The sequence below is a fragment of the Pseudomonas sp. GW821-FHT07G10 genome (assembly GCF_059418545.1).
On the sequence record NZ_JBWKQB010000031.1, the window covers coordinates 1 to 57,671 of the forward strand.

Genomic DNA, 57,671 nt, shown 5'->3' on the forward strand with positions numbered 1-57,671 from the left:
GTTTGATCGTTCCCACGCTCCTGCGTGGTAACGCATCCCGGTGACGCTCTGCGTCACATGGACGCGGAGCGTCCAGGGCGGCATTCCCACGCAGAGCGTGGGAACGATCGAGCACAGGCAAAAAAAGGGGCGACCAAACGGTCGCCCTTTTTTTGCCCGGCATTTACAGCATCAAGCCAGATCCACCAGAACGATTTCACTGTCCTCGATCGCAGTCACTCGCAGCACTTGCTCATGCTCCACCGCAACTCCGTCTCGAGCTTGCGCACGCAAGCCATTGACTTCAATGACTCCGGTTGCTGGCACCAGATACGCCCGACGACCGCTGTCCAGGCGATACTCGGCACTTTCACCGGCTTTCAGGTTGGCCGCCACCAGGCGTGCATCGGCGCGTATGCGCAGGCTTTGATCGTCGCCGGCCTTGCCGCTGGCCAGGGTAACGAAACCTTCGCGCTGCCCTTTAGGAAACGGCTTGGCCCCCCAGGATGGTGCCGAGCCGGCTTCATTCGGGATGATCCAGATCTGGAAGATCTTGGTCGCGGTCGATTCCAGGTTGTACTCGCTGTGGGCGATCCCGGTACCGGCGCTCATCACCTGCACGTCACCGGCTTCGGTACGGCCCTTGTTGCCCAGGTTATCTTCGTGGCTGATCGCACCTTCACGAACGTAGGTGATGATTTCCATGTCACGGTGCGGGTGTTTCGGGAAGCCGGTGCCGGGCGCAATCACGTCATCGTTCCAGACCCGCAAGTTGCCCCAGTTCATGCGTTTAGGGTCATGGTACTCGGCGAACGAAAAGTGATGATGGGCATCCAGCCAGCCATGGTGAGCGCCGCCCAGGGAGGTGAAGGGTCTGAGTTCAAGCATGATCGTCTCCAGTAAAGGTTCGTCATGTGGCTGAACATTTGAGCCGCAGAACTAAACCGGTGGTTGATGGCGAGTATCATCCAACAAGCCAATATCGATAAAAAGCGGAAAAAATACCTCAAACCAATCTAATTAATAGATGGTTTTGGAGGAGGAATTCTCCCTCACAGCTTTCAGTTCATCGCTTAAGCCAATGACGCATAAGCATTTCACTAGAAGTCGTCGGCAAATGAAGCGACCATAGCCCAACAGCCTCACACACTGGAGTCAGCGTGCCGCAACACACCCCCGATCTTCCTCCCGAGCTTGTACCACTGGCCGAAATGCCGCTGTTCAAGCGTCTGGCCGCCCGGTTCTTCGGCCATGGCCTCAATCGCTTGCGCGCCCAGCACCGTGCGTCCTGGCTGCATGGCCAGGCCGACGGCTTTCGTAGCGGGCACAGCGCCGGCGTGGATTACGGCTACAAAGAAGGCAAGCTGGAGGGCATCGAAGAAGGTCGGCAGGTTCTGCTGATTCGCGACACGCGCTGCACCGAACACCGCGCGCCAGGTATCGATGAGAACCTGTTCGATGACTGGCGTTTGCCGCTCACCGCCGAGCTGAAGAAGCGCATCAAAGCCGATGTCACCCGGTTACTCCCGCCGCAGGCGCAGCCGAGTGCAGCGCAGTGGAAGATGATCTTCAGCGACACACCCTCGACCACGGTGATTGCCGGTGCGGGGGCGGGCAAGTCGACCTCGCTGGTGCTGCGCATTCTGTTGCTGACCCATTACCTGGGTTTTGAACTGGGTTCGTTGACGGTGGTGACGTTCACCCGTGAGTCGCGCAAAGACTTCATCAACAAGCTGACGCAGATGTTCGCCATTTGGGGGCTCTCGCTGAGCCTCAAGGATGCCCGAGACGTGGTGCGAACCTTCCACTCACGAATCTTGCCGATGGTCCGTAGCCTGCCGGGTTTCTCTCGGTTGCAGGCTTTCGAGAACCTCAATGCCCGCTCGCTGCCAGGCGATGAAGGCGCTGACAGTAATCCGTTCGATCTGCGGATCAACGACACCCAGCGCCAGCAACTGAATGCCTGTTATCACGCTTTGCATACCCGTGATGAGCGATTCCGCGAATTGATCAAACCGCTGTCCCGGCACGCCTTGCAGCTCAAGGAGCTGGAGCGTGATCACCCGGACGTGCAAAAGCGCATCGCGGTGACCGAGCTTGCGGCCAAGCGTGATGAAGAGCTCTGCGACACGATCGAAGACCTGTGGTTTCGCGCCGGTGCCTGGCCGATCAAAGGCATCGAACCCGACCGGCAGAGGTTCGAGATCAATGGTTCGTCATTTCATTGCCACGGCTATATTGCCGAGCTGGATGCCTGGGTCGTGCTGGGCTTCGACCCTCGTGAGAATGCACAGATCAGCCGGCCAAGTGCCAAGCTGTCGGTCCGCGCGGAATGGGCGGTAAAGCGCACCTTGTTTCAAGCTTTCTGTCGTAAGCCACTGATTTGGCTTGATAGTTATGATTCAGCTAAACGCGTTTTGTCGTCGCTGGCCGGGGATGCCAGCGCGGGACCAGGCTTCGATTACAAGGTCAAAGGCGAGCTCGGTTCCGCGCCGCTGCTGGATTGCTTTGTCGCTGCGGCCGGGTTTATCGAGAACCTGGGGCTGGATGTACCTGCCGCCGTGGGCCAGATGAGCTTTGCCAAAGACGATCCTGATCGCTTTTTTTTCGAGGCCCTGAGCCTCTTCTGGCGGGCGCTGGAGGATCACTTGCTTGATCAATCGCCGCCGGTCATGACTTATAACCGCATGTTCGCGTTGTTCAGCGAGCACTCACCGGAAAACTTCAAGCTGTTGAGCGACGAGCTGCTGCGGCCGCTGTCGCACCTGATGATCGATGAGTTCCAGGACGTTTCCCCGCAAATCGTCTCCTGGATCCGCGCCAGCCTGCGGGAGATCCGCAGCCGTGGCCCGGCCATGCATGTCGGCCGGGGCGCGCAGCGTTCGTCGCTGTTATGCGTCGGGGATGATTGGCAATCGATCTATGGCTGGCGTGGCAGCTCGCCGAAATACTTCATGGAATTCAACAAGGAGTTCCCGTCTCCAAGTACCACTCGGGTCATGCTCAGCGATAACTATCGCAGCCATCAGCACATCATCGACGCGGCAGAGCATATCGTCCGTGCGGCCCCCGCGATTGCCGGGAAAAAGGCCAAGGCCAGCGGTGACCCCAAAGAGTTGCTCCCGGTGAAGGTCATGGATAGAGACGACCTGGCGCTGGCCAAGCGCTTGGTCGAACACTATCGAAACGGCGATTCGGTCTTGATGTTGTTTCGAAAAAGTAGCGATAAGTTATTGATAGAAGAGCATATTAAGGCTGTAGTTAATGTTGATTCTAGATTGCCAATCGAGGATCGCCGACTGAAACAACTGACCTACCACAGCTCCAAAGGCCTGCAGGCTGATGCAGTGTTTCTGTTGGGCGATTGCCAGCATCTGACCAGTTCACCCTACAAGAACCAGGTGTATCGCATGGCCGGGCTGGCCAGGGATGGCGATGTCGAACCGTATGACAGTGCCCAGAAAGACGAAATCCTGCGCCTTGCGTATGTCGGTATTACCCGGGCGGTCAAGCACTGCTACTGGTATGTCGACAGTCAGGATGTGCAGGCGGCCAATGTTCCGAAGGCCTCCGACCGGATCGCCGGGGACAAGGCGTTCTTCGATGATCAGCGGGGGATGAAGGTTCAGGTGTAGGAGCAGCCGGTCGACGCTCCTACAGTCGGGATTTCAATGGTTAACTAAAACTTCTTGAACTCATGGGTGGAATGAACGATTCAAGCTCGTCTTCTACCGCCTCGATTATTCTCTCCACATCGGTGGCGTTCATCACTGTTGCACAAGGGATACCGGCAATGGCGATCATGGTTTCGCCGCTGGCTCGGTCGAATAGCCGGGCAATCATGCTGTCGGGGGCATCCATGCTGGCCTCGAAGCCCATTGGATGAAAATGCCAGCGCATGAGCTGACAGGCATTGGGAAAGGTGACCTTGGAAAAGACCGTATTCATGTGTTGCCCACCTTGTTCGTTGAGCACTTCCTTTAGCTCGCGGTAGGAACGGAAGGGCCTTCACTGGCCCAACCTTTGAGCTTTTAAAAGTAGCATCACTCGCGACAGGCAGGAGGTTTTTTTCAGGCCGTTTGGCGATTGCTTTGAAAAGCTTTGATGCAGGTCAAATCCCGGTATGTCTAAGACAACGCGCCATTATCTCAAGCCATCAATTGGCCATTGAAGCGCAAGCTGAAGTTCGGCAAGCTCTGTTTTTCTGTCATCGAGTGTTTTATGCCTGCCAATGATGATGGCCCGCTGCAAACCCAGGCCACCGGCGAAACCGTGCTGCGTTATCACCTGTGCTGGAAACACCGTGACCTGGAGGGGGTCATGGCGCTCTATCACCCGGACGTCCAGTACAACGATTTCTTTCAGAACCGCATTCTCGGTCTGGCTGAGCTGCGTGAGTACGTGCGCAGCAGTATGCCCCGCGATCCGGATGAAGCGCTCGAACACTCCGACCGCATCCGTCTGGATGGCAATACCGCGTTCATTCAGTACCGGGTGACGTTGCGTGGCGGCCAGGGGCTGGTGTCGTTTCGCGCCAGCGAAGCCATCACTGTGCGTGACGGTCTGATCTGGAGGGTCAACGAGTATGCCTCGCTGGTGCATGAGCACCCGTCCAGCAAGTCCGCTACCAGCCTGCGCCCGGCGGTCAGTCGGCTGGGGCTTTCGCCGCGACAGTTGAGTTTTATGGCGCAAGACCTGCAGCAGTATTTCGAGCGTCAGCAACCGTATCTGGACCCGGAACTCGATCTTCAGCGGGTGGCGAAAGAGTGCGGTTACAGCCGCAATCAGATCTCCTATCTGCTCAACCAGGTGCTGGGGCAAAGCTTCTATCGCTACGTCAACCAGGCTCGCCTTCAGCATGTGTTGGCGGCGCTGGACAAAGCAACGCCACCGTTGCGGGTCGACGAGCTGGCGTTCGCCGCTGGTTTCAATTCCCTCTCGGCCTTCTATAGCTGTTTCCGCCAACACACCGGCCTGTCACCGAAGGCTTATGCCAAACACATTTCTTTGCGTGCACGCGCGCAAGACAGCCTCTGAACCCAGGCACTAGGATCGCAGCCATCTAGTTTTGGGTTGCGGAGTCTTGCATGCCGGCGTGGCGCACTATCAGTTTGTGGATGGATCAACTCGAAGAGCCCCTGATTGCCCGGCCGTCGCTGGAGCAAGACCTGGACGTTGACGTGGCGATCATCGGCGCCGGCTACACGGGGCTTTGGACGGCTTACTACCTCAAGCGTCTGGCGCCCGGGTTGAGCATCGCCATCCTTGAAGCGCAGACCGCTGGTTTCGGTGCGTCCGGGCGTAATGGCGGCTGGCTGATGGGCAACCTGCTGGGGGAGGATCGCTTACTTGGCGATCTGCCAGCCGAGCAACGCCGCGCATCGTTCGATTTGCTGCACGGCATTCCTGACGAGGTGGCGATCGTCCTCGAACGCGAAGGTATTGACTGCGATTACCGAAAAGGCGGTGCGCTGTATTGCGCCGCTCGCTATCCCGAGCAGCAAGCCAGCCTGCGCCGCTATCTGGACACACTCTACAGCCAGGGGCTCAACGAAGCCGACTACCGCTGGCTCAGCCCTGAGCAACTGGCGCAACAGATCCGCGTCGCCAAACCTTATGGCGGTATCCATGCAGCGCATTGCGCGACCATTCAGCCGGCCAGACTGGTACGTGGCCTGGCCCGGACTGTCGAGCGCCTGGGGGTAACAATCTTCGAGAACAGCCCGGTTACCGACTGGCAATCCGGCAGTTTGCGCACCGCCAAGGCGCAGGTTCGCAGCCGCTGGATCGTGCCTGCGGTGGAGGGCTATGCCGTGACGCTGGCACCGTTGGGGCGTTATCAACTGCCAGTGCAGAGTTTGCTGGTGGCCACCGAGCCACTGTCCGCCGCAACCTGGGACGAGATTGGCTTGAGCCAGGGCCAGGCCTTCAGTGAAAGCAGTCGGCAAGTCACCTACGGCCAGCGCACCTCCGACAACCGTCTGGTGTTCGGCGCACGCGGGGGCTATCAGTTCGCCGGGAAACTGCGCCACGACTTTGACCTGACAAGCAACGAAGTCCAATTGCGACGCTACCTGTTCGGCGAACTCTTCCCACAGCTCAAGAGCGTCAAGATTACCCACGCCTGGGGCGGCAACCTGGGCATGTCCCGGCGCTTCAAGCCGCACATGCTCTGCGATCGGAGCAACGGCATCGCCTTGTCAGGTGGTTACGGTGGCGAGGGCGTAGGCGCGAGCAATCTTGGTGGCCGGACCCTGGCCGACCTGATTCTCGAACGCGACACCACACTGGTGCATCAACCGTGGGTGATCCAGCAGGGCGGCCTCAGTGCGCTGAAAGCCTGGGAACCGGAACCCTGCCGCTGGCTCGGCTACAACGCGATCATTCGCAGTTTCGTCCATGAAGACCAGACCCTGGCCAATCCGCAGACCGCACCGTGGCGGCGCAAGTTTGCCAGTCGGGTGGCGGGGTTTATGGAAGGGTTCATGCAGTAACGGCTCGTCGATCATCCACCCGTAAGGACCACCATGAGCATCACACAGTTCAAACATACCGCCACCGCCATCCTGGACGAATCGAACCCGGTGGCCGTGCCATTGGGTACGCCCATCGCCGTTACCTCGGTGACGTGCGTCGAACGCAACGACGGCGTTGAAACCGGCATCTGGGAATGCACGCCTGGTCGCTGGCGGCGGCAGATCGTTGCCCAAGAGTTCTGTCACTTCATTCAGGGCCGCTGCACCTTCACCCCGGATGACGGTGAAACCTTACAAATAGAAGCGGGCGACGCACTGATGTTGCCGGCCAACAGCACCGGGATCTGGGATATCCAGGAAACCGTGCGCAAGACTTACGTTTTGATTTTTTGATCCGCTGATCAACCGAAAACCTGCCTAACAAAAACAGCCGTACATAATCAGGAATCGACTCATGATCCGTATGACCACCGCTTCGTTGAAGTTAGCTCCGTTGATGCTCCTCGCTTCACTCAGTCAGGCGGCCGAGACCGTCAAGATCTACAACTGGTCGGACTACATCGCGCCGGACACGATGAAAAACTTCCAGAAAGAAACCGGTATCGCTTTCACTTATGACGTCTACGACAGCAACGAAACCCTCGACGGCAAGCTGATGACCGGCAAATCCGGTTATGACGTGGTGTTCCCTTCGAACCATTTCATGGCCCGGCAGATTCAGGGCAGGGCGCTGAAGAAGCTCGACAAGAGCCAGCTACCGAACTGGAAAAACCTCAACCCGGTATTACTCAAGGCCTTGCAAACCAACGATCCGGGCAACGAGCACGGTTTTCCGTACCTGTGGGGCAGCACCGGGATTGGCTACAACATCGCCAAGGTCAAAGCGGTACTGGGCGATAATGCGCCGGTGGACTCCTGGGATTTGATCTTTAAACCCGAGAACATGAAAAAGCTCCAGAAGTGCGGCGTGGCGATCCTCGATAACGGTCCGGAATTGCTGCCGGCTGCGCTGAACTACCTCGGCCTGCCGCACCACAGCAAGAATCAGGCGGACTACAAAAAAGCGGAAGAACTGCTGATGAAAGTCCGGCCGTATGTGAGCTATTTCCACTCATCCAAATACACCAGTGACCTGGCCAACGGCGATATCTGCGTAGCCGTGGGCTTCTCCGGCGACATCCTGCAAGCCGAAAGCCGCGCCAGTGAAGCCAAAAACGGTGTGGAAATCGGCTACTCGATCCCAAAAGAAGGCGCAGCAATCTGGTTCGACATGGTCGCCATGCCCGCCGACGCCCCGGACGAGAAGGCCGGTTACGCCTTTATGAACGAGCTGCTGCGTCCGGACGTCATGGCCGACATCAGTAACTATGTGCACTACGCCAACGGCAACGAACAGGCCGACAGCCTGATCGATCCGGCGATCAAGAGCGACACCAAGATCTACCCAAGCCCGGAAATGATGGGCAAGTTGTTCGCTCTGGAAGCCATGCCGCTGGACATCGACCGGATTCGCACTCGGTTGTGGAACAAGATCAGGACGGGGAGCTGACAGGTAACATTTCCTCAAGTGTTCGTTCTCTGAAGCAGCCCTCAGCAATGTAAGTTCTTTGCCTCCTGTGAACCTGAGGAGGCAAAGGAATGCCTGTTGCGACAAATGCTGATCGTCTGCGCATTGGCCGTGTTTCTGAGGTGGGGCGAATTTATCTGCTGACCGTTGTTGTGCATCAGCGCCAACCGGTTTTTTCCGACTGGCGTTTGGGGCGGTTGGTTGTGGAGCAGTTTCGCTTGGTGCAAGAGCGCGGATGGGGCATCTCTTGGGCCTGGGTAGTCATGCCTGATCACATACATTGGTTGCTTGAGTTGCAAGACAAGCCTCTGGATGAGCTGATGTGCTGGGTCAAATCACGCAGTAGCCTGCGGGTTAATCAACAGCGTGGCGGTCAAGGGCGTTTGTGGCAGAAGGGATACCACGACCGTGCTGTTCGTAAGGAACAAGACTTGAAAACCGTAGCTCGTTACATCATTCAAAATCCTGTCCGCGGCGGTCTTGTCAGAAGAGTTCATGATTACCCGCTATGGGATGCGTGCTGGCTTTAAAACCACGCTTTGCAGGTTTTACGACCGCTTCGCGGCCGGACGCAGGCTTCGCCAGCTGCTACGTAAAGCTCATTTGCCGGGGACATGCACTCACGGCAAACGCGTCTTCCTGTAGCAGCTGGCGAAGCCTGCGTCCGACCGCGAAGCGGTCGTAAAACCGGCAAACGCGGTCTCAGATGAACTTGCCGGAGCCCGTGAAATCGTGCCCCTTGGCTTGATCGAACACGCCTTGTTTCACCTGTCTCGGGATGAGGTCCACCGCCATCTTCCAGACCATCAACGTAAATTCGGCAAGCTCTCGCAGAACTGCACGGTTGCACGGCACAGCAGGAGGGCGAGGCGCTGCAGGAAGCGTTGATTGCACTGCTGGGGCCAACCAGATGAACATTTTCGTTGAATGCCTGAGTCTGCCAAAGGCCTCAAGGATTTTCCAGATCATGCCCCAACGACTGAATAAACAACGAAAACAGTTCCGGTTGCGATGAGATATCCAGCTTGGCGTACAGATGCCGACGGTGAACCTTGATGGTGTCCGGTGAGATTTTCAGCCGCTCGGCCATGGCTTTGGAGGAAAACCCGCGCAAGATCAGCCGGGCGATTTCCAGTTCGCGGTCCGACAGTACGCCGCAGCCAAATTGGCTCAGGGCATCGCGGATCTGACTGGCCATTTCATCCTGTGCCGGCGCCTGTGTGCGCTGGCTGCTCTGCTGCCAGTGCTGCTGCATCAGCGGCAGTACCCAGGCAGCGAGGGTGGTCAGTTGGCCCACTTCATCCGCGGTGAACACGCGCTGCATGCCCAACGACAGTGACAGCGTTCCGGCCCCGGGAAGCTGAAGAATGAACTGAACCTCGTCTTCGCGCACGTTCTCGTGAAAGTAGCTGTGGAAGTATTCGCTTTGCCGGAAGTGATCGGGTGCCACTTCCTCCAGCCGATACAGGCCGCTGGGGTAGCCTTCACGGCACGCCTGGAAAAACGGATCCAGCAGGTACAAACCATTGAGGTAGGTCAGCATCGACGCCGGTTTGCTCGAGGGTTCGGCGTCGTACTCTTCCAGCGCTTGGGGCAGGCCGTCTTGCGGATAGAAAATCGCCAGAGCGTTATCGAACGGCAGGCATTGGTGCAACAACAAAACAAGCTGCTTCCAAAAACGCTCGGTGCCGACCTGCGAGAGGGTACGACCCAGTCCCGCGTGCATACCGACTTCCCTGAACAGACTGCTCATGTGTGTTGCTCCACATTCAAAAAATCAAAACCCGGCCGACGGTTTCAACCTTTTTGCGCTCAAGGTCAAGGGGAGTACTCCAATAGGGGAATTGGCCGCCGTTGCCGCGCTGCCTAGAGTAGCCCCCATCAAGTGCGGCCCAGAACGCACCCAAGCTGTTTTTTTCGTTTCTGCCTCAGACTAAAAATAACCAAGAGGATAACGTCATGAGCTCTCCCGCAGCGCCAAGTGGCGCGCTGAAACCCACGCTGAGTGTATTCGACGTCGTGACGATTACCGTCTCGAGCGTGACGCCGGCCAGTTCGGTGTTCGTGATCGCGCCGTTTGCGATTCATCAGGCCGGCACCGGGGTGTTTCTCGCGTTCGTCATGGCCGGTTTACTGGCCCTGATGTTCGCTTACTGTTACGCCGAGTTGGGTAGGGCTCACAACAGCGCCGGCGGCGAATACGTGTACGCCAAGCGAGTGTTTGGCGGCATGGCCGGTTATGCGACCTTCCTGACGGTGTTGGCGATGTTGCTGTTCATTCCGCCGGTGCTGGCCACCGGCGCCGCGACCTATCTGAACAACGCGTTGGGGAGTCATTTCGATTCACAGACCGTCGCCCTGCTCATTGTGGTGTGCAGTTACCTGCTGGGCATTCTGAATATCAAGCTCAACGCCTGGATCACCGGCACCTGTCTGCTGCTGGAAGTCGCGGCAATGCTGGTGATTGTGTTTATTGGCTTCGGTCATGCCTCACAACCGGCAAGCATCCTGTTGCAACCGCAGATCGTCGAAAACGGCGCTTTGCAGTTGGCACCCTGGGCTCTGGTGATTGGCGCCATAGGTATCGGCTTGTTCTCCTATAACGGATTTGGCTCGGCGGTGGTGCTGGGCGAAGACATGAAATGCGGCGGGCGCGGCGTACACAAAGCCGTGCTCTGGTCGCTGGGTCTGGTGGTGGTCATCGAACTGGTGCCCTTGACCGCGTTACTGATCGGCGCACCGTCCCTCAGCGAGATGATCAACAGCCCTGACCCGATCGGCTATCTGCTCACCAGTCATGGCAACGAAACCCTGTCCCGTGTGGTCAGCGCCGGGATTTTCCTGTCGGTGTTCAACGCCATCGTCGCGATCGTGATTCAGATCGGCCGAGTGGTATTCAGCAGCGGCCGCGACGCCCTCTGGACACCCACGGTCAACCGGCTGTTCACCCGTATTCATCCGCGTTGGGATTCGCCGTGGCTGGCCACGCTGTTTCTGGCAATTCCATCGGCGCTGCTCAGTTTCAGCTCGAACCTGGCAGACATGACTTCTTTCAGCGTGCTGCTGATCATGCTGGTTTACCTGATCGTCGCCTTGAGTGCATTGATGAGTCGGGTGTTGCTGCGCGATCGGCAGCATCCTTACCGCATGCCGCTGTGGCCATTGCCCGCATTGCTGGCGGTGCTCGGCGCCGGTTATTTATTGTTCAATCTGTTCCTTGAGGCTTCGGCCAGGGACATCATGGTGATTATCGGGCTGCTGGCAGTGTCGGTAATTTTGTATGGCACCAACGGCCGGTTCAGTCCGGCGTTCCAGAAGTTGTAAGGAGTGGTTATGCGTGCACGTGAACTGGGCATCTGCCTGGGCCTGGGAACACCCGGTCAATTCAATGCCATCACTGATGTACCGGGCGTACGGGTAGGGCACAGCACCCTCAAGACCGAAGTCAACGGCAAGCAGGTACGCACTGGTGTGACGTTGATCGAGCCGCGGGCAAGCCATGCGCGACTGCAACCGTGCTTCGCCGGCTGCCATGTGCTCAACGGCAACGGTGACGCCACAGGCCTTGAGTGGATTCGCGAGGCGGGGCTGCTGGCCACGCCGCTGGCAATTACCAACACTCACAGTGTGGGTGTGGTTCGCGATGCCTTGATCGCCGGGGAGCACGACAGCCTGGCCGATCCGGCGGTGTATTGGTGCATGCCGGTGGTGATGGAAACCTACGACGGCGTGCTCAACGATATCTGGGGGCAACATGTCGGCCCGCAACAGGTACTCGAAGCCATCGCCAATGCCGGGACCGGCCCGGTTCAGGAAGGTGCGGTCGGCGGCGGCACCGGGATGATCTGCCATGAGTTCAAGGGCGGGATCGGCACCTCCTCGCGCAAACTGTCAGCGCAACAGGGCGGCTGGACCGTCGGCGCGCTGGTGCAGGCCAACCATGGCAAGCGTGAAGAGTTGCGGGTCGATGGTTATCCAGTCGGCCGGCAATTGACGGATATCCCGTCGCCCTTCGATGAGAGGGGCACGCCGGGCATGGGGTCGATCGTGGTGATCCTGGCCACCGACGCGCCATTGTTGCCTCATCAGTGCCAGCGCCTGGCGCAACGGGCATCGATCGGCATCGCCCGCACCGGCGGCGGTACCGAAGATTCCAGCGGCGATATTTTCCTGGCCTTCGCCACCGGCAACCATGACCTGCCGCCCGCGGACTATGGACGTAAAGACCTGCCAATGAGCACGTCCCTTGAGATGCTCAACAATGACCATATTTCGCCGTTGTTCAGCGCTGCCGCCGAAGCGGTGGAGGAGGCGATCATAAACGCGCTGCTGGCAGGCGAACACATGAGGACGGCCACTGGCACCTTGGTTCCTGCCCTCGACCCGGAGACATTACTACACGCATTAAACGCAACAGGATGGCGCACGCGCGAGTAGTTGATAAAGCCGCGATGTAGTGAATAAAAACGAACTTGCCTTTATTTAATATTTAAATAGTAGATTGTCGGACAATTGGTCGGGAGAACGGAATCACCCAAAATATTTAGACCTCGCAGGCATTGTTTCCGGGAGTTTGCTGGAACAACACAATTCGATCTCAAAAAAAGTAGTGGACGTTTGTTTTCGAATTGTGTCAGTTTTCTTTCGCCTTCATTGGGCGAGTGATAGGACGATCTCGCCAGAGATTGTCGCTATCTGAAAAAAACTGTTCCATTGCAAACAAGGAAGTGTGTTTATGTCGAAAGTCAAAGAGAACGCTATCGTTGCAGCTGAACAACAATGGGCGCCACAAGCCACATCAAGTTCGGCGTTCAACCAGATCGATAGTTTCAGCCATCAGTATGACCGTGGCGACGACCTCACGGTCAATGGCAAACCCTCCTTCTCTGTAGATCAGGCCGCGACTCAGATCTTGCGTGATGGTGCTTCATGGCAAGATCTCAATGGCAGCGGCAAGATTGAACTTACCTACACGTTTCTGACTTCGCCAACATCCAATTTCAGCGGCCTGGGTGTCACTGGCTTCAGCCAGTTCAGCGCCTTGCAAAAGGCTCAGTCCGTGCTCGCCATGCAATCCTGGGCAGATGTGGCCAATGTCACCTTCACTGAGGCCGCCAAGGGCGGCGACGGTCACATGACCTTCGGCAACTACAGTGGCGGTCAGGAAGGGGCGGCAGCGTTTGCTTTCCTGCCGGGTACCGAGCCTGGCTATGACGGTCAGTCCTGGTACCTGACCGGCAGTGGCTACAACGTCAACAAAACCCCGGGTGTGAACAACTACGGCCGTCAAACCCTGACTCACGAGATCGGTCATACCCTCGGCCTGTCTCACCCCGGCGACTACAATGCCGGCGAAGGCAATCCGACCTATAACGATGCGTCCTATGGGCAGGACACTCGCGGCTACAGCCTCATGAGCTACTGGAGTGAAAGCAACACCAGCCAGAACTTCAGCAAAGGCGGTGTCGAGGCTTATTCATCCGGCCCGTTGATGGACGATATCGCTGCGGTGCAAAAGCTCTACGGCGCCAACATGAACACCCGTGCCGGTGACACCACCTACGGTTTCAACTCCAACGCCGGTCGCGACTTTCTCAGTGCGAGCTCGTCCTCGGACAAGCTGGTGTTCTCGGTGTGGGACGCGGGCGGCAAGGACACCTTTGACTTCTCCGGCTTTACCCAAAACCAGAAGATCAACCTCAATGAAGCCTCATTCTCCGACGTTGGCGGCCTGGTGGGTAACGTGTCCATTGCCAAAGGCGTGACCATCGAAAACGCCATTGGCGGTTCGGGCAACGATCTGTTGATTGGTAACAGCGCGGCCAACGTGCTCAAGGGCGGTGCCGGCAACGACATCATCTACGGTGCCGGCGGCGCGGATAAGCTCTGGGGTGGTGCCGGTTCCGACACTTTCGTGTTTGGCGCTAGCTCGGACTCCAGACCGGGCGCGGCCGACCAGATCATGGATTTTGTCGGCGGCCTGGACAAGATCGATCTGACCGGCATTAGCGCTGGAACGGGGCTGCACTTCGTCAACTCATTCACAGGTTCTGCCGGCGAAGCGGTGCTGAGCTATGCCTCGGGAATGAACCTGAGCACCCTGGCCGTGGACTTCTCCGGGCACGGCATGGCTGACTTCCTGGTCACCACCGTCGGGCAAGCGGCAGTCACGGACATCGTGGCGTAGTAGCCAGGCGAAGTAAAAGCAGGGGCGGCGCCCATGCGCTGCTCCCTGTCCTTGCATCGACTCCTCGTGTAAGCGAGGCTAAAGCCCGGAATGAAACACCCTATGAACCAGACCGCCTTTACCAGGGCCGCAGCGTGGTTGATCGCGACGCTGATGATGTTTTTTGGAGATGCCAGCATGGCAAGAAGCCTGAGATTACCCGACCCTTCGGAACTGGCCGGGAAGTGGCAGATCCACCAGCAAGATGAGCCATCGAAAGTCTGCATGCTTGAGCTCGCACAAAACCAGACCCTGGCCGGAGAACTCGAATGTGTCGCCGGTTGGTTGGGTGAAACACCCAGCGGCTGGTTTCCGGAACCGGATGGAATATCGCTGACGGGTAAAGAAGGTTCGAGGATCATTCATTTAGGTCGACAGCGGGAAGGGCTCTACCACGCCACTTTGAAGTCGGGGACTGTACTTGTTCTGCAGCGCCCTCAGTAATAAAACACAACGCTGCGCTTAATAGAGTAAGCGATGTTTATATGCGCGTATCGGTAGTTTAAAGCAGGCAGCTAATAACTACCTCGAACCTTATTTTGTCTGGCAATAGGGTTCTTTCGCCTGCACGCTTCAATCCTCCAATAACGTCTCGACGCGTCTGCGGACAATACATTGAACCCTCGCCGAACTGTCGCGCGGGTATTAGCTCAGGGAAGACTCATGAAGATGGTGAAGACCACTCCCGTTGCACCGCTGTTGCAGGCACTGGGCGATTATAAAAGTACCCTGATCAGCGTTGGTTGTTTCACCGCGCTGATCAACGTACTGATGTTAGTACCGTCGATTTATATGCTTCAGGTTTATGACCGGGTGCTCTCTTCGCAGAACGAAACCACCCTGGCCATGTTGACCTTGATGGTGGTCGGGTTTTTCGCGTTTATCGGTCTGCTGGAAATCATCCGCAGCTTTATCGTCATCCGGATCGGCAGCCAACTGGAGCGCCGCTTCAACCTGCGGGTCTACAGGGCCGCGTTCGAACGCAACCTGTTCAAGGGCGAGGGTAATGCCGGTCAGTCGCTGGGGGATCTCACGTACATTCGCCAGTTCGTCACGGGACCGGCGCTGTTCGCCTTCTTCGACGCACCGTGGTTTCCGGTCTATCTGTTCGTGATCTTTGTGTTCAATACCTGGCTCGGCGTGCTGGCCACGGCCGGTGTGTTGCTGCTGATCGCGCTGGCGTGTCTCAACGAAGCCATGACCAAAAAGCCGCTGGGTGAAGCCAGTGGCTATTCGCAAAAATCCAGCCAGTTGGCCACCAGTCATCTGCACAACGCCGAAACCATTCAGGCCATGGGCATGCTCGGGGTTTTGCGCAAACGCTGGTTTGAGGTGCATTCGCGCTTTCTCGGTTTGCAGAATCAGGCCAGCGATACCGGCGCGGTCATCAGCTCCCTCAGTAAAACCCTGCGCCTGTGCCTGCAATCACTGGTACTGGGGCTGGGCGCGTTGCTAGTGATCAAGGGCGACATGACTGCCGGAATGATGATTGCCGGCTCAATCCTGATGGGCCGAGTCTTGAGCCCGATCGACCAATTGATCGCCGTCTGGAAGCAATGGAGCTCGGCGAAGCTGGCCTACCAGCGCCTGGACACCTTGCTGCAAGGGTTCCCGCCCAGCGACAGCGCCATGGCCTTGCCAGCGCCCAAAGGTCAGGTGGCCTTCGAACAGGTCAGCGCCGGCCCGCCGGGCAAGCGGGCGGCGACCTTGCATCAGGTCAGCTTCGGTCTTGCTGCGGGGGAAGTGCTGGGGGTACTCGGCGCTTCCGGCTCGGGCAAGTCGACTCTGGCGCGGGTGCTGGTGGGTGTCTGGCCGACCCTGGGGGGCACAGTGCGCCTGGACGGTGCTGATATTCATCGCTGGAATCGCGATGACCTCGGGCCCTACATCGGCTACTTGCCTCAGGACATCGAATTGTTCAGCGGCAGCATTGCCGAAAACATCGCGCGCTTTCGCGACACCGACCCGCAGAAAGTCGTCGAGGCGGCCCGGCAGGCCGGTGTTCACGAACTGATTCTGCGCCTGCCGCAAGGCTACGACACGGTATTGGGGGAGGATGGCAGCGGCCTGTCCGGCGGCCAAAAGCAGCGTGTGGCCCTGGCCCGTGCCCTGTATGGCGGCCCAAGCCTGGTGGTGCTCGATGAGCCGAACTCGAACCTGGACACCGTCGGCGAAGCGGCCCTGGCGGCCGCCATTGCGCAGATGAAAGCCCAGGGGACCAGCGTGATTCTGGTGACTCACCGCTCTTCGGCGCTCGCCCAGGCCGACAAGTTGCTGGTGCTCAACGAAGGGCGCCTGCAAGCCTTCGGCCCAAGCCATGAAGTCCTCAAGGCATTGTCCGGCGCTCAGGAGCCGCAACGGGAAAAAGCCCCATCCCCCACACCGGCCGGGCTCAGCCTCAGTCGTCAGTATCAGGCTGCAAACAGGAACAGCGGCGCATGAGCAAGGACAGCGACATGACAAACGAACAAGGTTATGCGCCGGCGCACCCTGAACGCGACGCGCGCTTTTTTGCCCGTATGGGCTGGATTCTGGCAATCCTTGGTGCCGGCAGTTTCTTTGCCTGGGCCAGCCTTGCACCGCTCGATCAAGGGATTCCAGTGCAGGGCACTGTGGTGGTCTCGGGCAAGCGCAAAGCCGTGCAATCGCTGAGTGGCGGTGTCGTCAGCCGGATTCTGGTAAGTGAAGGGCAGGTGGTCCAGCAGGGGCAGCCGTTGTTTGTGCTGGATCAGACCCGGGTCGCCGCCGATGTTCAATCCCTGCAAGCGCAGTACCGGATGGCCTGGGCCAGCGTGGCGCGCTGGCAGAGTGAACGCGACAACCTCAAACAGGTCAGTTTTCCTGCCGGGTTGAGCAGCGATCCCGACCCGCGACTGGCGCTGGTGCTCGAAGGCCAGCGGCAACTGTTCAGCAGTCGACGCGAAGCCTTTGCCCGGGAGCAAGCCGGCATTCGCGCCAACATCGAAGGCGCTAGCGCACAACTGGCCGGGATGCGCCGCGCCCACACTGATCTGAGCGCGCAGGCCGAGTCCCTGCGTGAGCAACTGAACAACCTGCGTCCGCTGGCGGCCAACGGTTACATTCCGCGTAACCGCTTGATGGAATACGAACGACAGTTGTCGCAAGTGCAGCAGGACCAGGCGAAAAACACCGGTGAAAGCGGGCGTGTCGAGCAGGGCATTCTTGAGTCGCGCTTGAAGCTGCAGCAACACAGCGAGGAATACCAGAAAGAAGTCCGCAGCCAACTGGCCGACGCGCAATTGAAAAGTCTGACCCTGGAGCAGCAGCTCACCTCGGCCGAATTCGATCTGCAACACAGCGAGATCAATGCACCGGCCGACGGCATTGCCGTGAGCCTGGGTGTACACACCGAAGGCGCGGTGGTACGGCCCGGTGAAACATTGCTGGAAATCGTTCCGCAAGGTACCCGGCTGGAGGTGGAAGGGCACCTGCCGGTGAACCTGATCGACAAGGTCGGCGGCAACTTGCCGGTGGACATCCTGTTCACCGCGTTCAACCAGAGCCGTACGCCCCGTGTACCAGGCGAAGTCAGCCTGATTTCGGCCGACCAGATGGTCGATGAAAAAACCGGTGTGCCGTATTACGTGTTGCGCAGCAGCGTCAGTGATGTGGCCATGGAGAAGCTCAACGGGTTGGTAATCAAGCCCGGTATGCCGGCGGAAATGTTCGTGCGCACGGGCGAGCGTTCGCTCCTCAATTACTTGTTCAAACCTCTGCTCGATCGGGCAGGTTCCGCACTGACCGAGCAATAGGGATGTTCCGGCGTATGAATAAGCTTTCCATGCTCGGGGCAGCCGTTGCGCTCCTCGCGTGTACCAGTGTGCAAGCCATGGGGCCGTTCGAGGTCTACGAGCAGGCGCTGCGCAATGATCCAGTGTTTCTCGGCGCCATCAAGGAACGCGATGCGGGCCTTGAAAACCGTGCCATCGGCCGCGCCGGGCTGTTGCCCAAACTCGGTTACACCTACAACAAGGGTCGCAATAATTCCAGGGCGACCAACCTGGATGGCCGGCGCGGCACCACTCACGATGATCGCAACTACAACAGCTACGGCTCGGCCTTGACCCTGCAGCAACCTTTGATTGATTACGAGGCCTACGCGTCCTACCGCAAGGGGGTGGCACAGGCGCTGTATGCCGACGAAAATTTTCGCGGCAAAAGCCAGGAGCTGCTGGTCCGGGTGCTGACGTCCTATACCCAAGCGCTGTTCGCGCAGGATCAAATCGACATCGCGCAGGCCAGGAAAAAAGCTCTGGAGGAACAGTTCCAGCAGAACGAACACCTGTTTCGCCAGGGCGAGGGCACCCGCACCGACATTCTTGAGGCGCAGTCGCGCTTTGAATTGGCGAGCGCCGAGGAAATCGAAGCGCGCGACGAGCAGGATGCGGCCTTGCGCGAACTGGGTGCCCTGATCGGTGTACCTGCGGTGGACATCGGCGATCTGGCCCCGCTGGGTGATTCTTTCGAGTCCTTCACTCTGCAGCCGGCCAACTTCGATGCCTGGCATGAACTGGCGGTCACCAACAACCCGATCCTCGCTTCCCGGCGTCAGGCGCTGGAAGCGGCCCGATTCGAGGTCGAGCGCAATCGCGCCGGGCACCTGCCCAAAGTAAGCGCCTATGCCTCTGTCCGGCAAAACGAATCGGAAAGCGGCAACACCTACAACCAGCGCTATGACACCAACACCATTGGCATCGAAATCAGCGTGCCGCTGTATGCCGGTGGCGGGGTGTCTGCGTCCACCCGCCAGGCAAGCCGCTCGATGGAGCAGGCCGAGTACGAACTGGATGCGAAAACCCGGGAGACCCTGATCGAACTGCGTCGCCAGTTCAGCGCCTGCCTGTCTGGAGTCAGCAAGTTGCGGGCGTATCAGAAAGCCCTGAGTTCGGCCGAAGCGCTGGTGATTTCGACCCGGCAAAGCATCCTCGGTGGCGAGCGGGTCAACCTCGACGCCTTGAATGCCGAGCAGCAGCTCTACACCACACGCCGGGATCTGGCCCGGGCTCGTTACGACTATCTGATGGCCTGGATCAAGTTGCATTACTACGCCGGCACCTTGCGCGAAGACGATCTGGCCAAGGTCGACGAAGCCTTCATGTCGCGGCCCCGAACCCGTTAAACGCTGCACCGCCCAGCTGAAGGCGCGAGGATTTTGGCAAGACAACTAAGGACGGTAGCGGTAATGGAATTCAAGCGTAGAGACGTCAATCTTCTTCAGGGGCGCAGGTTCCAGCCAGCAAAAATGCTGGGTGGCTTGTTGATGGGTTGCCTGGCAGCAATCGGCGGCGCGCAGGCGGCACCTTATGTCGAAAGTGGCAAACAGGGTGATCCCGACAGCTGGCGCAGCAGTGAATTCAACGCTGAATGGGGGCTGGGCGCGATTCATGCGCAAGAGGCCTATGCGGCCGGTTACACCGGTAAAGGCGTCAAGCTGGGTATTTTCGATCAGCCGGTCTATGCGCAGCATCCCGAGTTCGCCAGCCCGAACAAGGTGCTCACGCTGGTTACCAGTGGCATTCGGGAATACACCGACCCCTATATTCCGGTGAAAGCCGGGGATGCATTCCGCTATGACGGCACACCGTCCGTGGGGTCCAACGGCAAATTGGGTTCTCATGGCACCCATGTCGGCGGGATTGCGGCGGGTGACCGTGATGGTGGGCCCATGCACGGCGTGGCCTTCAATGCCCGGATTATCAGTGCAGAGAACGGCGACCCGGGACCCGAGGACGGCATTATTCTCGGTAATGATGGTGCGGTTTATAAAGCCGGCTGGGACGGACTGATCGCCAGTGGCGCGCGGGTCATCAACAACAGCTGGGGCATTGGCATCACTGAGCGCTTTGATCAGGGAGGGCGCGATCCGGCCTTCCCGCACTTCACGGTGCAGGATGCGCAGCTGCAGTTCGATCAGATCGGACCGCTGTTGCACACCAGATCGGGGGGCGCTTATCAGGGTGCCATCGATGCGGCCCGCAGCGGCATTGTCACCATATTCGCCGCGGGCAATGACTACAACCTCAATAACCCGGACGCAATTGCCGGCCTGGCGTATTTCGTCCCGCAAATTGCACCCAACTGGTTAACGGTTGCCAGTCTGCAGAAAAACCCGGACACCAACAGTCCGGATCTTTACAACATCAGTACCTTCTCATCTCGCTGTGGCTATACCGCCAGTTTCTGTGTGTCCGCGCCGGGCAGCCGGATCTACAGTGCCGTGATCGGTGGCACTACGCTGGATGATTTGACCGTCGGTTATGCCAATAAAAACGGCACCTCGATGGCCGCGCCCCATGTCGCCGGCAGTGCCGCGGTACTGATGGAACGCTTCCCCTACATGACCGGTGCGCAAATCGCTACGGTACTGAAGACCACCGCAACCGACATGGGCGCTCCGGGTATCGATGCGCGCTACGGCTGGGGAATGATCGACTTGCGCAAAGGGATCGATGGCCCCGGGATGTTTGTCACCCAAGCCGATATCCCGCAGGAATTGCGTATCGATGGGGCTTACGGCTCCGGGCAGTTCGTTGCCGATCTGCCGGGAATCGGCGCGATCGTGGATGCCGGCAAACCCACTGAGCGGGTGTGCACCGACGTACAGTGCGGCCTGGACGTGTGGCGCAACAACATTTCCGGCCACGGCGGTCTGACCAAGCAGGGGATCGGCACCCTGGTGCTGACCGGGGCCAACACCTATGCCGGCCCGACACTGGTGAATCAGGGACGGCTGGCGGTTAACGGTTCGCTCATATCCGACGTCACAGTCAACAACAGCGGCATCCTCGGCGGCTCGGGCCGTGTCGGATCGCTGACCGCGAAAAGCGGCGGGACCATTGCCCCCGGTAACTCGATCGGCACCTTGCAGGTGGCCGGTGATGTCACCTTCGAGCCGGGCTCGACCTATGCCGTGGAGCTTTCCGAAACCCGCAGCGACCGCATCGTTGCCGGCGGCACGGCGACTGTCAGCGGTGCCAGCGTGACCCTCGCGCTGGAAAACAGCCCGACGCTGCTGAGTCCCGCTCAAGCGAAAAGCCTGCTGGGCCGTCAGTACGACATTCTTGAGGCCGCGGGCGGTATCGCAGGGCGTTTTGCTGCCGTGGTACCGAACTACCTGTTTCTCGGTGCCAGCCTCGACTACGCGGCAACTGGCGTACAACTGGCTATCGAACGCAACGCAACCTCCTTCGCCAGCGTCGGGCAAACGCCGAACCAGCGTTCCGTAGCCGCCGCGGCCGAGCAATTGGGGGCTGGTAATCCAGTGTTCGAAAGCCTGCTGTTGTCGCCGACGGCCAGCAGCGCGCGGCAAGCCTTCCAGCAATTGTCCGGGGAAATCCATCCGGCGATCGGCACGCTGCTGATCCATGACAGCCGTTACCTGCGCGATGCGGTGGGCGAGCGCTTGCGTCAGGACGACCTCTACGACGCGGCAACCCCGACCGATGACCAGAGCAACGCCTGGGTCAAAGTGCTGGGCTCCTGGGGCAAGACCGACGGTGGCCATGACAACGCGAGCTACAACAGCGCCATCGGCGGTCTGTTGGCCGGCGTGGATGGCCTGCTCAGCGAAGACACTCGTCTGGGCTTCGTTATCGGTTACAGCGACAGTTCCCTGAGCATGGGCGACGGCACCCACTCCTCGGCATCGGTCGACAGCTACCACTTGGGGGTCTATGCCGGGCACGCGTTCGGCGCTGTGCGTCTGAGCCTCGGCGGCGCCTATGGCTGGCACCGAATCGACGTCAAACGCGATCTGCAATATGGCGATGTTTCCGGCCAGCAGAAAACCAAAGGTGACGCACAAAGTACCCAGCTGTTCACCGAAGCGGCGTATCGGCTGGAGCTGCCGGCGCTGACGCTGGAACCCTTCACCAACCTCGCTTACGTGCATGTGAGCCGCGACAGCTTCAGCGAGAAAGGTGACGCCGCCGCGCTCCAGGGCACAGACGACAACCGCAATGCCGTGCTGTCGACCCTGGGCCTGCGGGCAAGTAAAGGTTTCGCACTCTCCGATAAGCAGCAACTGGACCTTTCCGGATCCCTCGGCTGGCAGCATCACCTGAGCAATACCGGCGCCGAAGATCACGTGGCATTTGCCAGCGGCGGCGCGCCGTTCACTGTGCAAAGCGTCTCCATGGACCGCAACGCGGCAGTGCTCGGGGCGCGTGCCGGGCTTTCCCTGGGGCGCGATACCCATCTGAACCTGGATTACAACGGGCTGCTCGGTTCGCGGGAGAAAGACCATGGAGTCGGGCTCACGCTCGATTGGCAGTTCTGAATAGCGCAACCACGCAACAGCAACAACCAAGAGGCAAGACCATGGGTGTTTTCGACTATAAGCAATTGGGCAGTGGCGCTTCCAAAGCGCTGTACGCCGATGCACTGGCGTTGGCGCTGTACGCCTACACGCCGACCGGTAAACCTCTGACGCCCTCGGGCTGGACGCCGATCGACGCCGGGCAACTGGGCCATCAAGGCAAGGTGGGTGTCCAGGGCACCTATTTTGGCGAGCAGGAAGGCTTCACCAGCGCCGAGGCCGAAGTCCTCGGCAAATATGACGCTGCCGGCAAACTGATCTCGATCGGCATCGCTTTTCGCGGCACCGGCGGCCTGGGCTTCAGCGACACCTTTGGCGACATGAAAAACAACCTGCTGGCTGCCGTCGGCCCGGCGGATTACGCGAAGAACTACGTCCAGAACGCCTTCGGCAGTTTGCTCAATGAGGTAGCGATATTCGCCAGCGCTCATGGCCTGAGCGTCAGGCAGATCCTGGTCAGCGGCCACAGCCTGGGCGGTCTGGGGGTCAACAGCCTGGCCGAGTTGAGCACGGACCATTGGGGAGGCTTCTTCAAAGACGCCAATTACGTGGCTTTCGCCTCGCCAACCCAGAGTGCCACCGGCAACAACGTGTTGAACATCGGCTACGAAAACGACCCGGTATTTCGGCTGCTGGACGGCACCACGTTCAGCGTAGGGTCCTTGGGTAAACACGATGCTCATCAAGGGTCGGCGACCAACAATATCGTCAACTTCAATGACCATTACGCGTCCACGCAGCTGTTGCCGTTCAGCATTCTCAACCCGCAGGACTGGTCGGCGCATGGCTCGCCGAGTTATGCCGACGGGTTGAACCGGGTCATCAGCTCGGGCTTCTACGACCTCACCGGCAAGGACTCGACCCTCATCGTTTCCACCCTGTCGGAATCGGCGCGTGGCAACACCTGGGTGGCGGATCTCAATCGCAGTGGCGAACCTCACAAGGGCAGCACCTTCATCATCGGCACCGACAGCAACGACCTGCTCAAGGGCGGTGTCGGCAATGATTTCCTCGAAGGTCGTGACGGCAATGACACCTTCCGTGATGACGGGGGGTACAACATCCTGCTAGGCGGCGAGGGCAGCAATACCTTCGAACTGCAGCAAGCGCTGAAAAACTTCGACATCGCCAACGATGGCGACGGCACGCTGTACCTGCGCGATGCCTACGGCGGTATCAGCCTGACCCGTGATATCGGCGCGCTGGTGAGCAAAGAACCTGGCTGGCTTTGGGGTGCACTCAACAATGTTGTGACCCACTACGTGACACAGGCCGGTCTGCGAAGCGGTACTGAGCTGAGTCTCTACAGCCATTCGCTCAATGGAGACGCCTACGGCAATGCACTGGCGGCCGGTTTCGATGGTGACTGGCTGTTCGGCAATGCGGGCGACGATCTGCTGAGCAGCGGCAAAAACCATGTGACCTTCGTCGGTGGCAGCGGCAATGACGTCATGCACTCAACCGGTGGTGGCAATAACACCTTTCTGTTCAGCGGGGCGTTCGGTTTCGACGCCATACATGGCTATCAGGGCAGCGACAAACTGGTGTTCATGGGTGTCGAAGGTGCAGGCCAAGGCTATGACTACACGCAACATCTCTCGCAGATCGGCAACGACACACTGCTGAGGGTGGGCAACTATGGGGTGACGTTGGTGGGCGTCGGCCCGGACAACCTGTCGGGGGCAGGGATCGTATTTGCTTAAACCTCGATAAAACAACATTGCACTAATACCTCGCAACGTCGTGTTGAGCAATCTCTGACAATTCCAACAAAGAGAGGCAATACCATGGGTGTCTATGACTACAAAAACCTCGGTTCAGAGGACTCCAAAGCGCTGTTTTCCGATGCGCTGGCGATCGCTCTTTATTCCTACCACAACCTGGATAACGGCTTTGCCGCCGGCTACCAGCACAATGGTTTCGGGTTAGGACTGCCGGCCACGCTGCTCTCTGGGTTGATCGGCGGCGCCGACTCCCAGGGTGTCATTCCAGGAATCCCGTGGAACCCCGATTCGGAAAAAGCCGCATTGGACGCGGTACACAAAGCCGGCTGGACGCCGATCAGCGCCGGGCAACTGGGTTATGACGGCAAGGTCGACGCACGCGGAACCTTCTTCGGTGAAAAGGCCGGTTACACCAGTGCCCAGGTCGAAGTGCTCGGCAAGTACGACACCGAGGGTCACCTGACCTCGATCGGCATTGCCTTTCGCGGCACCAGCGGCCCGCGGGAATCGCAGATCAGCGACTCCATCGGCGATGTGATCAATGACCTGCTGGCTGCCTTCGGGCCCAAGGATTATGCGAAGAACTACGCGGGCGAAGCCTTCGGTTCGCTGCTTAAAGACGTGGCCACTTTTGCCAATGCCAACGGCCTCACCGGCAAAGATATCGTCGTCAGCGGCCATAGCCTGGGTGGCTTGGCGGTCAACAGCCTCGCAGACCTGAGCACCGATCACTTTTCGGGGTTCTACAAAGATGCCAACTACGTAGCCTTTGCCTCACCGACCCAAAGCAGCGGCAGTAATGTGCTCAACGTGGGCTACGAAAACGATCCGGTGTTCCGCGTGCTGGACGGTTCGTCACTGAACCTGTCGTCGGCGGGCGTGCACGATGCCCATCAGGATTCGGCAACCAACAACATTGTCAGCTTCAACGATCACTACGCCTCCACGGCCTGGAATATCCTGCCGTTTTCAATCGCCAACATCCCGACCTGGATCTCCCATTTGCCAACCGGTTACGGCGACGGCATGACCCGGGTTCTTGAATCGAAGTTCTACAATTTGACGAGCAAGGACTCGACCATCATCGTCGCCAACCTTTCGGACCCGGCGCGCAGCAACACCTGGGTCCAGGACCTGAACCGCAACGCCGAACCCCACAAGGGCAGCACCTTCATCATCGGCACCGACAGCAACGACCTGATTCAGGGAGGGCGCGGCAACGACTACCTGGAGGGGCGCGATGGCAATGACACCTTCAGGGATAGTGGCGGCTACAACATTCTGCTCGGTGGCAAGGGCAGCAACACCCTGGATTTGCAGCAGTCGGTGAAAAACTTCGATTTCGCCAACGACGGCGCCGGGACGCTGTATGTTCGTGATGCCAATGGCGGCATCAGCATCACCCGCGACATTGGCACGCTGACCAGCAAGGAGCCGGGATTTATGTGGGGCCTGCTCAAGGACGACGTGACCCACAGCGTCACCGACAAGGGCCTGCTCGCCGGCAATACCCTGACGCAATACGCGTCGGCAGTGAAGGGCGATGCGGGCGACAATACCCTCAAGGCGCATGCCGGTGGTGACTGGTTGTTTGGCCTGGACGGCAACGACCACTTGATCGGTTCCACAGGCAACGACGTCTTTGTCGGCGGCGCTGGCAATGACCTTATGGAGTCGGGAGGGGGCAGCAATACCTTCCTGTTCAATGGTGATTTCGGCAACGACAAAATCCTGGGTTTCCAATCCACCGACAAACTGGTGTTCCAGGGTGTCGAAGGCGTGGGCCAAAGTTATGACTACCGGGAGCATGCCAGCGCAGTGGGCAGCGACACGGTACTGACCTTTGGTACCGATTCGGTGACTCTGGTAGGTGTTGGACTGGATCACTTGTCAGGCGCCGGCATCGTCATCGCTTAAGCACCGCAACAGGCAGCGCGAACCCGACCATGGGGTTCGCGCTGTTGCAAAACGCAGAGAAAGGAGATTTGGATAGTGAGCAACAGCAAGAGGTATGGAATTGGTTTCACGCTTATCCTTTTAGCGGGAACCGCAGTGGCTGAGGATCTGCCTCACAGCTCGATCTTGAGCCGATACGGCATGACGCCCGAGCAACTGCCGGCACCCACCCAAACCGGGGCGGACAAGGTCGTATCAGAACACCCCATCAGCCGCATGCGCGTTGAGCCGGAAAAACCCTGGGCAACCCTGACCCTGGGTGACGGCAATAAACCGGACGCCACCGGCAATATCAGCATCGACAATGCCGCCGCGCAGGAATTCAAGCGCTGCCAACAGGTCAGGAACCAACTGCTCAGACGTGGAGGCCAGGACATCTCCTGCGATAACAGCATTCCAGGACCGAACGCCACAGTCCAAATGCCCTGAATCCGGCTATAGCGGGCAAGCCTCAATGCCGGTCAGTCAAGCACGCAGCGATCTCTTCGGGGGCTCGCGCAGGATTCAGTCTTCGTGGCGAACGGTGACGACATCATCCGTCTTGATCTTCACCCGCTTACCCGAGATGTCTTCGAATTCGTAAAAGCCATCGCTGGTTTTCGGAGTCTCTTTAGTCAAGTACTGGGTGCCATTGTGCAGGGTCACGACCGTCGGCGAGGCGCAACCGCCCAATGCCAGAAATGCCGCTACTGCCAGCGGCAGACCCAGGATTCTAATGTTCATGCATAAACCTCTCGTTCAAAAAGCACTTGGTCACCTCCACTCAAGCGAGTCATGAAGGCAGTGCTGTCCGCGTTGGTGTGACTAACTGAAAGAAAGTTCGTACCGGCAAGAAAAAAGTCCGACGCCCGGCCGCTTATCCAATACCGTTTGCTAGCGCCGGGGCTGAGCTGGTATCTGTATGCATAACCAGTATCCCATTCATGTGGCGCGCTTGATCCGTGACTTCCAACCCGCTCGACAATCCGCTCTATTACCTGAACAACTTCGTGCAAGTGCTCGCCTGGCTTGAGCAACGTTATGCCGACGTGCTGAGCGCTGAAGAGCAGCAGTTCATTCTCGACTTCGGTCATCTACCCCAAGCGTCCCAGGCGTTGCTCGTCAGAATGGTGATGCGCAAAGGCGTGCGCTTTCGAGCGGGCAAACTGCATTACGAGGAAATCGGTGAGATTGAGCCGGCGGTTGCACCGTTGCGGCGTCTGGGTTGGGTCGATGAGCACGCGTCGCTGACGATCGAAGAACTGTTCGATGTCTTGCAGAAACCGGAAATTCTCCAGTGCTTCAAAGGCGCGATCGATCAACCCAAGGCAAAAAAAACCGATTGGCTTGCGTCTTTGAGCGAGCAGTTCAGCGAAGCGCACACATTCAGCCAATGGTGTCCGACCCTGGACGATCAACTCCTCACCTTGACCATCATGGGCCTTTGCGATCGGCTGCGGCTAATGTTCTTCGGTAACCTGTATCAGGACTGGTCGGAATTCGTATTGGCGGACCTGGGCGTCTTCACCTACGAAAAAGTCGACTTTTGCTCCGAATCCCGTGGTTTGCGCAGTCGTGATGACGTGGATGATTTTCTGTACCTGCACGATTGTCAGGGGCGTTTCGAAGCCGGTGAGCCATTGAACGAGGTACTTGAGCACATCAATGCCCTGGACACAGCCAACCCCTGGCTTGAAAGGCGCCGCGCCAGGCTGCTGTTCCAGATAGGCCAGCACTGCGAGCGAATCGCCGATCTGCCGGCAGCCCTGACAATCTATCGCGCCTGCGCTTATCCCGGCGCGAGGCTGCGCTTGATCCGAGTGCTGGAGCGCAGCGGTGACTACTCACTGGCAATGACACTCGCCAGCCAGGCCGGGCAATGTCCGGAAAATGCCGCAGAACAACAGCAACTGCTGCGAGTCCTGCCAAGGCTGCGACGCAAGCTCGGTGGCCCGCCCATGCCTCGGGCGGTCGCTCGGGATACATTGCGGCTCGATCTTCGCTTGCCGAGAACCGATCCGGCGTTATCGGTCGAACTCCATGTTCAGGCGCATCTCGCCGAGGAGTTGGCGCCGGTGCACTATGTCGAGAACAGCCTGATCAACTCCTTGTTCGGGCTGCTCTGTTGGCCAGCGATATTTGCACCGTTGCCGGGGGCATTTTTTCACCCGTTTCAGCGAGGACCGGTCGACCTGCTCAACGAGGACTTCCATTCGCGGCGTGCCGAGCTGTTTCAGGCCTGCCTGGCAGAATTGGATGATGGCCGTTACACACAGACCATTCGCACTCGTTACGCCAGCAAATCGGGGGTGCAGTCGCCTTTCGTGTTCTGGGGCGTCTTGACCGATGACTTGCTCGAGCAGGCCCTTGATTGTCTGCCGGCCGAGCACCTCAAACACTGGTTCAATCGCTTGCTGCTGGACATCAAGGCCAACCGTTCCGGCATGCCCGACCTGATCCAGTTCTGGCCGCAGCAAAAGACCTACCGCATGATCGAAGTCAAAGGCCCGGGGGATCGCTTGCAAGACAACCAACTGCGCTGGCTGGAGTTCTGTCATCAACATCAGATGCCGGTGGCCGTCTGTTATGTGCAATGGGCGGAGTCGGACGAGTGAGTTACAGCATCGCGGTGCGTGCCTTGTGCGAGTTCACGGCCAAGGTCGGCGATCTCGACTTGCGCTTTACCCCGTCACCCACCGCGCTGGAAGGCATCGCGGGCCATCGCACCGTCGCTTCGCGGCGCAATGAGGGCTATCAAACTGAAGTTGCGCTTGAGGGCCAGTACCAGCAGTTGACGGTGCGGGGTAGGGCAGACGGCTATGACCCCAACCAAAACCAGCTTGAAGAAGTAAAAACCTATCGCGGCGACCTGAGCCTCATGCCCGCCAATCATCGTCAGTTGCATTGGGCGCAGGCAAAGATTTACGGCTGGTTGATGTGTCAGAAATTGCAGCTGCCCGAGATCAGCCTGGCGCTGGTGTACTTCGATATCGTCAGCGAAAAGGAAACCCGACTCGTAGACGCCTGCAGCGCTGCTGAGCTGGAGCTTTTCTTCAATCGTCACTGCGGCTTGTTTTTGCAGTGGGCCGAGAAGGAGATGACTCATCGCGACGCCCGTAATCAGGCCGCGCAGTTGTTGCGTTTTCCCCACGCCGACTTTCGCCCTGGGCAGCGCAACCTGGCGGAATCGGTCTTCAAGGCCGTGAGTACCGGCCGCTGCTTGATGGCCCAGGCGCCCACCGGCATCGGCAAGACCGTCGGCACGCTGTTCCCGATGCTCAAGGCGCTGGCGCCGCAGCAACTGGACAAGGTGTTTTTCCTGACCGCCAAGACGCCGGGCCGCAAACTCGCGCTCGATGCGGCCCAGGTTATCTACCGCAGCGAGCCCGATCTGCCATTGCGAGTGCTCGAATTGGTGGCGCGGGACAAGGCCTGTGAACACCTGGACAAAGCCTGTCACGGAGAGTCCTGTCCCTTGGCGAAGGGTTTCTATGATCGTCTGCCAGCGGCCCGGGAAGCGGCCACGCAGATACAGTTATGGGATCAAGGCAGTCTGCGACAAATCGCTTTGACGCATGATGTCTGCCCGTACTATCTGAGCCAGGAAATGGCCCGCTGGGCCGATGTGGTGGTTGCCGACTACAACTACTATTTTGACTTCAGCGCCTTGTTGTTTGGTCTTGCCCAGTTCAATCAATGGAAGGTGGCGGTACTGGTTGACGAGGCCCATAACCTGGTGGAACGCGGACGCCAGATGTACAGCGCAAGCCTCGATCAATTCACGTTGAACAGTGTGCGCACTAACGCGCCAGAGCCGTTGAAGAGGTCCTTGCAACGGGTGAACCGTGAATGGAATGCCCTGCATAAAGAACAGATTCGCCCGTATCAGGCCTACGCCCAGACACCGGAAAAACTGCTTCAAGCGCTTTCGCTGTGCATCGCCGCCATCGGCGATTACCTGAACGATCATCCTCAAGGTCTGGACGGAGCGCTGCAAAGTTTCTACTTCGAGGCGCTGCAATTTTCACGAGTCGCCGAGCTGTTTGATGAGCAGTCTCTGTTCGATATCAGCAAACGTGACCTCAACGCCAAGCGCAGTGTGTCGCAGCTCTGTCTACGCAACGTAGTGCCCGCCGGCTTCATTCGTCCACGGCTCACGGCCGCCCGCAGCACTGTACTGTTTTCCGCGACCCTGAGCCCTCGGCATTACTATGCGGACCTCTTGGGTCTGCCGGCGAACACCGTATGGATTGATGTCGAGTCACCGTTCACTGCCGAGCAATTGGAGGTGCACATCGTCAGTCAGATTTCCACGCGCTTCGTGCACCGGCAGGCGTCCCTTGCGCCCATTGTCGAGTTGATCGCCGCCCAGTTCCAGCAGCGTCCGGGCAACTACCTGGCGTTCTTCAGCAGCTTTGATTATCTGCAACAAGTGGTGCAGTTGCTGGCCGATAAATACCCGCATATCGACCTTTGGTCACAGTCGCGGGGGATGGACGAAGGGCAGCGCCAGGCCTTCCTGGATCAGTTCACGACAAGCAGCCAAGGGATCGGCTTTGCCGTATTGGGCGGGGCGTTTGGCGAAGGTATCGATCTGCCGGGCGCACGACTGATTGGCGCGTTTATCGCCACCTTGGGGCTAGCCCAGCTAAACCCGGTGAACGAGCAGCTGAAACAGCGCATGGCCGCGATCTTCGGCGCTGGTTATGACTACACCTACCTGTTTCCCGGCGTACAGAAAGTCGTACAAGCCGCCGGAAGGGTGATCCGTACCCAGCAGGACCGTGGGGTGGTGATGTTGATCGATGACCGTTTTGCCGAGTCCAGGGTCCGGCAATTGCTGCCGCGCTGGTGGTCAGTTACCGGTCACTCATCTGGATGATTGGCGTTGTCGCCTCGCCACTGCAGCGGCGAGGCTTCAGGTTCGCACCCGTGTACCGTTTACCGGCGGCTATCGGCTCTTGAGTATTTTCGGGTTTGAGTTGCCCCAGATCGTGTAGAGGTCCGCCAACAAGGCGCCGTTTATGGTTTCCAGTTCGGTCTGGGTAATTTCTTCATCACCCTGTTTGCCATACAGAACGACTTCATCTCCCGCCTTGACGCCCTGGATGCCACTGACGTCGACCATCAGCGTGTTCATGGTGACCTTGCCGATCACCGGGGCGCGCTGACCGTGAATCAGCACGGAGGCCTTGTTGGAAAATGCTCGTCGATACCCATCGGAGTAACCGGCCGGTATGTTGGCGATCAAGGAGTCTTTGCTCAGGGTAAAGGTTCGGTCGTAGCTGATGGTGCTGCCCGCCGGGTAGGCGTTTACCGCCGCAACCCGCGACTTGAACTGCATGATCCGCTGAAACTCGTTATGCCCGCCCACCGGGTAGCCATAAAGCGCGGCTCCTGGGCGAACCATGTCCAGCCAACCCTCAGGCACCTCAAGGGTGGTAAAGGTATTGGCGCAGTGCAGGGTGATCCGGCTACGGTCCAGTCCGGCGTGCTCGATCAGCCAGCCTGACTGCTCCTTGAAGCTGGCCAGGCCCCGCAGTACATCCTCTCGTTCTTCCACCGGGAAGTGGGTCATGATCCCGACGATATTCAGGTGATCCAGCCGAGTCAGATCCACTGCCTGTTGTTGCCCCTGGGCAGTGCTCATTTCCAGGCCGTTGCGGCTCATGCCCGCCGAATTCAGCGCCAGGTGAACAGGCAATTTCACGCCTTTGCGCGTGGCCAGTTCGTTGAGCTGGCGCGCAACGTCCAGGTTGCCGACCAGTTCTTCGATGTTGTAGCGCAAAGCATTTTCCACTTCGCCAACGGTGGCGCTGCGCAAACGCATCAGACGGCCCTTGAAGCCTTTTGCCCGTGCAACGCGCGCCTCCTCGTTGCTTGCCACCCCGATACAGGTGACGCCCATCCTGATGGCGGAAGGGATCAGTAGAGCGATGCCATTACCATAGGCGTCGGCTTTCATCACGGCGCACATCTGGCTTTTGCCCGCCAGCCGTTGCTGGAGTTTGGTGATGTTTGCTTCGAAGGCGGCCTGATCGATCTCCAGCCAGGTATTGGCCTGGTTCGATCGACTGTCGGCGCGTGGGTGTTCCGGGGCGGGATCGAGCAAGGGCGCAGCGTGGACCACCGGCATCATTGTCGTCAAAGCCAGAGCGAGCGTCAGCGTGCTGAGCATGAAACGAGGCATATCGAGTCTTCCATTCAAGATAAGGAGAGGCCCAGGCACCGGTGCAAATGGCATCAGCCAGATCCAGGGGGCACTGTGCGGACAGCCCCGAAATTCTTATGCAAAGACGTCGTTTGTTTGTGTGGTGTTCATGGTCGGGTACAGCGCAAAACGCTGTTGATTGGGGGTGAACGGCGACACATTGCTTATCAGTGGTGTAAGGGCCAGATACGCAAGGGGTGTGAGTGATACCGACGATGCTCGCGCCGTATCCAGTGCGCTTATGGCGACACCGACGCTGGATCGTCTGTAGTTGGTTGCGAAACTGCAACTCGGGCTTGTTCCAGCATCGTCACCAACTCACCCGCAAACCGGTGGCAATCGCCCGGCCAGCGTGCCGTCAGTAGATTGCCATCGCGGACCACGAAGCCGCGGTGCGGCTGCGCTGCCGAATCGCGTAGCGGCAGCAGCGGCCCGGACATAAAGTCGTCGGGGCTGGCCAGTTCGGCTTTGACTTCCTCCTCGACCGTCTGCGGATACGTGCGGTAGTAGCGGCCGAGCAACGGGGCGGTAACCGCCCAGGCCAGCAGTTCCATGCTTTTCAACAGTGCAGTGGCCTTGCGTCTGTGCAATACCGATAGACCGGAGTCAGGGTCCAGAGTGCGGGCCAGCAGCAACACACCGTGGCAGACGGCGGCGACCGGTTTGTTCGCTTTGAAGAAGTGCAGGGCGATGCGCCTGGCCTGTTCCGACTCCAGCAAGCTGCGCATGCCGACGGCATGGCCGCCGGGAATCACCAGCCCTTCGAACCGGGTGGGGTCGACATCGGCGTAGGCCATGGGTTTGCGGAACCCATCGTCAGTGATCATGGATTGGTAGTGCTGAAGATCGGCGTTACGTGTCATCAGAAACGGGTTCAGCGGACCGAAGCCAATGGCGACCAGCCGCGGGTCCGCATAGGCGGGCAAGCCATGGGGAGTGGAGAAACTCACGTCAATGCCGGCTTGGCGCAGTGCCTGCCAGGGCACGCTGCTTTCGGTGGGATCGTAGTCGGCTTGAGGTAGCAGGAAGAGGATCATTCAGGCTCGCTCGCGTTAATAATGTGTGAGTGGTTGTGGTTAATCACGTTAGCGCAGCTTTAGTGGCCTGTACGGCTGGTTCTGTTAGTCAACTTCGGTGCCAGCAGCCCATATCCTGCGTTGCTGTTCCTCGCCATAGCGGGCTATGACTCGTCACAGCGCCTTGGCTCTGGGCCGCCGACATCCGAATTTGAGCTAACGAACCAGCCGTACAGGCCACTAGGCGGCAACAAAAGAGTTAACGGCTTTTCGATATCAATCGGGTCTATGATAATTTGGCTCCCCAAGGACAATGGCACATTAAACCTATAGATCCTCAATGCACCTCGGTCGAGCCCATGACATCTTCCCCAGCCTGGATCATCTGCGAGCACTGCGACTCGGTATACAAGCCCGTAGCCTTGGCCAAAGGTGAGACCGCGCGTTGCGTCCGTTGCTCGGCCATTCTGGACCGTGGTGGCCAGCTCAGCATTCAACAACTCCTCGCGCTGTCCATCAGCGCGGCGCTGCTGTTCGTCTTCGCCAACGCCTTTCCGGTCATCTCCATCAGCCTGCAAGGCCTGAGCAACCAGGCAACGCTGTGGCAGTCGGTGGAAGCCCTGGCGCAGGGACAAATCAGCGTAATGGCGGCAGTGGCGGGGCTGACGATCATCCTTGCGCCAATGCTGCAAATCATCTTGTTGTGCTGGGTACTCGGTTTTGCCCTGCTCGGGCGCGCGGCTCCGGGCTTCAAGGTCTGTATGCGGTCCCTGGAACAGCTGCGCCCCTGGAGCATGCTCGAAGTGTGTTTGCTGGGGATTCTGGTGGCGATCATCAAGCTGGCCGGCATGCTCGATGTGCATCCAGGTCTCGGGCTGTGGGCGCTGGCGATGCTGACCGTGCTGATCATCCTGATCTCGGGTAAAGGCATCCGCAGGCTGTGGAAAGACCTGGAGGGGGTGATTCCATGAGCCTGCCGCCCTATGCCAGCGAAATGAATCTGGTCTTGTGTCATACCTGCGGCCAGGTTTGCCCATTGACGGACGCGCGTTGCTTCCGCTGCGACGCCACTGTGCATCGACGCAAACCCAATAGCCTGGCCCGTACCTGGGCACTGCTGTTGGCCAGCATGATTTGCTACATCCCGGCCAATGTGATGCCGGTGATGTACACCAACATCTTTGGCAGTGGCAGTGAAAACACCATCTTCAGCGGGATCATAGAGTTCTGGCACGCAGGCGAGTGGGACCTGGCGCTGGTTATTTTCATCGCCAGCGTGGCGGTGCCGTGCATGAAGTTTCTGGTACTGGGCACGCTGCTGATTACCTGTCAGCGCCGCAGTCGCTGGGCCATGCGTGAGCGGGCCAAATTGTATCGGCTGGTCGAAGTGGTGGGTTACTGGTCCATGCTCGACGTGCTGGTGGTGGCCCTGATCGCCGCCCTGGTGCAGTTTCGCTCGCTCAGCACCATCGATCCGCGGATGGGCATTCTATTTTTTGGTTTGGTGGTGGTACTGACGATGTTCGCTGCCATGAGTTTTGATCCCAGGCTTATCTGGGACGCAGAGGTTGAAGATGCCTGATCACCCAAGTTCCTCCGATACACCTGCTCCGGGTACCCCTGAGATCAAGCGTCGGCGTTTCAACGTATCCCTGGTGTGGCTGGTGCCGATTGTCGCGGCGCTGGTGGGGTTGTCGATGGTGGTGCATAACGCCAGGCAGGCGGGGCCGCAGATCACTGTGAGTTTTCTGACTGCCGAAGGGCTGGAGGTCAACAAGACCCAGGTCAAATACAAGAACGTGGTAATCGGCAAAGTGACCTCGATTGCCCTGGCAGACGACCGCAGTCACGTCGAGACCACCATCGACCTGGATGCTTCAGCCAAGTCGTTTGCGACCGATGACTCGCGCTTCTGGGTGGTGCGCCCGCGCATCGGCGCCAACGGTGTCTCCGGGATCGATACGCTGTTGTCCGGCGCCTTTATCGGGGCCGATGCCGGCGAATCGGACAACACCAAAGATAACTTTGTCGGCCTGGAAACCCCACCGCCCATTACCTACGGTCAGAAGGGCAAGCGTTATACCTTGCGCACCGACAACCTTGGCTCGCTGGATATCGGCTCCAACGTCTATTACCGCCGCATTCCGGTTGGCGAGGTGGTGTCCTATCAACTGTCCGAGGACGGTAAAGGCGTCGAAGTGCAGATCTTTGTCCATGCCCCGAACGACCAGTTCGTGACTAGCGATACGCGCTTCTGGAACGCCAGCGGCGTCAATGTCAGCCTGGGCGCCGATGGCCTGAAGGTGAACACCGAATCGGCGGCATCGATTCTGGCCGGGGGCATCGCGTTCGTTGAGCCCAAATACAGCCCCAATCCCCAGCAGGCCGAAGAGCATGCCAAATTTACCCTCTTCAATGATCAGGACACCGCCATGGCGCCAGCCGATGGCGAGCCACGCTACATCCGTATGCGCTTCAATCAACCGTTGCGCGGCCTGGTGGTCAACGCGCCGGTGGAGTTTCACGGGGTGAACCTGGGCCGGGTGGTCTCGGTTGACCTGGATTATGACGAGGACAAGAAAGACTTTCCGACCATTATTGGCGCCGTGATTTACCCAACCAGGTTGGGTAAGGCCCATGAAAAGATGTTGAAACTGCGGGGCGCGGAAGATGAAACCAAAAGTGCGCAATTGATGGCCGAGTTAGTCGCGCGCGGGCTCAGGGCGCAGGCTCGAACCGGTAACCTGCTCACCGGGCAACTCTTCATCGCTCTGGATTTCGAGCCTCATGCAAAACCGGTGACGTTCGACGTGACGGCACGGCCGATGGATATTCCGACGATACCGGGCAGCCTGGATAAACTTCAGGAGCAACTGCAAAACGTGGTCGACAAGATCAGCAAACTGCCGATCGAGCAGATTGCTGCCAACCTCAACGGTAGCCTTGGCGAGCTGCAGAAAACCCTGACAAAGGTCAATGGTGAAGTGCTGCCGCAAATGCGCGATACCCTGGTGGAGACCAGAAAAACCATGGCCTCGGCCAATGACAGCATTTCCGAAGACTCTCCGCAGCGCCAGCAGTTGGGTCAGACGATGGAAGAAGTCCAGCGTACTGCTCGTTCGGTGCGGGTGCTGACCGATTTCCTGGGCCGGCATCCCGAGGCACTGATCCGCGGGCACCTCAAAGACAACCAGCCCGATAGCTATAAATCGTCGACTTCATCCTCCCGGGACATTGACCAGCAATGAACACCATGACTCTTCGCTCCCTGGCCATTTTCGCCACAGTGGGCCTGGCCGCCTGCAGCTCGGCGCCGACCCACTACTACACGCTGGTGCCGACGGCGACGGATAGCACTGCACGCACGAATATCGCTGCGCCAGCCTTCCAGTTCGAGATGCAGCCAGTGCGCATACCGGTCCAGGTCGACCAGCCACAAGTGGTTGTTCGCCAGGGCAGCGGAGCCTTGGCGATCCTCGAAACCTCGCGCTGGAGCGCACCACTGGCCGACGAATTCCATGACGCCCTGGCCGACCAGATGGAACTCAAGCTGGGCGTCCGGGAACTGGCAGGCTTACCCAAGAACCCGGGGCTCCCGACACTCTCGCTGCAAACCGACGTCCGGCGTTTCGACTCACTGCCGGGCCAGTACGCCTTGATCGATGTGGTCTGGAGCATCAGCCTGCGCGGCGATGGCGAAAAGCGTCGTAGCCTGACGTGCAGCAGCGTCGTCCGCCAACCCGCCGGCCCGCAGGTGCAGGATCTGGTGTCGGCCCATCAGCAGGCCATCGGGCAATTGGCGAGCATCATTGCTGGCGCCGCGCGCAGCTGGTCGAAACAGCAGGGGACAGGGTGCCCTTAGGTCAGTTGAGTCGCCAGGGCCAGTCAGTTTAAGGAAATGAGGTCTCTGTTGTAGGAGCGAGCTTGCTCCGGGCGGCGTTCCGACGATGGACTCAAGGGCGACGCGTTTATTCAGAAAACACGCGTTATCGTTAACGTCCATCGCGAGCAATCGAGCGTCGACCGGCTGCTCCTACAAGGGCGGCGCAGTGGGTTCAGCGCACCAGGCACGGCTGTTTGTTGTTGAATTTCCAGCCAGGGATCAGAAACTGCATGGCAACGCTGTCGTCCCGCGCGCCGAGCCCCATGCCTTTGTACAGCTCGTGAGCCTTGGCGACTTGATCCATATCCAGCTCGACACCCAGGCCTGGTTTTTTTGGAACTTGCACGCAGCCATCGACTATTTGCAGCGGTGCTTTGGTCAGCCGTTGACCGTCCTGCCAGATCCAGTGAGTGTCGATGGCGGTGATTTCACCCGGCGCAGCAGCGGCCACGTGGGTGAACATCGCCAATGAGATGTCGAAGTGATTGTTGGAATGCGAGCCCCAGGTCAGACCCCATTCGTTGCACATCTGTGCCACCCGGACCGAACCCTGCATGGTCCAGAAGTGCGGGTCGGCCAGCGGGATGTCCACCGATTGCAGCTGGATCGCATGGCCCATTTCGCGCCAGTCGGTGGCGATCATGTTGGTCGCTGTTTTCAAACCGGTCGCACGACGGAATTCAGCCATGACTTCTCGACCGGAAAAGCCGTTCTCTGCGCCACAGGGATCTTCCGCGTAAGCCAGCACATGATGTTGATCGCGGCATAGACGGATGGCTTCTTTCAGCGACCAGGCGCCATTGGGGTCCAGCGTGATACGCGCGTCGGGGAAGCGCTCGGCCAGGGCGGTAACGGCCTGGATTTCTTCATCGCCGCTTAACACGCCGCCCTTGAGCTTGAAGTCCTTGAAGCCATAACGGGCATGAGCCGCCTCGGCCAGGCGCACTACGGATTCGGCAGTCAGGGCTTGTTCATGGCGCACGCGGAACCAGTCGTTATCCGCATCCGGTTCGCTTCGGTAGGCCAGGTCGGTCTGATTGCGATCACCGACATAAAACAGATAACCGAGCATTTTCACTTCATCGCGCTGCTGGCCTTCACCAAGCAGGGCTGCGACCGGTACGTCCAGGTGTTGACCCAACAGATCGAGGAGGGCGGCTTCAAGGCCGGTGACGGCATGGATGGTGATGCGAAGGTCGAAGGTCTGCAAACCGCGGCCACCAGCGTCACGTTCGGCAAAGGCCTGGCGCACGCTATTCAAGATTTTCTGGTAGGTGCCAATGCTGTTGCCGACCACCAGTGAGCGGGCATCTTCGAGGGTCTGGCGAATGCGCTCGCCACCAGGCACTTCGCCGACACCGGTGTGACCGGCATTGTCCTTGAGAATTACGATGTTGCGGGTGAAGAACGGACCGTGGGCGCCGCTGAGGTTGAGCAACATGCCATCGTGACCGGCCACCGGGATGATCTGCATGCTGGTAATAACCGGGGCTTTGCCTGCGTCTTGAGCGTTCGAGGGGTTCATTTCGTTGTCCTGTACATTCGTATTCGTTTGATCCGGGGCCGCTGCCTGGCGTTGATCGGCCATGGCGCTCGACCCCCGTCCTTTTCAGGAGTGGCTAGGTTGGTGTTGGTTTGCTGTCGCGACAACCGGTGCGCCTTTAGGCTTGTTACGCGCGGCGAAGACGATGATCGCGGCGATAATGGATGTCGCGGCCAGGCCGTACAAACCACCCTGGATCGAGCCGGTGCGTTCTTCCAGCAATCCAAAAGTCGTCGGTGCAACAAAGCCACCGAGATTGCCGACCGAGTTGATCAGCGCGATCACACCGGCGGCGATTCGTGCATCCAGATACGCCTGTGGAATCGGCCAGAACAGCGACGACGCCGACTTGAAACCCAAAGCCGCAAAGCAAATGGCAACGAAGGCGAAGATCGGCCCACCGGTGGTGGACATGAACATCCCCACAGCGGCAATCAACAGTGCAACGGCGACCCAGGCTTGCTGGTGCTTCCACTTGGCCGATAGCGAGGCGAAGGCGTACATGCCGACGATGGACAGCAGCCACGGAATCGAATTGAACAGCCCGACCTGGACGTCGCTGAGATCGCCCATCTTCTTGATGATGCTCGGCAACCAGAATGTCGCGGCATAGATGGTCAGCTGGATGAAGAAGTAGATCAGACAGAACACAATGATCTGGCGATCCTTGAGCAGTTTGCCCAACGACGGTTTGATCGGCGTTGCTGCTTCGCGCGCCAGTTGTTCTGCATCAATGGCATTGACCAGTGCATCCTGCTCGGCGCGGGTCAGCCATTTGGCATCGTGGGGTCTGGAATCAAGCCAGAACCAGACGAAGACGCACAGCACCACCGAAAACAACCCTTCAATGAAGTACATCCACTGCCAGCCGTGCATGCCAAAACCATTGATTTGCAGCAGCAACCCGGACAAGGGGCCGGAAATCAGAGAGGCAAACGCCGAGCCGCTGAGAAAGATTGCGATCGCTTTACCGCGCTCCACACCGGGCAACCAGCGGGTGAAGTAATAGATCACGCCGGGGAAGAAGCCTGCTTCGGCAACACCCAGGAGGAATCGCAGAATGTAGAAGTGGGTTTCGTTCTGAATGAACGCCATGCAGGCGGCGACAATGCCCCAGGTCAGCATGATGCGGGTCAACCAGATACGGGCGCCGACTTTTTGCAGGAGTATGTTGGAAGGGACTTCGAACAGCGCGTAAGCGATGAAGAACAAGCCGGCACCGAAGCCGTAGGCTGCGGCACCGATGCCAAGATCGTGCTCCATGTACGAACGCACGAAGCCGATATTCACTCGGTCAATGTAGTTAACGATAAACATGATGACAAACAGGGGCAGGACATGCCGCTTTACTTTCGCAACAGCCGAAAGCAACGCCGGATCTGCGCCGTCACTCACCTTGGAATTGGATGTGCTCACAATCTGATCTCCCACTCGTTATTTTTATGCGGGGTACGACTGAATTAAGTGTCAGGCGGGTGCCTAAGGGGCGGTATCGAAATCAGTGACAGGGGAGGACAGTAGGCCTGCAGAAAGGAGGGTATGAGGTGCTTGTGGATTCATGGTGAGTCAGCCTGCTTCGCGGTTTTTGTTAGGAGAGGTGCGATTTTTGTTGATAGACATCATACAACTGAGATTTTTCCATCACAAGCCAGGAAAGTTGATTTTGTCGTTCTAAAATTGCCGTTTTTTATGCATTTAAACTCGCTAAAAGTGCTGTTTAACCCCTAATATAGGCGGTTAATGAGGTTTTATAGGGTTTTGTCGAGGTTCTGCTTTTGCTGGGTTCGAAACGAAGATCTTCTGAGGGAGAGCCCAAAAAGTGTCGGGTTACAGGCCTTTTGTTGAGTGTTGTCATACAACGTTGATCGATTTTTGATGCACCGTTTCATGACAGATATGGAAGGCGCGCAACACAAAACCGGCAAGGTGTTACGATTCGATAGCCCGGATTTGCGGATGATCATTATGCAAAATACCCCTGATGCACCTGCTCGCAAGCGCTCCCACAATCTTGCCCATGAATTGGTTACGGTGCTTACCCAAAGCATTTTGCTGGGCCAAATCAAACCCGGGCAAAAGCTTCCCGCAGAAAATGCGATTGTTCGCGAGCATGGTGTCAGTCGTACGGTAGTGCGTGAGGCGATCTCGAAATTGCAAGCCTCCGGTTTGGTGGAGACTCGCCACGGTATCGGCACTTTTGTGCTTGAGCGCTTACCCGAGCAGGGCTTGCGACTGAATGTCGATACCGCCATGAGTGTGCGCAACATTCTGGAGTTGCGCATGGGCCTCGAAACCCAGGCGGCAGCCCTGGCCGCAACGCGTCGCAGCCCGAAACAGTTGTCGCAGATGCGTAAAGCACTGGATGACTATCAGGGTTTATTGGCCAATAACGACAGCTGTGTCGAAGCGGACCAGCGCTTTCATTTACTCATTGCCCAGGCCACAGGTAATACCTGCTTTACCGAAATCATGCAGTATTTGGGGAGTTCCATGATTCCCAGAACTCGGGTGAACGCCACTGAGCGTGGCGGAGCCGACCTGGCCAGGCTCGGACACCTTGCCAATCTTGAGCACGAAGCCATTCTCAATGCCATCAAAAAGCAGGACCCGGACGCCGCCCGAGCGGCGATGTGGTTACATCTGACGAACAGTCGTGAGAGGTTTTCTGCAGATTGAGCCTGTAGGCCTTGGGCGGCTTTGGGCTGCATCGGGCATGTGCTGCCGGGATTCGCTGAACACTATCGTGACACCCGATACCGGCACGCCTGATTGGCGTCATGAAAGTGGGTGAGTGGCTGCAAGTGCATCGTGGGATTGTCAGATCAGCTGAATTGACCGCGGACAGAGTTTTTTCAGCTCCATCCGCCGGGCTCAATGTAGCTGGGCCCTCAAAGCAATGAGAGCGGATAGTTGATGATCAGCCGATTCTCATCGAACTCATTGGTGCTGAAGTCTTTGCGGATACTCGAATTGCGCCATTTGAGGTTAAGGCTCTTCAGGGCTCCACTCTGCACGGTATAGCCCACTTCGGTCTCGCGACCCCATTCCTTGCCATCGGTGATGGTCCCGGTATGCACATTGTCACCGCTGATGTAGCGGTTCATCAGGGTCAGGCCGGGCACGCCGAGGGCGGCGAAGTTGTAGTCGTGGCGCAGCTGCCAGGACTTTTCCTTGGCGTTGTCGTAGCTTGAGTTGTAGCTGTCGTTGGCCAGGGTGCCGCCGCTGGTACCGTTGACCCGCATCCAGGCGTTGTCGCCGGTGACTTTCTGCAGGCCGACATAGAAGGTGTTGCCGCCGTACTTGGCCGAGAACAACCCGGACCAGGTTTTGTTGTCCAGATCGCCGGCCCGGGCACTGCCGTCCTCCTTGCCGTAAAAGAAGCCCAGGTTGGCCCCCAGGGTCCAGTCCCCCAAGGGCTGAGTGTGCACCAGGTTGAGGTATTGCTGGCTGTAGATGTCTTTGAGTTCGGCGTTCCACAGACCGATCTGGGTGCGTTTTTCATTGAAGGTGTATTCGCCGCCTTCGAAGTTGAAGCGGTCCGAGGTGAATGCCGCTTTGCCGTTCATCGACATGTCGCTCATGCTCGAATCGTTGCGCGGGCTGTTGGCGCGGAACTGGCCGCCATAGAGGGTCAGGCCGTCGATTTCCTTCGAGGTGATCTGGCCACCACGGAAGGTCTGGGGCAAGGAGCGGCCATCGTCCGAACGCAGGATTGGCAGTACCGGCATCCATTCGCCGACTTTCAATTCGGTTTTTGAAATCCTGGATTTAAAGGCCACGCCCAGGCGACCGAAGTTGTCGGCTGGGCGACCATCGCTGTCCAATGGCAGGAGCTGCGTCCCGCCGGTGCCGCGTCCGCCGTCGAGCTTTTGCGAGTACAGACCGAGTACGTCTACGCCGAAACCGACAGTGCCCTGAGTAAAGCCAGATCGTGCATCGAGGATGAAGCTCTGCGTCCATTCCTCCGCTTTCGCCTGCGGATACGCCGGATCAACGAAATTGCGATTGATATAGAAGTTACGGGCAGTGAGGGTCGCGGTGCTGTCTTCGACGAAGCCTGACGATGCAGCGAACACCGGCGTTCCGGCCGCCAGACTCAGTGCCAAGGTGGTCAGGGCATAACGAGGTGCGTTACTCAGTGGCGAGCGAGTGACCTTGAGTGTCATTGTTTTTATTCCCAAGTACTTATGTTGGCTTGCACGAATCCGTCCGGCTGCGCCAGGCGCACACGGCGGATCAATGAATTCGGTTTGGATCGACCACCCACCGACTGGCAGGTGGAGATGAAGTTTCAGGCCGGGGCCTTGCTTGCGGTCATCACGCCAGGTTGCGTGCCGCTGATACGGCCGCACGTAACCCCAGCAAATAACTGTCCACGCCAAAACCGCAGATCTGGCCTTTGACGATCTCGGCAAACACCGACTGATGGCGGAACGCTTCGCGCGCGTGGATGTTGGACATGTGCAGCTCCACCACCGGCACCGTGAGAATCGCCAGGGCGTCGCGGATGCCGTAGCTGTAGTGAGTCCAGGCACCGGCGTTGATCAGCACGGCATCCACGTTATCGAAGTAGCCCTGGTGAATGCGCTCGCACATTTCACCTTCGCTGTTGGTCTGGAAGCTCTCGATCTGGGCGCCGAGCTCCTCGCCGAGGGCGCGCAGACTGGCGTCGATTTCGGCTAGCGTCACCGTTCCGTATTGAGCCGGATCACGCTTGCCGAACATGTTGTGGTTGATGCCGTGCAGCATGAGGACATTCATGATGTTCATTCCTTAAGTCCAGTGAGTTGACCTGTTCGAGCGCGTGGCCGGTTTTCGTCATCTGAGCGGTGAGCAGGGATCAATCTTTGAGCTCGATGCGGTGTACGTCGCCGACGATCAAGGCATAGGCGATTACACCCAGGAGCGCAGCGGCACCGACATAGATCAGCGCGTAATAGAACGAACCGGTGCCCGCGATAATGAAACCGATGACCAGCGGCGTAGTGATTCCGGAAAGATTGGCGCAGAAGTTGAAAAGGCCGCCGGTCAGGCCCATGAGTTTTTTCGGTGCGACGTCAGAGATCAGCGTCCAGCCAAGACCCACCATGCCTTGACCGAAAAAGGCAAAGGACAGGATCGAGATGACCAGCACATCGGATTCCACGTAGTTGGCGCCGATGATGGTGCTGGCCATTAACAGCCCGGCGATGATCGGCAGCTTGCGGGCGATGTTGGCCGAGCCGGTACGTTTGAGCAGTTGGTCGGACAGCCAGCCACCGAACATCACGCCAGCGGCGGCCGCCAGGAACGGCATGATCGAAAAGAAGCCGACCTTGATCCAGCCCATGTGGCGTTCCGTGGCCAGGTAGGTCGGGAACCAGGTGAGGAAGAACACCAGAACAGTGTTGCCGGCGAATTGGCCGATGGACGCACCAATGATCTGACGGTACGACAGCAATTGGCGCACGTTGGACCAGGAGAAAGGGGTCGATTGTTCGTCGGCTTTCGCCAGGCCGCCGCCGGCAGCGATGTAATCCAGTTCAGCCTGATTGGCGTTGGTGGACTCGTGGGGCTCGCGATATATGCGCCACCAGACCAGTCCGAAGAGGATGCCGATCACCCCGACAATGACGAAGATCGCTCGCCAGCCGTAAGTACCCATGATCCAGAACAAGACCGGCGCAAAGCAGGCCAGCCCCAGGTATTCACCGACGGTATAGATAGCTGTTGCCCGGGCGCGCTCCTGCTGCGGAAACCAGGTGCCGACCACCCGACTGTTGGTCGGGAAACACGGCGCTTCACTGATCCCCAGTCCGAAACGACACAGCAGCAGCGACTTGATGCCGACGCTGAAGCCTTGCAGCAAGGTAAATGCCGACCAGAAGGTAAGTGCCAGAAAGTAGGTGACCTTGCTGCCGAAACGATCCAGGAACAGCCCGCCAGGAATTTGCGCCAGGGCGTATGTCCAGGAGAAGGCCGAGAACACAAAGCCCATGGTCACAGCTGTGATTCCCAGGTCCTTGGTGAGTTCAGGTGCGGCGATACCCAGAATCGTTCGGTCCAGGTAATTGATCATGGTACCGATGGCGAGCAGAGCAAGGATGACGAAGCGAGCGCGGGTGCGCTTGACGCTTGTCGCGGGGGTATAGGTCAGCGGAGCCGCGGATGCGGTGCCTCCAGTTTTATTGGACATGTCTTGAGTACCCATATTGTTGTTGTCGGGACTTTGTGATGATGCTCAAGCTGCGTTGTGACTTTTTGCATGCAGTTGATGGGTGCTCAGGCTAGTGAGAGGTAGATCGTGGTGTCAAGCGCAGATTTTTATTTTTGCATGCAAAGTTTGGGTTGTTAGCGCCGTTGATATCTTATTCATGCCGTTTTACATGCATTTAAGTTGTTTTTTTGTTGATTTATTTGCCGTCTCTGCATTTTTTTATCTCTTGACTTGGCTTTTAAGGGCGATTACTTTTTGGGTCATCTTGCATTTTGCATGCAAAACAAAAGATCCAAGGAGATCGCAATGTCAGCAACGAGGGTCAATCTCGACGCTATTTCCCAGTCCGCCAAACTGGATAGCGCCACCCAGGCAAGTACTCTGGAAACCTATGGAGGGGCCTACCGCGATCTGCTGGGTTACGTCCCGCCCCGCATCCAGTCGCGTTTCGGCATTACCGGCGTGCTCGACCCGGAACTGGTCCAGATGCAAGAAGCCATGCGCAGTCACGCCATGGATACCCCACACCTGGATCCGAAGATGGTGCAGATCATCCTGTTCGGCATGTTGCTGATGGATGGCAACGACGCTGCCGAAACCCATTGCCTGGCCGCTCGCCGTTGTGGCGCCAGCTGGGAAGAGCTGCAGGCAACTATCAGTCTGTGTTTCCTGTTTCGGGGGCTGCCGGCGGCAAACCGCGGCGCAGATTTGCTGGCACGGGTCGCGGCTCGTGAAGAGCCGGTCGTCTACCCAACCTGAGGAGCACCGCCATGAACGATTCGAGTTTGCAGTGCGCGGCGGACTGGCTGGACCAGGCTGCCCGGAGCCATGAATGGATCGCTCCGTTACGTGAAGTTCAACCTTCATTCGGCATTGATGACGCCTACGCGATTCAGCAGATCAACACCGAGCGCCAATTGGCTAAAGGGCGGCGCATCGTGGGGCGCAAAATCGGTCTCACGTCCAAAGCGGTGCAAAAACAGTTAGGCGTAGACCAACCGGATTTCGGCGCGCTGTTCGATGACATGGGCTACGGCAGTGGTGAAGTGATTGCCTGGCAGTCACTGCATCAACCCAAGGTCGAGGCTGAGATCGCGTTTGTTCTCAAACGTGATCTGGACCTGCCCAATCCGGGCCTGGTCGACGTGCTCAATGCCATTGACTACGCCTTGCCAGCGATAGAAATCGTCGGCAGCCGGATTGCCAACTGGAACATCCGCATTGTTGACACCATTGCCGACAACGCGTCTTCCGGTGCCTATGTGCTGGGCAGCTCGCCGCGGGACATCAAGGATCTGGACCTGAGCCTGTGCGGGATGGTCATGGAGCGTAGTGGCGAACCGGTATCGGTCGGTGTCGGTCAGGCTTGCCTGGGTAATCCCCTGAATGCCGTGGTCTGGCTGGCCCGCAAGATGGTCGAAGTCGGGCAACCCCTGCGCGCGGGTGACGTGGTGCTCTCCGGGGCATTGGGGCCGATGGTTGAAGTGCGTCCCGGTGATGTGGTCGAGGCGCGTATAGCCGGTTTGGGTTCGGTAGTCGCCGTCTTCGGTGATGCCGATGCTGGCCAGCAACAGTCGGACGAAGCCTACAGCAAGAAGGTGCAAGCATGAGCATGATCGCAGAATACGCGGCCCGTCTGGACGAAGCGGCCCGTACCGCCGTTGCCATCAATCAGATCGACCCGGAATCGAAAATGAGCCTGGACGATGCCTACCGCATTCAGGCCGCATCCATTGCTCATCGTCTGGGTCGCGGTGAGCGGCAAGTCGGCATGAAGATGGGATTCACCAGTCGCGCAAAGATGTTGCAAATGGGCATCGACGACTTGATTTGGGGCCGCTTGACCAGCGGCATGCGCGTGGAGGAGGGCAGCACCGTCAAGCTTTCCAGTTACGTACACCCGCGCGTCGAGCCTGAGATCGCTTTCCTGCTCCAGCGTCCACTGGCAGGCGATGTCACGGCCAGCGAAGCGTTGGCGGCGGTGGAAGCCATCGCTCCGGCGCTGGAAATCATTGATTCGCGCTACCAGAACTTCAAGTTTTCCCTGCCGGATGTGATCGCCGATAACGCCTCTTCCTCGGGCTTCGTCATCGGTGCCTGGAATGCGCCGGATAGCGACATCGGCAATCTGGGCATGGTCATGAGCTTCGACGGCAAGGCCCAGCACATGGGCTCCAGCGCTGCGATTCTGGGCAACCCGTTACGTGCCCTGGTCGCCGCTGCGCGTCTGGCGGCTCAGGCGGGTGAGCCCTTGCAGGCTGGCGCCATAATCATGGCCGGTGCCGCAACCCCGGCCGAGTGGCTGGTACCGGGTACCTATGTGCGCCTCGACGTGCAGCACCTTGGCAGCATCGGTTTTCACGTACAGGACTAAATCCATGCCTATCGCAATCATCAACATCATCGAAGGCCGTAGTGATGAGAAGAAGCAGGCGTTGATCGTCAGCGTGTCCAGGGCCATTGCCGAAAGTCTGGATGCTCCGCTGGAAAGCGTTCGCGTCCTGGTTCAGGAGTATCCGGACAACCTGTGGGCGGCTGGCGGCGAAACCATCCGTGAGCGACGCAGCAAGGCTGTCTAGCCAATCGATCCCGCTCCGGCAACGCACAGCACAAGAAGGACAACAAGATGAGCAAGCCTGTAAAAGTCGCCATCATCGGTTCCGGCAACATCGGTACCGATTTGATGATCAAGATCCTGCGTCACGGCAAGCACCTGGCAATGGGCGCCATGGTCGGTATCGATCCGGCCTCCGACGGCCTGGCTCGCGCCGAGCGCATGGGCGTCGCCACCACTGCCGGGGGCATTGAAGGCCTGTTGGCGATGGAGGGCTTCAAGGACATCAAGATCGTGTTCGACGCCACCTCAGCCGGCGCCCATGCCCACCACAATGCCTTGCTTGAGCCCCATGGCATCAAGGTCATCGACCTGACTCCGGCGGCCATCGGTCCGTATGTGATTCCTGCGATCAATCTCGATTCGGAGCTCGATGCCAACAACCTGAACATGGTCACCTGCGGCGGCCAGGCCACGATTCCGATCGTTGCCGCGGTGTCCCGGGTGGCCAAGGTTCACTACGGAGAAATCGTCGCCTCGATTTCCAGTAAGTCGGCAGGTCCCGGTACCCGAGCCAACATCGACGAGTTCACCGAGACCACTACCGCAGCCATCGAGAAACTCGGGGGCGCTAGTCGTGGCAAAGCGATCATCGTGCTCAATCCGGCCGAGCCGCCACTGATCATGCGCGACACCGTGTTCGTGCTGTCCGAATTGGCCGACCAGGATGAAATCGAGCGCTCGATTCTCGACATGGTGTCGAGCGTGCAGAGCTACGTACCCGGTTACCGGCTCAAGCAAAGCGTGCAGTTCGAGGTGATCCCACCTGAAATACCGGTCAATGTGCCAGGTTTGGGTTACCTGAGTGGCCTGAAGACTTCGGTGTTCCTCGAAGTCGAAGGCGCGGCGCACTACCTGCCAGCCTACGCCGGCAACCTGGACATCATGACTTCGGCGGCAATGGCCTGTGCTGAACGTATTGCCGCTACCCGCCTGAACGCAGTCGAGGCCTGACGCATGGACATCAAGAAAAAGCTGTATATCTCCGACGTGACCCTGCGCGACGGCAGCCATGCCATCCGCCACCAGTATTCGATCAAGAATGCCCAGGACATCGCCCGTGCACTGGACAAGGCGAAAGTCGATTCCATCGAAGTGGCTCACGGCGACGGCCTGCAAGGATCAAGCTTTAACTATGGCTTCGCGGCCCATTCGGACCTGGAATATATCGAGGCCGTGGCGGACGTCATCAGCCACGCCAAAATCACCACCTTGCTGCTGCCCGGTATCGGTACGGTCCATGACCTCAAGGCAGCCTACAAAGCCGGTGCTCGCGTGGTGCGCATCGCCACTCACTGCACCGAAGCGGACGTGTCGCGCCAGCACATCGAATACGCTCGTGAGCTGGGTATGGATACCGTCGGCTTCCTGATGATGAGCCACATGCTCGCCCCGCAAGAATTGGCCAGGCAGGCGAAGCTGATGGAGAGCTACGGCGCGACCTGCGTGTATATGGCCGACTCCGGCGGCGCAATGAACATGCAGGATATCCGCGAGCGCTTCCGTGCCTTTAAAACGGTGCTCAAGGCCGAAACCGAAACCGGTATGCACGCCCACCACAACCTGTCACTGGGTGTGGCCAATTCGATCGCGGCGGTGGAAGAGGGCTGCGACCGCATCGATGCCAGCCTCGCCGGCATGGGTGCCGGCGCGGGCAATGCGCCGCTGGAGGTGTTTATCGCCGCGGCCGAACGTCTCGGCTGGAACCACGGCACTGACCTGTACACGCTGATGGACGCGGCCGATGATATCGTCCGTCCCTTGCAGGATCGCCCGGTGCGGGTTGATCGTGAAAGCCTGGCGCTGGGTTATGCGGGGGTCTATTCGAGCTTCCTGCGTCACGCTGAAGTCGCCGCGGCCAAGTACGGGGTGAAGACTGTCGACATCCTCGTTGAATTGGGCAAGCGCCGTATGGTCGGGGGGCAGGAAGACATGATCGTCGACGTGGCTCTGGACCTGCTTCGTCGTTGAATTTGAAGAATAAAAAGAAGAGCTGAAACCATGAACAAAACCAGCAAGTTTCACCCTGAACCGCTGTATGACGTTTCCAACCTCGGTCATGTCGAGCTCAATACCCCTGACCTGGACGCCAGCGTACGCTTTTTCACTGAAGTCTACGGTCTGGATCTAGTTACCACGCAGGGCGACTCGGCCTACCTGAGAGCCTGGGGCGACCACGACCTGAGCTCATTGAAGCTGACAGCTGCCAAGCAGGCAGGCGCCGCCCACATTGGTTGGCGTGTCATGAGCCCTCAGGCGCTGGAGCGTCGCGTCGCAGCGCTCAAAGCCTATGGTGTTGAAGGCCAGTGGATCGATGGCGATGTCGGCCACGGCGCGGCCTACAGCTTCATAGCACCGAGTGGACACCGTATGGAGGTCTACTACGAGGCCGAAAAATACGTGCCGACGGCGGACAAGAAACCGTACCTGCCCAACCAGCCGCAAAAATTCAGCGGCCGTGGCGTAGCGGCGGCGCGCATCGACCACATCAATATCCTGACCCAGGACGTGGTCAAGACCCGTGAATTCGCCGATCAGACCATGGGCTTCAAACTGCGCGAGCATCTGATCCCGGGCGGTCAGGGCGAAGAGGTTGGCGCCTGGATGAGCCTGATGAACAAGGCTCATGACCTGGCGATCACAAAGGAACCTGGCCCGACGGCCAGCGGTCGACTGCATCACCTGGCCTATGCTGTGGAAAACCGTGAAGACGTGTTGCGCGCTGCGGATATCTTCATGGAAAACGATGTATTCATCGAATTCGGTCCGGCCAAGCATTCACGCACTCAGGGTTTCTTTCTGTATGTGTACGAACCGGGCGGTAACCGCATCGAAGTGTTTTCCGGCGGCATTCATATCTTTGTGCCGGATTGGGAACCTGTTCAGTGGGGCACCGAAGTCAAAGGCCGCTCCACTGCGTGGGGCCTGGGCGTGCCGGAGAGTTTCCACAAGTACGCGACCCCTGATGTGCAGGTGCCTGCGCCAACGTCAGCGGCCAAGGCTGCTGCGATGGCTGCATTGAGCGAGTGATGCCCCGGGGCTTGTCGGCGTGTAGCTGACAGGTCGCCAGACATCGCGGATGATAGAGCGTGTCGAGACGGTGGCGGTTACCGTCTCTCGAGTGATCAGGTCAGAGGCCTTTGCAGTGAACGAGATGTTGATGGAAGAGAACCTGTCCGTGCAGGAAGACAGCACTACCACCCATGCCACCTCCCTGGTGAAGCGCCTGCGTATGGCGATCATGACCGGCGAGTTGGCACCGGGCAGTAAGTTGCGTCTGGAAGCCCTACGCGAAAAACTGGGTCTGACCATCAGCCGCAGTCCACTGCGTGAGGCGCTTTCCCGGCTGGGTGCAGAGGGTCTGGTGTTGATCGAGGATAAAAGGGGCTACCGCGTTATTCCTGTGTCCGAGAAAAATCTTCAGGAAATCGCCAAACTGAGGGTCCACTCCGAGGGCCTGGCGCTACGCGAATCCATCACCAAAGGCGATCAGGCCTGGGCCGATTCGGTCCGGGCCGCCGAGGAAAAGCTTCGCAGCATCAAGCGCACGGACAACATGAGCGCGACGCAGCAGGAACAATGGGAACAGGCTCACCGTGACTTTCACCTGAAGTTGCTGGAAGCCTGCGACATGCCGCTGTTGCTCAATCACTGCAACACCCTGCATGACCTGAATGACCGCTACCGCCGATTGTTCCTGGCGAAGAATCCTTTTGACCGGGACGTTAATTCCGAGCATGGCGCGATTGTCGCGGCCACCCTGGAACGCAATGCCGACCTGGCGTGCGCGCTGCTTGCTCAGCATATCCAGCGCACCACGCAGAACATCTGTATCAGTCTTCGCCGACAAGAAACCGGCTCCGATGCTTGATTGACGGCTGACGCCGGCACCCTTCCAGGGCCGGGCGTGCACATCACAACAATAATCCCCAGCGCCAGATAGCGGGCTTGGTGCCCGGCTGCCTGCGAAAAGGAGCAACTCATGCGCCATTCCATCGCGACCATGGCCCTGTCGGGCACTTTGCCGGAGAAGCTCGTAGCAGCGGCTCAGGCGGGCTTCGACGCGGTCGAGATCTTCGAAAACGATCTGTTGGCCTGCCGCCTGACTCCCCGGGAAGTACGTCACATGGCCGCAGACCTTGGTCTGGGTCTGGACATCTATCAGCCATTGCGTGATTTCGAGGGAGTGGATCCGGCGCAGTTCCAGCGCAACCTGCAGCGCGCCGAACGCAAGTTTGATCTCATGCAAGAGCTGGGGATCGGGTTGCTGCTGGTCTGCTCCAATGCCCAGCCGACGGCGCTGGGCGATCCAGATCTGATCGCCGGCCAGCTCGAGGAGCTGGCGAACCGAGCGGCCAAACGCAACCTGCGGGTGGGGTTTGAAGCCTTGTCCTGGGGCACCCATACCAACCGTTTCGCACAGGCCTATGATGCAGTTGAGCGGGCCGCTCATCGAAGCCTCGGGCTGGTGCTGGACAGCTATCACACGCTGGCGCTGCGGGACGATTTCAGTGCGATCAAGGATCTGCCGGGAGAAAAGATATTCTTCCTGCAACTGTCCGATGCACCTTGGGATACTAATCAACCTCCGCTGCACACGCGCCCCTTGCGCAGTTTTCCGGGACTGGGCCAGTTCGACATGGTGGGTTTCGTCGACGCCGTGCTGCAAGCCGGTTATGACGGGCCGTTGTCGCTGGAGATCTTCAGCGACGAGTACCGCGCAGCGTCGGCGCAACTGACGGCCATTGCCGGTCGTGCCTCGTTGATCTGGCTGGAAGAGCAATTGGGCCAGCGCGCAGGGTACAAAGCCGGGCAGCGCCTGTCGGTCCCTCCCGCGGTTTCGCCGTCCGTCCGCTGCAGCTATCTGGAACTGACCACTGATGCTGCGAGCCGGAACCTGCTGGACAAACAACTGAGCGTGTTGGGGCTGACCTCGGTCAATGCGCCACTGACCGTCAAGTTGCTCCCGAGCATGGCCCCCGGCGTCAATGTTCAAGGGGTTGGGGTGAGCGTTACTGATCCCCGGGCAGCACAGCAACGAAGCGAGGCCTTCGGTTATTCAGCCGGTGTTGGCGAGCACGTCGGAACCACGGCGCCCGATGGCAGTGTTTTACGCTTCATGCCGCAGCGCAATCAAGACACGCCGCAGATTCACGGCACTCGACTGGACAGGATCATCCGCGCCGTGCCCTTGGGCACGCTCGACAGTTGGGCCACGTTCTATCACCTGACCCTTGGACTCCAGCCCGTGTCGCCGCTGCTCAAGCACGATCCTTACGGCGTGGTGCGCGGGCGTCTGCTGCAAGGCTGCGACCTGGCCATCGAGTTGGAAACCTCAGCCCATGAACGGACCCTGGCCGCTCAAGCCAGTGCCGAACAGCGCATCAGCCGATTGGTATTTGCCGTCCCGGATCTGACGGCTTGCCTGCACACGCTGTTGGCGCAGGGCATCGAAACGCTGCCGGTGCCGGCCAATTACTACGATGACCTGGCCGCGCGTTTTCCCTTGGAGCAGGGAGAAGTGGATGAGCTGCGCCGATTGAACATGCTGTATGACCGCCAGCCCCAAGGCGAATACCGCTACGCTTGCCTGCCACCTTTTGCCAGCGGTTTGTGTTTCGAGCTGATTGAGCGTCGAGGCGCCTATGCCGGAACCGACATGGCCAATGCCTATGTCCTGAACGCTGCTTTGAACGACTGGAAAAACGCCTGCTCAACCACCTCCACTGATTCGCAAGGACAATAACAATGACCACCTCCTCGTCAGTTCAACATCCTGTCACCCCGAACAAACTCATTGGGTTGATCGGCGCCTCACTCCAGTCCTCTATGAGCCCGGCCCTGCACATGCGCGAAGGCGCGGCGCAGGACCTGGTGTATCTCTACAAATTGATCGACCTGGACCAGTTGGGTCTGGACGTCAGCGCGTTGCCCTCGTTGATCGACGCTGCCAGGCACATGGGTTACAACGGTCTGAACGTCACATTTCCTTGCAAGCAGGCCGTACTGCCGTTGCTCGATGAACTGTCTGACGAGGCGCGCAGCATCGGTGCGGTGAACACCGTGGTGATCAAGGACGGAAAAACTATCGGTTACAACACCGATTGCCTCGGCTTCGCCGAAGGTTTCAAGCGCGGCCTGTCCGATGCCCCCCGCGAACGAGTCGTACAGATGGGCGCGGGAGGAGCCGGCTCGGCGGTGGCCTATGCCTTGCTGCAACAGGGCGTGCAGCAATTAAGCATTTTCGATATCGAGGCGGAGAGGGGGATGACACTGGTCGATAATCTCAACGCTTGTTTCGGCCACGGCCGGGCAGTGCAGGGCCGCAACTTGGAAGCCACCTTGAGTCGCGCCGATGGCCTGGTCAACACCACGCCGATGGGCATGACAAAGCTTCCGGGTATGCCGGTTCCAGTAGAACTATTGCGTGCTGATCTATGGGTTGCCGATGTGGTGTATTTCCCCATCGAAACCGAACTGTTGCGCAACGCTCGGGCCTTGGGCTGCCGCACATTGGGCGGGGGCACGATGAATGTTTTCCAGGCGGTGAAGTGCTTCGAATTGTTTACCGGCATTACGCCTGACGCTGCCCGTATGGAGCGACATTTTCTCGACGAAGTGGGGCAGCTTTAAGTGATGTCGCCACACCGTTCAACCTTGATTGCCTTGCTGGTGGCCGTGACGTTTTTCATGGAAAACCTCGACGTCACGGTGATTGCCACGGCATTGCCGGACATGGCCCGGACCTTCGGGGGGACGGCGGTGGACCTGAATATCGGTATGAGCGCCTACATGTTGGCCATTGCAGTGTTCATTCCCATCAGTGGCTGGTTGGCGGATCGCTTCGGCTCGCGCCTGGTGTTCGGCTCGGCGATTGTGCTGTTCAGCCTGTCGTCGTTGTTATGCGGGTTGAGCAACAGCCTGGAGACCTTTGTCGCTGCCCGTGTGCTGCAAGGCATCAGCGGCGCGATGATGGTGCCGGTCGGACGCTTGGCGGTGCTGCAGGCGACGGAGAAGAAGGATCTGGTGCGGGCTATATCCTTCATCACCTGGCCCGGGTTGGTGGCGCCGATTCTCGGTCCTCCGCTCGGTGGGTTCATTGTCACCCATGCCTCCTGGCCATGGATTTTCTATCTCAATTTGCCCCTTGGCCTGGTGGCGCTGATCGCAACCTTGATCCTGATTCCCAAACGCAATGAGGTCAGTGCCAGAGCCTTCGATCTCGGCGGATTTGTGCTGGTGGGTGGTGCCTGTGCCTCGTTGTTGTACGGCGTCGAGATGCTGGGGCAAAGTCGCGCCAATCTGTGGCTGGGACTAACGCTTGCCATTGCCGGGGTGACTCTTGCCGTTCTGGCGTGGGCGCATATGCGTCGGCGCGTCGATCCTTTGCTGGCCTTGGGGGTGATGGGGGTTCGCACGTTCAGTGTCAGCCTGTTTGGCGGCTCGCTGTTTCGCATCGCCATCAGCACGTTGCCGTTCCTTCTGCCGCTGATGTTCCAGCTGGGCTTCGGCCTGTCGGCATTCGATGCCGGGTTGCTGGTGCTGGCAGTGTTCGCGGGCAATCTTTCAATGAAACCCTTCACCAGTGCGGTAATGCAACGTTGGGGATTTCGCCCGGTGCTGCTGGTTAACGGCATTCTCGGCGTGTTGGCAATCGCCGCCTGCGCGCTGCTCGAGCCGCGCATGGGTTGGTCGTTGACTCTGTTCATCCTGTTCGTCGGCGGCCTATCGCGATCCATGCAGTTCACTGCCTTCAATACTTTGGGTTTCGCCGACGTGCCCAAGGAGCAAATGAGCGACGCTTCGACTCTGTTCAGCATGTTCTTCCAGTTAAGCATGGGGTTGGGCGTGGCCATTGGTGCATTACTGCTGCGCCTTGCAATGAATGTCCATGGCAACACAGAACAAGCGCTGACCGCCGATTTTCAGCTGGCGTTCCTGTGGATTGCAGTGATTGCCGGTGTTGCGTTGCTGGATAATCTGCGTCTGATGCCGCAGGCCGGGGAGGCGGTGTTGCGGTAAACGTAGTCTCAGGGTTTTGCACATCCCGAATCCGGGGAATAACCCGGAGAGTTTATTTCGCTTGTGGGGACCGCTCGATCACCGCTTACATAGAGGGCACTCTCATTGTCAGCAGGATGACCGGCCATGGCCTGTGCCTCTATCAGCAGCTCTATTTCCTTCGTTCATCCGATCAGCCTGAGTCACGGCAAAAATGCCGAAGTCTGGGACGTGAACGGCAAGCGTTACATCGATTTTGTCGGTGGTATCGGTGTGTTGAACCTGGGCCATTGCCACCCGCGCATTGTCGACGCCATTCGGGAGCAAGCCACCCGATTGACTCACTACGCTTTCAATGCGGCCCCCCATCAACCCTATGAACAGTTTATGGAGCGACTGGCGGCATTTGTGCCGGTGAGCTATGCACTCGGCGGGATGTTGACCAACAGCGGTGCCGAAGCTGCGGAAAATGCCTTGAAAATCGTCCGCGCGCATACCGGCCGCACGGCGGTAATTGCCTTCGACGGCGCGTTCCACGGACGTACCCTGGCCACCCTCAATCTCAACGGCAAAGTCGCGCCCTACAAGCAGAAGGTCGGTGTCTTGCCCGGTCCCGTTTACCATTTGCCTTATCCGAGCAAAGACACAGGTGTCAGCGCCCAGGACACACTAAAGGCCTTGGACCGGCTATTGAGCGTGGAAATCGATATCGATGAAGTGGCCTGTTTCATTGTCGAGCCGGTGCAGGGCGAGGGCGGCTTCCTGGCGCTGGATATCGAATTCGCCCAGGCATTGCGCAAGCTCTGCGACGAGAAGGGCATTGTTCTGGTCATCGATGAAATTCAGTCGGGCTTTGGCCGTACCGGACAACGCTTTGCATTCAGTCGCCTGGGGATCGAGCCGGACTTGTTGCTGTTGGGCAAAAGTATCGCTGGCGGCATGCCGCTGGGAGCGGTCGTCGGACGAAAAGCCCTCATGGATACGTTACCCAAAGGCGGCCTGGGGGGTACCTATTCGGGTAACCCGATCGCCTGTGCAGCGGGGCTGGCGACGCTGGATGAAATGAGTGATGCGAATCTCTCTGCATGGGGCGAAATGCAGGAAAGCATCATCGTCAGTCGTTATGAGCGTTGGCGGGAACAAAAGCTCTCGCCTTACCTGGGACGCCTGACAGGCGTGGGCGCCATGCGCGGTATCGAATTGATCACCGCCGAAGGCCATCCCGCGACGGCGCAGTTGGCCGCTTTGCTGGAACTCGCAAGAAACAGCGGTTTGCTACTGATGCCGAGCGGCAAGTCGCGGCACATCATCCGCCTTCTGGCGCCGCTGACCATCGAACCGGTGGTGCTGAATGAGGGACTGGATATCCTCGAAAGGTGTCTGGCAGGCATTCGCTGAACCCATCACATGACTGATCGATGGATATTCCTCTGACGGTCCTTTGCGAAAAAGAGCGTGGGTCACACGCTCTTTCTGGATTGCTCGGCAATGGCGCATCACGGGTATTTCAGGTGACAGCCCTGCGCGACATCAACTCATAGTCCACTGGTTACTTTGGTCCATAACCGCGTGACTTGCCGCATGACCTTGGGTTGCATTGCCTTCAATGGGAACAAGGTGCTCATGACCTCGGGCGCCGGATAGATCGCCGGGTCGTTGCGCAGGCCAGGCTCCAGAAAAGGTGTTGATGCACTGTTGCCGTTCGGGTAGTGGATTGCATTGCTGATGTCCGCGATGACTTTGGGTTCCATCAGGTAATTCATGTAGGCGTAGCCGTTATCCTGGTTGGGCGCGTTTCTGGGCATTACCACCATGTCGACGGCCAGGGTCGAACCTTCCTTGGGAATCGTGTACCCCAGTTCGATACCGTTCCTGGCCTCGTGGGCGATGGAGGTGGCCTGCGCAATGTCGCCACTGAAACCGATGGCGACGCAAATGTTGCCGTTAGCCAGATCACTGACG

The 57,671-nt window shown here is 58.7% G+C and carries 48 protein-coding genes and 1 pseudogene (1 of these 49 running past the window's edge); 37 read left to right on the plus strand and 12 right to left on the minus strand.

What is annotated here, in order from left to right; all coding sequences use genetic code 11:
• Positions 1-171 precede the first annotated feature (171 nt).
• Positions 172-867 (minus strand): pirin family protein, encoded by a 696-nt coding sequence (locus AC07O1_RS25430; protein WP_494994900.1) that lies wholly within the window; start codon positions 865-867, stop codon positions 172-174.
• A gap of 272 nt (positions 868-1,139) precedes the next feature.
• Here AC07O1_RS25430 and AC07O1_RS25435 point away from each other — a divergent pair, with 272 nt between their 5' ends.
• A complete protein-coding gene (locus tag AC07O1_RS25435; protein WP_495090572.1) occupies positions 1,140-3,614 on the plus strand; it encodes a UvrD-helicase domain-containing protein in 2,475 nt (824 codons plus the stop codon).
• Positions 3,615-3,654: 40 nt separating this feature from the next.
• On the opposite strand, the gene AC07O1_RS25440 is transcribed toward AC07O1_RS25435, so the two are convergent.
• Positions 3,655-3,927, minus strand: a complete 273-nt coding sequence (locus AC07O1_RS25440) for a DUF1652 domain-containing protein (protein ID WP_495090573.1) — start codon at positions 3,925-3,927, stop codon at positions 3,655-3,657.
• Between the two features lie 273 nt (positions 3,928-4,200).
• Here AC07O1_RS25440 and AC07O1_RS25445 point away from each other — a divergent pair, with 273 nt between their 5' ends.
• The 6 genes and pseudogenes from AC07O1_RS25445 to AC07O1_RS25470 all read left to right on the plus strand — a co-directional run.
• On the plus strand, positions 4,201-5,016 hold the full coding sequence (locus tag AC07O1_RS25445; RefSeq protein ID WP_494994904.1) for a helix-turn-helix domain-containing protein: 816 nt from the start codon (positions 4,201-4,203) through the stop codon (positions 5,014-5,016).
• Positions 5,017-5,066: 50 nt separating this feature from the next.
• The gene (locus AC07O1_RS25450) at positions 5,067-6,473 is read left to right on the plus strand and encodes an NAD(P)/FAD-dependent oxidoreductase (protein ID WP_495090574.1); all 1,407 of its coding nucleotides are present in this window, start codon (positions 5,067-5,069) and stop codon (positions 6,471-6,473) included.
• 33 nt (positions 6,474-6,506) lie between these two features.
• Positions 6,507-6,848 (plus strand): cupin domain-containing protein, encoded by a 342-nt coding sequence (locus AC07O1_RS25455; protein WP_494994906.1) that lies wholly within the window; start codon positions 6,507-6,509, stop codon positions 6,846-6,848.
• 61 nt (positions 6,849-6,909) lie between these two features.
• A complete protein-coding gene (locus AC07O1_RS25460; RefSeq protein WP_495090575.1) occupies positions 6,910-8,004 on the plus strand; it encodes a polyamine ABC transporter substrate-binding protein in 1,095 nt (364 codons plus the stop codon).
• Positions 8,005-8,093: 89 nt separating this feature from the next.
• Complete coding sequence (locus AC07O1_RS25465) at positions 8,094-8,552, plus strand: REP-associated tyrosine transposase (RefSeq protein ID WP_495090576.1); 459 nt, start codon at positions 8,094-8,096, stop codon at positions 8,550-8,552.
• Between the two features lie 184 nt (positions 8,553-8,736).
• Positions 8,737-8,930 (plus strand): annotated as a pseudogene (locus tag AC07O1_RS25470) (transcriptional regulator FeaR); the annotation flags it as partial.
• A 41-nt stretch (positions 8,931-8,971) separates the two neighbouring features.
• Here AC07O1_RS25470 and AC07O1_RS25475 read toward each other — a convergent pair.
• Positions 8,972-9,775 carry a helix-turn-helix transcriptional regulator gene (locus AC07O1_RS25475; RefSeq protein WP_495023974.1) on the minus strand — a complete coding sequence of 268 codons (804 nt, stop codon included), beginning with the start codon at positions 9,773-9,775 and terminating at the stop codon, positions 8,972-8,974.
• Positions 9,776-9,981: 206 nt separating this feature from the next.
• Between AC07O1_RS25475 and AC07O1_RS25480 the strand changes: the two genes are divergently transcribed.
• From AC07O1_RS25480 to AC07O1_RS25530, 11 genes are all read left to right on the plus strand, one after another.
• Positions 9,982-11,346: an APC family permease gene (locus tag AC07O1_RS25480; protein ID WP_495090577.1), complete on the plus strand. Its 1,365-nt coding sequence runs from the start codon at positions 9,982-9,984 to the stop codon at positions 11,344-11,346.
• Between the two features lie 9 nt (positions 11,347-11,355).
• Positions 11,356-12,459: a DmpA family aminopeptidase gene (locus AC07O1_RS25485; protein WP_495090578.1), complete on the plus strand. Its 1,104-nt coding sequence runs from the start codon at positions 11,356-11,358 to the stop codon at positions 12,457-12,459.
• Between the two features lie 298 nt (positions 12,460-12,757).
• Positions 12,758-14,209: a serralysin family metalloprotease gene (locus AC07O1_RS25490; RefSeq protein ID WP_495090579.1), complete on the plus strand. Its 1,452-nt coding sequence runs from the start codon at positions 12,758-12,760 to the stop codon at positions 14,207-14,209.
• Positions 14,210-14,311: 102 nt separating this feature from the next.
• Positions 14,312-14,692 carry an AprI/Inh family metalloprotease inhibitor gene (locus AC07O1_RS25495; RefSeq protein ID WP_495090580.1) on the plus strand — a complete coding sequence of 127 codons (381 nt, stop codon included), beginning with the start codon at positions 14,312-14,314 and terminating at the stop codon, positions 14,690-14,692.
• A gap of 219 nt (positions 14,693-14,911) precedes the next feature.
• Positions 14,912-16,690 carry a type I secretion system permease/ATPase gene (locus tag AC07O1_RS25500; RefSeq protein ID WP_495090581.1) on the plus strand — a complete coding sequence of 593 codons (1,779 nt, stop codon included), beginning with the start codon at positions 14,912-14,914 and terminating at the stop codon, positions 16,688-16,690.
• Positions 16,687-18,021, plus strand: a complete 1,335-nt coding sequence (locus tag AC07O1_RS25505; protein WP_495090582.1) for an HlyD family type I secretion periplasmic adaptor subunit — start codon at positions 16,687-16,689, stop codon at positions 18,019-18,021. The genes AC07O1_RS25500 and AC07O1_RS25505 overlap by 4 nt, the downstream gene beginning before the upstream one ends.
• Before the next feature lie 2 nt (positions 18,022-18,023).
• Entirely contained in the window at positions 18,024-19,388 is a 1,365-nt protein-coding gene (locus AC07O1_RS25510; RefSeq protein ID WP_495090583.1) for a TolC family outer membrane protein, read from the plus strand.
• A 123-nt stretch (positions 19,389-19,511) separates the two neighbouring features.
• Positions 19,512-22,547, plus strand: coding sequence for an autotransporter domain-containing protein (locus AC07O1_RS25515; protein ID WP_495090622.1), 3,036 nt, complete (start codon positions 19,512-19,514; stop codon positions 22,545-22,547).
• 41 nt (positions 22,548-22,588) lie between these two features.
• Positions 22,589-24,289 carry a polyurethane esterase gene (locus AC07O1_RS25520; protein WP_495090584.1) on the plus strand — a complete coding sequence of 567 codons (1,701 nt, stop codon included), beginning with the start codon at positions 22,589-22,591 and terminating at the stop codon, positions 24,287-24,289.
• An 84-nt stretch (positions 24,290-24,373) separates the two neighbouring features.
• Positions 24,374-26,227, plus strand: a complete 1,854-nt coding sequence (locus AC07O1_RS25525) for a polyurethane esterase (protein WP_495090585.1) — start codon at positions 24,374-24,376, stop codon at positions 26,225-26,227.
• A 75-nt stretch (positions 26,228-26,302) separates the two neighbouring features.
• The gene (locus AC07O1_RS25530) at positions 26,303-26,695 is read left to right on the plus strand and encodes a hypothetical protein (protein ID WP_495090586.1); all 393 of its coding nucleotides are present in this window, start codon (positions 26,303-26,305) and stop codon (positions 26,693-26,695) included.
• A gap of 75 nt (positions 26,696-26,770) precedes the next feature.
• Here AC07O1_RS25530 and AC07O1_RS25535 read toward each other — a convergent pair whose 3' ends face one another.
• Positions 26,771-26,989 (minus strand): YgdI/YgdR family lipoprotein, encoded by a 219-nt coding sequence (locus tag AC07O1_RS25535; protein ID WP_495090587.1) that lies wholly within the window; start codon positions 26,987-26,989, stop codon positions 26,771-26,773.
• Positions 26,990-27,207: 218 nt separating this feature from the next.
• Here AC07O1_RS25535 and AC07O1_RS25540 point away from each other — a divergent pair, with 218 nt between their 5' ends.
• Positions 27,208-28,860, plus strand: coding sequence for a VRR-NUC domain-containing protein (locus AC07O1_RS25540; RefSeq protein WP_495090588.1), 1,653 nt, complete (start codon positions 27,208-27,210; stop codon positions 28,858-28,860).
• Positions 28,857-31,127 carry an ATP-dependent DNA helicase gene (locus AC07O1_RS25545; protein ID WP_495090589.1) on the plus strand — a complete coding sequence of 757 codons (2,271 nt, stop codon included), beginning with the start codon at positions 28,857-28,859 and terminating at the stop codon, positions 31,125-31,127. Before AC07O1_RS25540 ends, AC07O1_RS25545 begins: the two co-directional genes overlap by 4 nt.
• A 69-nt stretch (positions 31,128-31,196) precedes the next feature.
• Here AC07O1_RS25545 and alr read toward each other — a convergent pair whose 3' ends face one another.
• Positions 31,197-32,435: an alanine racemase gene (gene alr, locus AC07O1_RS25550; RefSeq protein WP_495090590.1), complete on the minus strand. Its 1,239-nt coding sequence runs from the start codon at positions 32,433-32,435 to the stop codon at positions 31,197-31,199.
• 260 nt (positions 32,436-32,695) lie between these two features.
• The gene (locus AC07O1_RS25555) at positions 32,696-33,493 is read right to left on the minus strand and encodes a DJ-1/PfpI family protein (RefSeq protein WP_495090591.1); all 798 of its coding nucleotides are present in this window, start codon (positions 33,491-33,493) and stop codon (positions 32,696-32,698) included.
• A 338-nt stretch (positions 33,494-33,831) separates the two neighbouring features.
• Between AC07O1_RS25555 and AC07O1_RS25560 the strand changes: the two genes are divergently transcribed.
• The 4 genes from AC07O1_RS25560 to AC07O1_RS25575 are packed head-to-tail and all read left to right on the plus strand — an operon-like array spanning position 33,832 to position 37,334.
• On the plus strand, positions 33,832-34,443 hold the full coding sequence (locus AC07O1_RS25560) for a paraquat-inducible protein A (RefSeq protein ID WP_494994924.1): 612 nt from the start codon (positions 33,832-33,834) through the stop codon (positions 34,441-34,443).
• A complete protein-coding gene (locus AC07O1_RS25565) occupies positions 34,440-35,054 on the plus strand; it encodes a paraquat-inducible protein A (RefSeq protein ID WP_495090592.1) in 615 nt (204 codons plus the stop codon). Before AC07O1_RS25560 ends, AC07O1_RS25565 begins: the two co-directional genes overlap by 4 nt.
• Positions 35,047-36,720 (plus strand): PqiB family protein, encoded by a 1,674-nt coding sequence (locus AC07O1_RS25570; protein ID WP_495090593.1) that lies wholly within the window; start codon positions 35,047-35,049, stop codon positions 36,718-36,720. The genes AC07O1_RS25565 and AC07O1_RS25570 overlap by 8 nt, the downstream gene beginning before the upstream one ends.
• 5 nt (positions 36,721-36,725) lie before the next feature.
• The gene (locus tag AC07O1_RS25575) at positions 36,726-37,334 is read left to right on the plus strand and encodes a PqiC family protein (RefSeq protein WP_495090594.1); all 609 of its coding nucleotides are present in this window, start codon (positions 36,726-36,728) and stop codon (positions 37,332-37,334) included.
• A 193-nt stretch (positions 37,335-37,527) separates the two neighbouring features.
• Here the strand turns inward: AC07O1_RS25575 and gudD are convergent, their stop codons facing one another.
• Both gudD and AC07O1_RS25585 read right to left on the minus strand, forming a co-directional pair.
• On the minus strand, positions 37,528-38,880 hold the full coding sequence (gene gudD, locus AC07O1_RS25580) for a glucarate dehydratase (protein ID WP_495090595.1): 1,353 nt from the start codon (positions 38,878-38,880) through the stop codon (positions 37,528-37,530).
• 84 nt (positions 38,881-38,964) lie between these two features.
• Positions 38,965-40,293 carry an MFS transporter gene (locus tag AC07O1_RS25585; RefSeq protein ID WP_495090623.1) on the minus strand — a complete coding sequence of 443 codons (1,329 nt, stop codon included), beginning with the start codon at positions 40,291-40,293 and terminating at the stop codon, positions 38,965-38,967.
• A 570-nt stretch (positions 40,294-40,863) separates the two neighbouring features.
• Between AC07O1_RS25585 and AC07O1_RS25590 the strand changes: the two genes are divergently transcribed.
• Positions 40,864-41,574, plus strand: a complete 711-nt coding sequence (locus tag AC07O1_RS25590; RefSeq protein ID WP_495090624.1) for a FadR/GntR family transcriptional regulator — start codon at positions 40,864-40,866, stop codon at positions 41,572-41,574.
• A 212-nt stretch (positions 41,575-41,786) separates the two neighbouring features.
• Here the strand turns inward: AC07O1_RS25590 and AC07O1_RS25595 are convergent, their stop codons facing one another.
• From AC07O1_RS25595 to AC07O1_RS25605, 3 genes are all read right to left on the minus strand, one after another.
• Positions 41,787-43,064: an OprD family porin gene (locus AC07O1_RS25595; protein WP_495090596.1), complete on the minus strand. Its 1,278-nt coding sequence runs from the start codon at positions 43,062-43,064 to the stop codon at positions 41,787-41,789.
• Between the two features lie 151 nt (positions 43,065-43,215).
• A complete protein-coding gene (gene aroQ, locus AC07O1_RS25600; protein WP_495090597.1) occupies positions 43,216-43,659 on the minus strand; it encodes a type II 3-dehydroquinate dehydratase in 444 nt (147 codons plus the stop codon).
• Between the two features lie 79 nt (positions 43,660-43,738).
• On the minus strand, positions 43,739-45,073 hold the full coding sequence (locus tag AC07O1_RS25605; RefSeq protein ID WP_495090598.1) for an MFS transporter: 1,335 nt from the start codon (positions 45,071-45,073) through the stop codon (positions 43,739-43,741).
• A gap of 327 nt (positions 45,074-45,400) precedes the next feature.
• On the opposite strand from AC07O1_RS25605, the gene AC07O1_RS25610 reads away from it, so the two are divergent.
• From AC07O1_RS25610 to AC07O1_RS25665, 12 genes are all read left to right on the plus strand, one after another.
• Entirely contained in the window at positions 45,401-45,853 is a 453-nt protein-coding gene (locus AC07O1_RS25610) for a carboxymuconolactone decarboxylase family protein (protein ID WP_480415886.1), read from the plus strand.
• An 11-nt stretch (positions 45,854-45,864) separates the two neighbouring features.
• Entirely contained in the window at positions 45,865-46,704 is an 840-nt protein-coding gene (locus AC07O1_RS25615) for a 2-keto-4-pentenoate hydratase (protein ID WP_495090599.1), read from the plus strand.
• The gene (locus AC07O1_RS25620; RefSeq protein WP_495090600.1) at positions 46,701-47,468 is read left to right on the plus strand and encodes a 2-keto-4-pentenoate hydratase; all 768 of its coding nucleotides are present in this window, start codon (positions 46,701-46,703) and stop codon (positions 47,466-47,468) included. Before AC07O1_RS25615 ends, AC07O1_RS25620 begins: the two co-directional genes overlap by 4 nt.
• 4 nt (positions 47,469-47,472) lie before the next feature.
• Positions 47,473-47,673 carry a 2-hydroxymuconate tautomerase family protein gene (locus AC07O1_RS25625; RefSeq protein ID WP_495090601.1) on the plus strand — a complete coding sequence of 67 codons (201 nt, stop codon included), beginning with the start codon at positions 47,473-47,475 and terminating at the stop codon, positions 47,671-47,673.
• Between the two features lie 47 nt (positions 47,674-47,720).
• Positions 47,721-48,662, plus strand: a complete 942-nt coding sequence (locus tag AC07O1_RS25630) for an acetaldehyde dehydrogenase (acetylating) (protein WP_495090602.1) — start codon at positions 47,721-47,723, stop codon at positions 48,660-48,662.
• A 3-nt stretch (positions 48,663-48,665) separates the two neighbouring features.
• On the plus strand, positions 48,666-49,679 hold the full coding sequence (gene dmpG, locus AC07O1_RS25635) for a 4-hydroxy-2-oxovalerate aldolase (protein ID WP_495090603.1): 1,014 nt from the start codon (positions 48,666-48,668) through the stop codon (positions 49,677-49,679).
• 30 nt (positions 49,680-49,709) lie between these two features.
• Positions 49,710-50,738, plus strand: a complete 1,029-nt coding sequence (locus AC07O1_RS25640) for a catechol 2,3-dioxygenase (RefSeq protein WP_495090604.1) — start codon at positions 49,710-49,712, stop codon at positions 50,736-50,738.
• Between the two features lie 130 nt (positions 50,739-50,868).
• On the plus strand, positions 50,869-51,579 hold the full coding sequence (locus AC07O1_RS25645) for a GntR family transcriptional regulator (RefSeq protein WP_495090605.1): 711 nt from the start codon (positions 50,869-50,871) through the stop codon (positions 51,577-51,579).
• Positions 51,580-51,690: 111 nt separating this feature from the next.
• Positions 51,691-53,454, plus strand: coding sequence for a sugar phosphate isomerase/epimerase and 4-hydroxyphenylpyruvate domain-containing protein (locus tag AC07O1_RS25650; RefSeq protein WP_495090606.1), 1,764 nt, complete (start codon positions 51,691-51,693; stop codon positions 53,452-53,454).
• A 2-nt stretch (positions 53,455-53,456) separates the two neighbouring features.
• Positions 53,457-54,341 carry a shikimate dehydrogenase gene (locus AC07O1_RS25655; protein WP_495090607.1) on the plus strand — a complete coding sequence of 295 codons (885 nt, stop codon included), beginning with the start codon at positions 53,457-53,459 and terminating at the stop codon, positions 54,339-54,341.
• A gap of 3 nt (positions 54,342-54,344) precedes the next feature.
• Positions 54,345-55,730 carry an MFS transporter gene (locus tag AC07O1_RS25660; RefSeq protein ID WP_495090608.1) on the plus strand — a complete coding sequence of 462 codons (1,386 nt, stop codon included), beginning with the start codon at positions 54,345-54,347 and terminating at the stop codon, positions 55,728-55,730.
• Positions 55,731-55,856: 126 nt separating this feature from the next.
• Positions 55,857-57,107 carry a 2-aminoadipate transaminase gene (locus tag AC07O1_RS25665; protein WP_495090609.1) on the plus strand — a complete coding sequence of 417 codons (1,251 nt, stop codon included), beginning with the start codon at positions 55,857-55,859 and terminating at the stop codon, positions 57,105-57,107.
• 137 nt (positions 57,108-57,244) lie between these two features.
• Here the strand turns inward: AC07O1_RS25665 and AC07O1_RS25670 are convergent, their stop codons facing one another.
• A protein-coding gene (locus AC07O1_RS25670; RefSeq protein WP_494994930.1) for a polyamine ABC transporter substrate-binding protein crosses the window boundary here: on the minus strand, positions 57,245-57,671 show its 3' portion. 662 nt of this gene lie beyond the right edge of the window; the window shows 427 of its 1,089 coding nt (coding positions 663-1,089); the start codon falls outside the window, past its right edge; it ends in the stop codon at positions 57,245-57,247.

Coding starts and splice junctions, on each gene's coding strand:
- AC07O1_RS25430 (WP_494994900.1), bottom strand. CDS start 867: ATGCTTGAACTCAGACCCTTCACCTCCCTGGGCGGCGCTCACCATGGC.
- AC07O1_RS25440 (WP_495090573.1), bottom strand. CDS start 3,927: ATGAATACGGTCTTTTCCAAGGTCACCTTTCCCAATGCCTGTCAGCTC.
- AC07O1_RS25445 (WP_494994904.1), top strand. CDS start 4,201: ATGCCTGCCAATGATGATGGCCCGCTGCAAACCCAGGCCACCGGCGAA.
- AC07O1_RS25450 (WP_495090574.1), top strand. CDS start 5,067: ATGCCGGCGTGGCGCACTATCAGTTTGTGGATGGATCAACTCGAAGAG.
- AC07O1_RS25455 (WP_494994906.1), top strand. CDS start 6,507: ATGAGCATCACACAGTTCAAACATACCGCCACCGCCATCCTGGACGAA.
- AC07O1_RS25460 (WP_495090575.1), top strand. CDS start 6,910: ATGATCCGTATGACCACCGCTTCGTTGAAGTTAGCTCCGTTGATGCTC.
- AC07O1_RS25465 (WP_495090576.1), top strand. CDS start 8,094: ATGCCTGTTGCGACAAATGCTGATCGTCTGCGCATTGGCCGTGTTTCT.
- AC07O1_RS25475 (WP_495023974.1), bottom strand. CDS start 9,775: ATGAGCAGTCTGTTCAGGGAAGTCGGTATGCACGCGGGACTGGGTCGT.
- AC07O1_RS25480 (WP_495090577.1), top strand. CDS start 9,982: ATGAGCTCTCCCGCAGCGCCAAGTGGCGCGCTGAAACCCACGCTGAGT.
- AC07O1_RS25485 (WP_495090578.1), top strand. CDS start 11,356: ATGCGTGCACGTGAACTGGGCATCTGCCTGGGCCTGGGAACACCCGGT.
- AC07O1_RS25490 (WP_495090579.1), top strand. CDS start 12,758: ATGTCGAAAGTCAAAGAGAACGCTATCGTTGCAGCTGAACAACAATGG.
- AC07O1_RS25495 (WP_495090580.1), top strand. CDS start 14,312: ATGAACCAGACCGCCTTTACCAGGGCCGCAGCGTGGTTGATCGCGACG.
- AC07O1_RS25500 (WP_495090581.1), top strand. CDS start 14,912: ATGAAGATGGTGAAGACCACTCCCGTTGCACCGCTGTTGCAGGCACTG.
- AC07O1_RS25505 (WP_495090582.1), top strand. CDS start 16,687: ATGAGCAAGGACAGCGACATGACAAACGAACAAGGTTATGCGCCGGCG.
- AC07O1_RS25510 (WP_495090583.1), top strand. CDS start 18,024: ATGTTCCGGCGTATGAATAAGCTTTCCATGCTCGGGGCAGCCGTTGCG.
- AC07O1_RS25515 (WP_495090622.1), top strand. CDS start 19,512: ATGCTGGGTGGCTTGTTGATGGGTTGCCTGGCAGCAATCGGCGGCGCG.
- AC07O1_RS25520 (WP_495090584.1), top strand. CDS start 22,589: ATGGGTGTTTTCGACTATAAGCAATTGGGCAGTGGCGCTTCCAAAGCG.
- AC07O1_RS25525 (WP_495090585.1), top strand. CDS start 24,374: ATGGGTGTCTATGACTACAAAAACCTCGGTTCAGAGGACTCCAAAGCG.
- AC07O1_RS25535 (WP_495090587.1), bottom strand. CDS start 26,989: ATGAACATTAGAATCCTGGGTCTGCCGCTGGCAGTAGCGGCATTTCTG.
- alr (WP_495090590.1), bottom strand. CDS start 32,435: ATGCCTCGTTTCATGCTCAGCACGCTGACGCTCGCTCTGGCTTTGACG.
- AC07O1_RS25555 (WP_495090591.1), bottom strand. CDS start 33,493: ATGATCCTCTTCCTGCTACCTCAAGCCGACTACGATCCCACCGAAAGC.
- AC07O1_RS25560 (WP_494994924.1), top strand. CDS start 33,832: ATGACATCTTCCCCAGCCTGGATCATCTGCGAGCACTGCGACTCGGTA.
- AC07O1_RS25565 (WP_495090592.1), top strand. CDS start 34,440: ATGAGCCTGCCGCCCTATGCCAGCGAAATGAATCTGGTCTTGTGTCAT.
- AC07O1_RS25570 (WP_495090593.1), top strand. CDS start 35,047: ATGCCTGATCACCCAAGTTCCTCCGATACACCTGCTCCGGGTACCCCT.
- AC07O1_RS25575 (WP_495090594.1), top strand. CDS start 36,726: ATGACTCTTCGCTCCCTGGCCATTTTCGCCACAGTGGGCCTGGCCGCC.
- gudD (WP_495090595.1), bottom strand. CDS start 38,880: ATGAACCCCTCGAACGCTCAAGACGCAGGCAAAGCCCCGGTTATTACC.
- AC07O1_RS25590 (WP_495090624.1), top strand. CDS start 40,864: ATGCAAAATACCCCTGATGCACCTGCTCGCAAGCGCTCCCACAATCTT.
- AC07O1_RS25595 (WP_495090596.1), bottom strand. CDS start 43,064: ATGACACTCAAGGTCACTCGCTCGCCACTGAGTAACGCACCTCGTTAT.
- aroQ (WP_495090597.1), bottom strand. CDS start 43,659: ATGAATGTCCTCATGCTGCACGGCATCAACCACAACATGTTCGGCAAG.
- AC07O1_RS25605 (WP_495090598.1), bottom strand. CDS start 45,073: ATGTCCAATAAAACTGGAGGCACCGCATCCGCGGCTCCGCTGACCTAT.
- AC07O1_RS25610 (WP_480415886.1), top strand. CDS start 45,401: ATGTCAGCAACGAGGGTCAATCTCGACGCTATTTCCCAGTCCGCCAAA.
- AC07O1_RS25615 (WP_495090599.1), top strand. CDS start 45,865: ATGAACGATTCGAGTTTGCAGTGCGCGGCGGACTGGCTGGACCAGGCT.
- AC07O1_RS25620 (WP_495090600.1), top strand. CDS start 46,701: ATGAGCATGATCGCAGAATACGCGGCCCGTCTGGACGAAGCGGCCCGT.
- AC07O1_RS25625 (WP_495090601.1), top strand. CDS start 47,473: ATGCCTATCGCAATCATCAACATCATCGAAGGCCGTAGTGATGAGAAG.
- AC07O1_RS25630 (WP_495090602.1), top strand. CDS start 47,721: ATGAGCAAGCCTGTAAAAGTCGCCATCATCGGTTCCGGCAACATCGGT.
- dmpG (WP_495090603.1), top strand. CDS start 48,666: ATGGACATCAAGAAAAAGCTGTATATCTCCGACGTGACCCTGCGCGAC.
- AC07O1_RS25640 (WP_495090604.1), top strand. CDS start 49,710: ATGAACAAAACCAGCAAGTTTCACCCTGAACCGCTGTATGACGTTTCC.
- AC07O1_RS25645 (WP_495090605.1), top strand. CDS start 50,869: ATGGAAGAGAACCTGTCCGTGCAGGAAGACAGCACTACCACCCATGCC.
- AC07O1_RS25650 (WP_495090606.1), top strand. CDS start 51,691: ATGCGCCATTCCATCGCGACCATGGCCCTGTCGGGCACTTTGCCGGAG.
- AC07O1_RS25655 (WP_495090607.1), top strand. CDS start 53,457: ATGACCACCTCCTCGTCAGTTCAACATCCTGTCACCCCGAACAAACTC.
- AC07O1_RS25660 (WP_495090608.1), top strand. CDS start 54,345: ATGTCGCCACACCGTTCAACCTTGATTGCCTTGCTGGTGGCCGTGACG.
- AC07O1_RS25665 (WP_495090609.1), top strand. CDS start 55,857: ATGGCCTGTGCCTCTATCAGCAGCTCTATTTCCTTCGTTCATCCGATC.